The sequence below is a fragment of the Candidatus Blochmanniella camponoti genome, assembly GCF_023585825.1.
GTDB classification, from domain to species: domain Bacteria; phylum Pseudomonadota; class Gammaproteobacteria; order Enterobacterales; family Enterobacteriaceae; genus Blochmanniella; species Blochmanniella camponoti.
In genome coordinates, this window is the sequence record NZ_CP097751.1 from 692,057 (window position 1) to 749,727 (window position 57,671).

Below are 57,671 nucleotides of genomic sequence, written 5' to 3' on the forward strand. Positions count from 1 at the left end.
ACTCGGTAGATTAGGAAATTTTATTAACGGAGAATTATGGGGTCGAATAGCCATTGATATTCCATGGGCTATGTTATTTCCTAATTCCGTGTATCAAGATTTATTAATACTACCAAATCATCCTGAATGGGAACCACTATTTGATAGTTACGGTGTGCTGCCTCGTCATCCGTCTCAATTATATGAAATGTTTTTAGAGGGAGTAATATTATTTATTATCATAAGTAAATTTATTCGTCAACCACATCCCGTGGGTAGTGTGTCTGGTTTGTTTCTGGTTTGTTATGGGGTGTTTCGTATTATAGCGGAAATTTTTCGTCAACCTGATAGTCAGTTAGGATTAATTAACAACATAGCCACCATGGGACAAATTTTGTCATTCCCTATGATTATATTAGGAACGATTATCATTTATCTTGCTTATAGATAATTGATTTATCAAAGTTATCAATATAATTAAAAAATCCATGTCAATTAATTTTTGATACGTCATTATTTGTTAATAATGATTCTCATGCTTTAAATCAAATTTAATTTTCATTAATTACTTACATATTTTTTTAAAGATTAAAATTTATGTATATTTATCAGCTGCCATATTTATATAATAAATAAATATAACAAATCAGTAATAATTGAAAAAATTTATTTTTTTTAAATAGTTTCATTTCATGAAAAACAATTTATTTATTTTTTCTATTTTTTGAAATATGTGAACTAATAAAATTGTTTTTGTTTGAAATAATCAAACATCAAAGCATATATAATATATTTTTCGTTATAATTATAAACAAACACGACCATCCTATATATAGACTATATATAGAGGATATACAGGTATCAGATTAATAAAACACACCCCATTTAAATTAAATAATTTTATTACACAATGTTTACTATTTATCATTCTAATCAATCAAATTCATTCAGAAATCTATTAATTAATACTATGTCAGATAAATCACTACCTGATCCTATGCAATCTGAAATAATATTAACAGAACACGGTATTATGGCTCAATGGATACAGATAGAAATAGCCAATCATTTTGGTATCGCATGTAATATCAAATTTATGACTTTAATGTCTTTCATACAATATATTTCTAATAAAATAGAGTCTAATAATTTTATAGCGGATAACTTTTCCCAGTCTATCATGTATTGGAAATTTATGAAAATATTATCTCAAATGCAAATATCAAAAAAGTGCTCTATTATACACAAATACTTATATGGCGATGTCAATCAGCAAAAAATAGGTCAACTTTCCGAACAACTTTCCAATTTATTTATTCAATATTTAATATATCGCCCAGATTGGTTGAACAATTGGGAATCTAATGAAATAATAAATTATTTAGATGACACACATCAAACCTGGCAATCAAAAATATGGCGTATGTTCTTAGAGAACATACGATGTAATCAGCAAGAATTGAAGGGTAATATATATCCTTTACAACGTTGTATTGATTTCCTAAAAAATACTCAGAAGATAATTTTTAACTATCTTCCAAGTAGAATATTTATTTTTGGAATAACATCTATACCGCCTATATATTGGAATATCTTAAAATTATTAAGTTACCATATTGATATTTACTTATGGTTTATAAATCCCTGTTATCATAACTTGATTTATATATCTGATCGAGATTCGTATGATGTAACACAACAAGAAAGCCAATTGCGCAATAAGAATGTATTGCGCTCATCTTCATCTGTTGCTGTTCATTTTTCCAATCAGAATCATTATTCTAATATTAATCATCCTTTATTAGATGCATGGGGCGATGTTGCTTATGATACTTTATCTTTGTTTACTCAATTAAAAGATAAAATTGAACTAAAATCTTTTATTATTCCTAAACAAGATTCTTTGCTTCACATTGTACAAAAAAACATTTTAGAATTTCAGAATCATATAAAAAATATAAAAAAACAACCCGATACTACAACATCTACAAATAATCAACGACATATATTATTATCAGAAGATCAATCAATTACTTGCCATGTTTGTCATAGTATTCAACGAGAAGTAGAAGTGTTACATGATAATTTGTTATCAATGATGGCAGATGATCCATCACTGTCTCCGGGAGACATCATAGTTATGGCCTATGATATACACTGTTATAAATCAGCTATTCAAACTATATTTGATAATATACAAGATCGACATTTACCGTTTAATATCGCAATAGATAACTATAAAAAAAATACACATCCAATTATATCAACTTTTATTAATATACTAAACATACCATACAGTCGATTTACTTCTGAAGAAATTTTGTCGTTTTTAACAGTACCATCTATCGCATCTCGGTTTAAAATGAATAAAGAAGAAGTAAAATTATTACACCAATGGACCATTAAATCTGGTATTAGGTGGGGACTTGATGATTACACCATGTATAATTTTAGTTTACCTATTATTAATCAAAATACCTGGAATTTTGGATTAAATAGAATGTTATTAGGTTACGCTATAAAAAATCAACATGATACCTGGGAAAAAATTTTACCGTATGATGATATAATGATCAGAGACCATATCAATATTATTGGTCAATTAGGAGAATTTTTAAAAACATTAAAAAAATGGAGGGACCGATTCGGTCATTCTTATACGTTGGTAGAATGGATATCCTATTTCAAAGAAATAATTGATGATTTTTTTTATTATGATCATATGGATTCAGAAAACAAAACAGTTTTAATTTTCTTAAAAAACTGCTACAGAGATATATTAGAATCAGGCATACAAGCGGAATATACTCAAACTATAAGTGTAACAGCATTACGCGATAAATTATGTCGCAAATTAACACAAGATACTGTAATCCCCCGATTTATACCAAATGTAATTAATTTTTGCAATATTACTCCAACTGTCTGTATTCCTTATAAAGTAGTGTGTTTTTTAGGTATGAATGATAATAAGTTTCCTCGCAATAAAATATCTCCAGACTTTAATTTAATGGTTAAAAATCCGCGTAGAAATGACGATAACATACATGAAAAAGATTGTTATTCATTTTTGATAGCATTTTTATTAGCTCAAGAAAAGATATATATTAGTTTTATCGGACACTCAATTTATGATAATAGCATGAGCTACCCTTCTGTATTAATCAATGAACTTTTAGAATATATTGCTTTAAATTTTTATTCAAAAGAACATGAAAATATAGACATAGATATTAATATCAAACATATACGTCAGCGTTTATGTCAATGGTATCCTCCGTTTCCTTTTTCTCCTGAAAATTTCAATCCTAACAATAATAAACAAAGTTTTGCTACAGAATGGCTACCTACAACAAATATTAATACAAATCATTCTCTATTAATCTATCCGAATTTTAATACTCCGCTTTCACATGACCTCACAAAAACAATAATTTTTCAAGATTTATACAATTTTTATCGCCATCCAGTACGCATATGGTTTCAAAAACGCTTAAATGTGTATTTTGATCAAAATATATTGAAATTATCAAATGACGAACCTTTTTCCGTAGATGGACTCAATCGTTATGAATTGAATATACAATTGATTGATTATCTAATTCATAGTAAAAATACTGATGAACTATATCATAGTATGCGTGCTTCTGGAATTCTACCTTATGGTGTATTTGGAAAATTATATTGGACTAAACAACAAAAAAAAATGACAATATTAGCGAATCAAATAAAAACGTATCATTGTATTGAAAAACATAACCTAGATATTTCTTTAACATTTGATACGACTAGATTAGTAGGGCAATTAACTGCAGTTCAAGAAAATGGATTGACGCGTTGGAAACCTCGATATCTTTCTATGAAAGATGTATTATTGTTGTGGCTAGAACATATAACCTATTGTGCTATAGGTGGAAAAGGTGATAGTCGATTATTTGGTATTAATGATGCATGGCATTTTCCTAATTTGTCAAAATTGCATGCAAAAAAGTTATTATTCACTCTAATGTCAGATTACCGCACAGGTATAAACACCCCCATATTGTTACTATATCAGTCTGGAGGAGCTTGGATGAATCATGTATTTGACTGGAATACTCGAACAATATCTTCCAATCCATATTGTCAAAAAGAAGCACATCGCAAACTAATACAAGTTTGGCAAGGTACCAAATATTCTCTTTTCAGAGAAAGTTACGATCCATATTTACGTAAACTTATTTCATTTGATTTAAATGACGAAAACATCTCAAAAATTATTAAAACGGCAGAATATTACTTTTTTAACCCAATGAAATACAGAATAATATAACGATTTACAACTTTTACATCAAAAAATAATAAATACTTTACGATTAAAAATCGTATGTATACCATGTAATACATAACACTATATTTTCAAACAATGTACGTAATAAAACACAAATTTTTCATTTATTAAACTATGGGCATTATATGATTTTTTATTTTTTCATATAATCCACTATAACGTTGTGTGATCGAATTAATACTGCGTATTATTACGTGATCTGTCGCGTATAAATAAAGGCATTGACGAGCTCTAGTGACAGCAGTATAGAGTAATTCTCGTGTTAATAATGGTGTATATTGATTGGGCAATACTATTGCGATATGTTGAAATTCAGATCCTTGCGCTTTATGTATAGTCATAGCAAAACAAGTTTCATACTCCGGTAATTGATATATTTGTATAACTTTTATACCCCCTCGTGGTAAAATAAAATATGCAGACAGTTTATTTTGATCGTTTAGCAACAATATTCCAACATCTCCATTATATAATTCTAATGATGGTTTATTACGTAATATAATAATAGGTCTACCTATATAATTTCTAGAATTATTTAATTGAATTAATCCTTTTTCGTTTAATATTTGTTCAACATAATAATTAAGTCTTATTACTCCGAACGGACCATCACGTAATGCACACAATATTCGATAATGATTGAAAATATTTAAAATATTTTTTGTCAGGATTTTAGTATGTTTCAATTCTTGTAAATAGTTAGAATATGCCATTGCACAATTAAGAATCATAGTTATATAGCTTTTTTTGTCTACAAAATAAATATAATATAAATCCTTGTATATGCTTGAATTCAACAATGACAACGCATAATTATAATCTCCTGAATTTATAGCACCAGATAATTTATTAATTCCTGAACTTTCACTAAATCGATAATTTTTCTTTAGTATACATGTACCATCAATAATACTATTATAATTATAATGTATAGATAATTCAGCAGGAGATATAATAGGTAATATGTAACCTGTAAGATCTATAAGTTCTTGATAACGTTTATGAGAATAATAAAAATTAGAAAATTGACACACATCTTTAAATACAGATCCAGGTTCTACTGAACATAATTGATATTGATCACCAAAAAAAATAACTTTCGTTTGGGGAGAAAGTGTCAAAATTAGCTGAGCTAACATAGATAGACTAACCATAGAAGCTTCATCAATGATTAAGAGATCTAAATGTGTGAGATTAAAGCAATTATATTGAATATTTTCTTTATATAATCGTGTTCTAAGTAAACTATGTAGAGTAATAGCTTTTTCTGGTAAGTTACATAAGAAAAGATTTTCTAATTGTGGAATATTGTGCATTGTTGTTCTGAAAGATTCAGTCAAAAGAGCTGCTGCTTTTCCTGTTGGAGCGGTTATCTGAATATTTAGATCATTATTCTTGCTGCATAACAATAATGCCGCTACTATCTTCGCTATAATAGATGTTTTTCCAGTTCCAGGTCCTCCAGAAATTAATACTCTGTGATGTGTTACTCCAATAGCAGTAGCTATTTTATGCCAATCAACTTCTGTATAAGTTATAGGAAATAATTGATTTAATACATAAATTATTTTTTCTTTTTGAAAGATATTTGATGGATAGTTATGACTAAAAAATTGCGCGACTATGCATTCATCTTGCCACATGTGATGTAAGTACAAGCGCTTATTTTCCAATATTAATGGGGTGACCCGCGATCCATCACTAACCGAGGGACAAGAAAGCAATAATTCCTGCCAGTCGGATATCGATAATTTCCCTAATTTTTTATATATCGCATACGTTAATTCAGGATAATTTCCTTGAAATAATTTGTCAGGCGTAAGAAACCACAAAGGTAAACAAACATGACCAGCCCTCACGTTAGAGCTTAGAGTTGCGCTAGCTAAAATTAATGCTTCCTTTATATTATTATTTCGATCCCCATCATAAATGGGAAGAGCTAATACATCGGCAAATTGTACATCTAGTGAATGCCACAACCCTAATTTTAAAATATTGTTAATAACATCTTTCATGGGATTATTTTTACGGCTACAATATTAGATTGTATATTTTAAACGACAGAAAAACTGTATTTTTTTAGTTAAAAACAGATAATTACAATTTTAAATTTCACTCAAATAATTTATACTTTTTCTTTTTAGATATAAATCATCTATTTGAATTAATAATTATATGTAAGTTCGTATGTGGCTTATTCAGATAGATAGGTATACTTAATCGTTAATACATTAAATCGCATCTGTATTATTTTATTGAAAATAATAATGTTCCTATTATAAAGTAAAATCTAAAAATTATTCATCTAATGATGTTTAGATTATTTTTAGAGAATAAATTATCTAATTTATTAATAAATGCCGATAATGGACGAAAAAAATAAATTCCATTACTCAACGGTGTTCCATCCATACCGCGTATAAATAGATAATATACTCCTCCAAAATCTTTTTCATAGTTATAAGAAACGAGTCTATTACGTAAAAACCGATGCAGTGCTAAAGTATAAAGTTGATATTGCAATGCATAATGATGTTTAATCATTTCTTGTGTTATTTTAGAACCAACATAATCCTCATTGTTGTCTCCTAACCAATTGGTTTTATAATCTAACAAATAATATCGATGATTCCAACGAAAAATTAAATCAATAAATCCTTTTAACATTCCTGTTATATCCAAAAAAGTAAGCGATGAAGATTGACGTGATAAAGGATCATACTTTTTGCATAAATGGTCTAATTCTTTTGATGTTAAATACGCATTAATAGATAAATAAAATTTAAGTTCAGTTTTTTTATCCCTAGGAGTTATTTGCGCGAGAGTTAAATTATTATTAAGGGGGGTATTGAGTACTATATATATCCATTCTCGAACAACAAATCCCCAAATTGGGTCAATATTATATCTTGCCATATGTGCGTATAACCATTTCATATCTACAAGTTTTCTAAAATCCAGAACTTGAAAGATACTATGAAAAAAGTTACCACATACTTTTCCTTTAGGAAAAGTATGTGGTGTTAATGGAATATCATTTTCTTGATACTGAATGTTTTCACTGATATCTAATTGTTTTTCTAAATTTAAACATGTTGTAACATCAACATCAGTATGTTGTAAAGCGCTAAAACTTGTTATACCCCACGGAATAACATTTGATGATGTCTTCCACTTTTTTCCGTATAGTAATTGATTAGATGCAACAGACGATACATGAGAAAATAGTTCTTGTGATCTTGAAATAATACGGAAGGAAATATCACCATTCGAATAAACATTGAGCCTTTTTAAATGTTTCCTTAATGTTGCTGCGTTTCCAGCAGTTTTTTTTTGGATTAAATATCCTAAGGCGCTGTGATGTAAGTCATTGGTATTAGATTTTTTTTTGTATCGTCGTACTATTGGTCCAATACCTATAGAACAATGATAAATACTACGAGTCACCGCTACATATAATAGCCTTAAATCTTCTGATAAACGCTCTTCATCTGCCAATATTAAACTTGATTCTGATATATTGAAATTTAAATGGGTTTCATATGACTTTCTATCATGAAAAAAAGGATTTTTTACATAATTAAAGTCTGCTACAAATGGCAAAAATACTAATGGAAATTCTAATCCTTTAGATTTATGTATTGTACTAATTTTTATCAATTGATGATCACTGCCTAATCGTAAATTTTGATCAGATATTTTTTTATTTTTTGGTTGTGTTATTTTTGATATTAACCATTCCATAAGCGCGTGTTCATCTTGTAACTGTCTTGCAGCATCTTGCAATAATTCACCTAAATGCAAAATATTTATTAAACTACTTTCACCTACTCGTGTAGACAATAATTTTTCTGGTACTTTATGGTCAAAAATTATTTTCTGTATCATCAAATACACACCCTTTTTTTTCCAAACGGAATAATACTCAAAAAATTTCTCAAATATTCGTTCCTGTTTAGATTCATTATTATTAATACTGTCAATATCAGCGGCATTTAACCCAAAAAAAACAGTTGTTAAAGCAGTACAAATTGTATGGCTCTCTGGAAATAAGATTGCTTGTAATAATAATGATAATTCATAAGATTCCATTGTTTCAAAAATATTTTTATGATTAGATAGAAATACTGTTGATATATTTAGTTTTGATAAAGCAGAACAAATAAGTGATGCTTCTTCATGATTGCGTACTAATATAGTTATATCTGATATTTCTAATTTTCTTTTATACTTATCATTTTCTAACCAAGCTGTCCCATTACGTATGTCATGTAATAAATTGTATAAAATAGCGGCACACTCCTGTGCCATTGATCGTTTATAGTCACCTATTGTAACTATCTCGTCAGGATGCAACCAAAAACACATAGCTGTTTGCGATTGATTGTTTATCAAAAACCGATACATACTATTTCGGCTAGCAGCTACCGAAGGAATAAAAGGAATATCTTCAAAAATAAACGGATTAGAAACCAATTGAAATAATTGGTTAATAGCATTAACTATATTTAACGACGAACGCCAATTAATATCAAGATTGTATTTGTTACATACTGTTCGACGTATTTTCATGTATGAAAATACGTCAGCCCCACGAAAGGCGTAAATTGACTGTTTGGGATCTCCTATTAGAATAAGACCATTTTCTGAATCAGAATTATATAATGTGCTAAAAATTTTGAATTGCTGACAATCTGTATCTTGGAACTCATCAATAAGCGTTACCGGATAACGTGTACGCAGTATATGTGCTAATTTATTGTCTTTATCTTCAACTAAATGATGAGCCAACACATCAACGAGATCGTTTAAAGTAATTTCTGACCTACAATGTTGAGTATTATTTAAATCATTATGTATCTCATTTATTGCAATTTTAAATATTGATGTTTTAAATGACGATAATTGTCTATATAATTTTTCTACTGAATCAAATAAAGTACATATATAATCAGATCTATTACTATTATTATGTATCTTTAATTCGGTTGTTCTAAAACGTTGTAGATCATTAGGTGTCGTATGATCAATTGTTGGTCGTTCGGCCCATTGATTAATTCTGTCTATCCAACGTATTAAATTATTTTTATTGTATATTCTTCGATTAATGTCATAAGAATTGATGATAGTAATTATATTATATTTATTTTTAAGCCATTCCTTTTTAACATGATTGACATGATCCAGTATTTGTTCATAATAAGTTATGACACTTTTTTTATCTTCATGTATGCTATGATCGTAACAGTCAAGACTAGACCTAGATCTATATATATAAGGAACAATATCGTTTAAAAGAGAATTTGGATCTTTCCAACATTCTTGAATCAATCTAGCTATATTCAATGGCAGTGAATAAAAATTTCGTCTCCAAAAATCAGTGCATGCTTGTTGGTACAATATTGTTTCATTATCAACAATATTTGTATTAAACAGCATGTTTAATTCGATTGTATTGTGATTTAAGATATTTTGACAAAAACTATGGATGGTAAAAATAGATGCTTGATTTATTTTTTTTTCTGCTTCAGACAATTGATTTATGGCTAATTCTATATTATGTATTTGTAATAATAATTTAGAAAATAAAAAATTATTACTATATCCACGTATACAATCTAATCTAAATTGATGAATATTTTCTCTGATGCGATGACGCAGTTCTTGTGCTGCAGATTTAGTAAAGGTTACTACAAGTATTTCGTTTACTGTTAAAGGACGGGAAAAATCTGATCTATTCCCTAAACATAACAATAATCTAATATAGATTATTATGAGAGTATATGTCTTACCAGTGCCTGCCGAAGCTTCAATTAAATTGATGCCATACAGAGGTAATTCTAAAACATTTAAATTACGCATGGTTATTGTTTATATTTGCTTAAAATAATGAAAGTTATCCTTAATTTTATTAAAACTATATTAGTTATAAAATTAACTAACATTGGTCAAATTTAAACAGATAAATCAAACAAATAAAAATGCATTACTTCACACCAATAAATATAAACAACATTTATGCTAGCTAATATTTAAACAATAGAATCAAAATACCACAGAATAAAGTACTTTAAGTAAGAAAATATATTTTATATGTCGCGTAATAAATCATTTATCTTAACTTTATTTTTAGTTCTAGAATCGACTGTTTTCACGATTACAGCGCAGTAAGTATTAACACGACCATCTTTAGAAGGCAGACTGCCGGGAATTACAACTGAACCAGCTGGTACACGTCCATAGTATATATTTCCGCTAGCACGATCATATATTTTAGTGCTTTGACCTATAAATACTCCCATAGAGATCACTGCGCCTTTTTCAACAATTACTCCTTCTACAATTTCAGAACGAGACCCAATGAAACAATTATCTTCAATGATGGTTGGATTAGTTTGAATGGGCTCTAAAACTCCTCCAATTCCCACGCCTCCAGATAAATGCACATATTTTCCAATCTGAGCACAAGATCCAACTGTAGCCCAAGTATCAATCATTGTTCCTACATCAATATAAGCACCAAGATTGATGTAGGAAGGCATAATTACTGTGTTAGCAGCAATATAAGCTCCGTAGCGTACGGTAGCTGGTGGAATTATACGCAATTTTTTATTTTCAAAACGTGTGCGATCCCATCCGGAAAATTTCATAGGAAATTTATCAAAAAAAACACCATCCCCCCACGTTATCAATTGATTGTCCATAGTATGAAATGCAAGCATAATTGCTTTTTTTAGCCATTGATGCGTAATCCATGTACCATTGATTTTTTCTGATATACGCAACGTCCCATTATCTAATCTATCCATGATTTCTAGAACAGCATTATTGAGGGTAGAATCAATGTTATTTTTTGAAATATATTCTTTTTTTTCAAAAGCACTTTCTATTATTGTTCGTAACTGATTCATATGTTTCATATTCCATAATATCAAATTCATTTGAGGGTATTATTTCTAATTGCCCATGGAAAATAATATCTTTTTTTAAGTAAATATTAGAAATTTATATCAACACGTTACGATGTATTACTATGTTTTTGAGTTATAAAGCAATATCTGTTTAAAAATACTATGTTGATATCCTTAAATAAAATTTGTTCATATTTAACAAATCTACTCTAATAAAGAATGACTAGCATTTAACATATTATCGCTCAGATTATACCCATTGAATAACGTATACATTAAATAATACTGCTTGTTCAATAACAAGAATTGATTTTTTTCATAAAAACAATATATATATTACCACATAATTATATTTTTGCCCTTATTCAAAGTCATTTATTCATATCATTGCAAATATATCTAAAAATACTTTGACAATAAAATATATGCTTTTTTTTATTAATTATGATAATTTAAATAATTGACGATAAAGACTCATCGGAACGTAATGTTAACACGTCGCATCCATTTTCCGTAACAACAATAGTGTGCTCATACTGTGCTGATAAATTATGATCTTTTGTTTTTACTGTCCATCCGTCATTTTCAGTATAAATATGGCGAGTACCTGCATTCACCATAGGTTCTATTGTTAATGTCATTCCTGATTCTAATATCACACCTTCATCATCCGCATCATAATGCAATACATGGGGAGCTTCATGAAAAAATTTTCCGATTCCATGTCCACAATATTCTCTTACTATTGAAAAATTCTGACTTTCAACAAATCTTTGGATAGATTGACCTACTTTTTTTAAACGTATGCCTGGTCTAATCATACGAATTGCTAAATAAAGACTTTCTTGAGTGATCTTACATAATCGATACCCCAACTTTGTTGGTCGACCGACAATAAACATTCTAGAAGTGTCAGCATATAACCCGTCTTTAATTACTGTAATATCAATATTTACAATATCACCTTCTTTTAATTTATGCGAATTATTTGGAATACCATGACACACTACCTCATTAATTGAGGTGCAAATAGACCTAGGAAATCCGTGATAACCAAGAGGAGCAGAAACAGCATGTTGTATTTGTGTAATATAATTATGGCAAATAGTATCTAATTCTCCAGTACTAATACCAGGTTGTATGTAAGCTTCAATCATTTCTAACACTTCTGCAGCTAACTTCCCAGAGATACGCATTTTTGCTATATCTGTAAGCGTTTTAATAATAATTTTCATAATACATATATTATTGATTTTATTAAAAAATACATAATATTTTTTGCCTTTACATCATATGATTTACATATAAATCTTGCATTAATTGAGACAAATTACATCAAGATATACTTTATAACTCCATACTTATTGTTATCAAATAATCATGCTTTATTTGAAATTAAATGTTAATTATTTCTTGTTTTAGATCATTGTAACACACTATTCTTCGTATTTAACTTATTAAAAATTAATATAACATGTATTATATAATCTATCTATATTTTAAATACCGATAACTACCAACATTATAAATAATCTGCTCAACAACCAATAGAGGTATATAATGGAAAACATTTCTATACGCGACATGCTTCAAGCCGGTGTTCATTTTGGCCATCAAACCCGTTATTGGAATCCTAAAATGAAACCTTTTATTTTTGGGGTTCGCAATAAAATACATATTATTGACTTGGAAATAACTAGTGTAATGTTTAGACAAGCTTTAATTGAACTGAATAAAATCGCTGCGCTCAAGGGTAAAATTTTATTTGTAGGTACCAAACGCGCAGCTAGTGAATCAGTAAAAAAAACAGCATTGGCTTGTAATCAATTTTTTGTTAATCATCGTTGGCTAGGTGGCATGCTAACCAATTGGAAAACAGTACGCCAATCTATAAAACGTTTAAAAGATTTAGAAATTCAATCTCAGGACGGTACTTTTAAGAAATTAACTAAAAAAGAAGCATTGATCTTGAATCGAGAACTTATTAATCTAGAAAATAGTTTAGGAGGTATTAAAAATATGGGTGGGCTGCCAGACGCAATTTTTGCTGTTGGAGCAACACATGAACATATTGCTATAAAAGAAGCAAATAGATTAGGGATTCCAGTTTTTGCAATAGTTGATACCAATTCTAACCCAGATGGAATAGATTTCGTTATTCCAGGGAACGATGATGCTGTACGCGCGATTAACCTATATTTAAATATAATATCTAATGTGATACATATGAATGTGTTCAATACTTAATATAATTAATGCTACACATAAATTTGTTAATAATTAAATGTGTAATAATATTTTCTATATATATTCTTAATGCGATGATATTACTATGAAAGAAAAAATGATTAATATTAATAGCGATTTAATTAAAGAATTACGTAAACGTACTGGCATTGGTGTTGTAGAATGTAAGCAAGCTTTAATTAAAGCCAATGGAGATCTTGAATTAGCTATAGATAACATGAGAAAATCCGGTTTAAAAACTGCTTACAAAAAATCTGGACACACCACATCATCAGGTCTTATTGCAGTAGAAATAACATCCAGTAGGCAATATGGTATTATGATAGAAATAAATTGTGAAACTGATTTCGTAGCTAAAGATAGTACTTTTCAAGAGTTCGCTAAAACTGTTATTATTACAGCATTAAATGAAAAAATTCATGATATTAATGTACTACAAACTAGATTTGAAGAACAACGGACTAATTTAATTTCAAAAGTTGGAGAAAATATAAATATTCGTAGGTTTGTTGTGTTGACAGGTGATTTTTTAGGGTGTTATGTGCACGGATTCAAAATAGGAGTAATAGTTGCTGCTAGCGGAAATACAACTTCAGATTTAATGAAACATATTTCCATGCACATCGCGGCTAGAAGCCCTAAATATATTAACGTGCATGATGTTCCTACAGATGTAATGATTCGTGAAAATAATATTCACATGGATATTGCCATGAGATCTGGAAAATCATATAAAATTTCAAAAAAAATAACCGAAGGACGTATGAATAAATTTCTCAATGACATTGTATTAACAAAACAAAACTTCATAATGGATATTAACAAAACAGTGGAAGAACTATTGATTGAGTATCATGTAAAAATTAATAATTTTGCTCGCTTTGAATTAGGTGAAGATATGTAAATTAATATTTTATATTTTCGCTAAAATTTTAATTAATTAACACAGATCATCATTAGTTTTTAAAGTAATATATTCAATCCTTTTAACAATAAAAAACTACTAATTAAATTGGTTAAATCGGAATAATTATTGACATGCATATTATACTTTAAATAAGTTAGTGTTTGCTTCTGTTTATGCCATTTTTTGTGAGGAATATAATTAATGGTAACTCACACGAAACCAATTTACCGGCGTATCGTACTTAAAATGAGTGGAGAAGCTCTACAAGGCACCGAAGGTTTTGGAATCGATACTACTGTATTAAACCGAATGGTTACAGAAGTTAAAGAATTAGTTAAAATAGGTATTCAAATAGGTATAGTTATGGGAGGTGGCAACTTGTTTCGTGGCGCTGAATTAGTTAAATCCGGTATGAATCGTATAGTAGGAGACCATATAGGGATGTTAGCTACTATAATGAATGGATTAGCCATGAGAAGCGCATTAAATCATGCTTATGTTCAGTCCCATTTAATGTCAGCTATTCCATTAAATGGGGTATGCGATCATTATAATTGGATGAAAGCTATTAACTTACTTTCTAATAATTGGGTAGTAATTTTTGCAGCTGGCACCGGGAATCCTTTATTTACTACTGATTCTGCTGCTTGTTTACGTGGTATTGAAATTAAAGCGGATGTAGTACTTAAAGCAACTAAAGTAGATGGTGTATTTTCTACTGATCCAATTCAACATCCTGATGCTACATTATATGAACAATTGAGTTATCAGGACGTACTAGAGCGTGAATTAAAAGTTATGGATTTGACAGCATTTACATTAGCACGAGAACACAATTTGCCAATACGCATATTTAATATAAATAAACTTGGGGCGTTAAAAAGAATAATAATGGGATGTAAAGAAGGAACTTTAATAACCAAATAATTTAAAAATTTGCAACATTCAAATAAATACTTAAATTTACATAAATTGATTTTTTAATTCAGAAATATAAATCAGAGGTATATGATGTGATTAATAAAATTGATAATATTCAGACAGATTCAGAAATACATATGAAAAAATGTATTAAAAACTTTAAAACAACTATCAACAATATTCATATAGGACGTATTTCTCCAAATATATTAAATAACATCCGAGTAGACTACTATGGAGTATCCACTCCGTTATCTCAAGTAGCAAATGCTATAGTAGAAGATTCACGTACTTTAGCTATCACAGTGTTTGATCATCAGTTGATCAAATCAACTGAAAAAGCTATTTTTATGTCTGATTTGGAATTAATTCCTATTTCTTATGGAAATACTATTCGAGTAACATTGCCTGCATTAACTGAAGAACGTCGTCATGCTTTAATAAAAATGGTACGAACTGAAGCAGAAAAAAGTAAAATAGCTGTAAGAAGTGTGCGTCGTATTGCTAATGATAAAACCAAAATTTTACTCAAAAACAAAGAAATTAATGAAGACGAAGAGCATGTTTTTCAAAATGAAATTCAAAAGTTAACTAATATTTGGATTAAAGAAATTGATATTATTCTCACGGAAAAAGAATCAGAATTAATGAAATTTTAAATATTAAATTGTGCGTTGATAGATATTTATATATGTACTAACAACAAATAATAGATTTTTATCTCTACACCAAATGAGTAACTTAATTTATACATATGCAATCTTTAACAATTCTAGGTAGTACTGGATCTATTGGAAAAGCTACCCTATCTGTAATACAACAACACACCGACAAGTTCTTTGTGCATGCATTAGTCGCGAAAAATAACGTTGCTGTCATGACAGAACAGTGTATAGCGATGTGCCCCAAATATGCATGTATGATATCTGAAGATGCAGCACGAATATTGAAAAAAAATTTAATCACCGCTGGAAAATATGATATTGAAGTATTATCTGGAGTAATGAATGCCTGTGAATTGGCATCAACTAATGATGTGGATATGGTGATGTCTGCCATAGTTGGAATTGCTGGATTAAAGCCTACTTTTTCCGCGTTGCGTGCTGGTAAAAAAATATTGTTGGCAAATAAAGAAACTTTAGTTACTTGCGGAAAATTGTTTATGAAAGAAGCCAATCGATACCGTGCCTTTATACTGCCTATAGATAGCGAGCATAACGCAATTTTTCAAAATTTACCAGAGATATGTCAGAAGAATTTAGGAAATACATCTTTATCTGAGTGCGGCATATCTCGTATTGTGCTAACTGCATCTGGAGGAATTTTCTTCAAAATGCCACAAGAACAATTAACCGAAATAACACCAGAGCAAGCTTGCGCGCATCCTAATTGGTCCATGGGGCGTAAGATATCAGTAGATTCTGCTACTATGATGAATAAGGGACTAGAATATATTGAAGCACGTCATTTATTTAATGCTAAACCGAGTGAAATAGAAATTTTATTACATCCTCAGTCTATTGTCCATGCTATGGTATACTATTCTGACGGAAATGTATTGGCGCATTTAGCACCTCCAGATATGAGAATTCCTATTGCGTACGCATTGGCTTATCCCAACAGAATAGGACTAGAAATCTCATCAAATATAGACATATATTATCTTAATAAATTACATTTTGATCAATTAGATAATCGCAGTTATCCTTGTTTCCAATTAGCAATAGATGCTGATAATTGTAGTCAATCGGCTACTATTGTCCTAAACGCAGCAAACGAAATCGCCGTAGAAGCATTTTTACATAAAATGATTTCTTTCACTGACATTCCTGATGTCATTCGTCGTGTACTTGATGCAATAAATTTAAATGATCCTAATGATATAGAAGATATTTTATATATTGATCAAAAAGCTCGTGAGAAAGCAATATCTATGTGTGTCATATAATAAATGATATTGTCTTTAATAAATTTATTACAATTACTACATATGTATTATAAAAATGATAAGTAATGTCATGAATCTGTAATTATAGTGTTAATTATTATAAAACAAATATTTTTACTTAACACACAGGTATTTAATTTGGAAAATAAATAAATGTGATATTATCTCAACATAATCAAGATCTTAGCACTTTTTCATCTAATTTACTACCACGCCATGTTGCTATTATCATGGATGGTAATGGACGTTGGGCAAGAACACGAGGAAAATTACGTATTGTTGGGCATCAAGCTGGATTTAATGCGGTCCGGCGTGCTGTTCATTTCGCCGTTAATTATAGATTCGATGCATTAACTTTATATGCGTTTAGCAGTGAAAACTGGAAACGTCCTGATAAAGAGATTGATTCTCTAATGCAATTATTTTCTCATGCTTTAAATAATGAAATAGATGTTCTACATAAGAATAATATTAAACTAAGAATCATTGGAGATATTAATCGATTTTCCGGTGAATTACAAAAAAATATACACCGCTCTGAAAAATTAACTTCCAACAATAGTGGACTTACGCTTAATATTGCTGCAAATTATGGAGGACGATGGGATATTATCCAAGGAGTGAAACAACTTGCTACGCAAGTACAGCAAGGAATATTAACCCCTAATCAAATTGACGAAGATGCTCTATGTAAATGTATCTGTATGAATGAATTAGCTCCAGTAGATTTGGTGATTCGAACAGGAGGTGAACATCGTATTAGTAATTTTTTGCTTTGGCAAATAGCATATGCTGAATTATTTTTTACAGATGTATTATGGCCTGATTTTAATGATGTCATATTTAAAAGAGCACTAAATACTTTTATGAAACGAGAGCGCCGATTTGGAAACAGTGCATCTATTTAATTTTCAATACACATGTAATCAAGGAGAAAAATGTGTTAAAAACCCGTTTAATTAGCATGTTGATCCTGATTCCTATCACCATTTTGATGGTATTTTTTTTGCCTATTATACCATTTTCGATTGTTGTATTTATCATTTGCTTGATTAGTGCATGGGAATGGGGGAAAATGCATCATTTTTCTGATTATGTACACCGAATGTGGATATGCGCTATACTTGTATTATTGTGTATTACAATGATAATTGTAACAACAAGCTATTTATATTTCAATAATTGGCATATTTTTTGGTATATTTTCGGTAGCATTAGTATAGTATGGTGGTTATTAGCGTTTTCATTAATATTATCTTATCCTGATTCTGCTATTTTCTGGAAAAAATCTAATGTATTATGTTTTTTTTTCGGAATATTAACAATATTACCATTTTTTTGGGGGATATTAACGTTGCGCCAATTTCATCATATCAACGATAACACCATCGGGGCATGGTGTTTACTGTATATTGTAATATTAATTTGGATTAATGATTCAAGTGCATATATCATCGGTAAAACATTAGGGCGACATAAATTATTAAAAAACGTATCTCCTAAAAAAACTTGGGAAGGATTTATTGGAGGCATATTAATTTCAACAGGAATTTCATGGTTATTCAGTAAATATATGCCAATCAAGGTGATAAATCCATCTCTTATATTTGTTTATTCTATCATCGCAATTATAGCCTCTATAATAGGAGATTTAACTGAAAGTATGTTTAAAAGAGAAGCTGGTATTAAAGATAGCGGAAGTTTAATTCCTGGACATGGGGGAATATTAGATCGTATAGACAGCTTATTTGCTGCAGTGCCTATTTTCGTTTACCTAATATTATTAAGTCTATATTAATATCATCATCAAAAAATAGAGAATTCATTAACATCATGTTATTACATTTGTTTTGGAACTTAATCGCATTTATCCTTGCATTAAGTATACTCATCACGGTCCATGAATATGGACATTTTGTAGCAGCACGTTTGTTAAAGGTAAAAGTAGAGCGATTTTCTATAGGATTCGGTCCTGTTTTATGGAGTTGGCGAGATTCAAATGATACCGAATACGTAATTTCTGCTGTTCTTTTTGGTGGATACGTTAAATTATTTAATACTCAAAAAAAAATAGCATCTTGCAATGAAGAACGTAATCAATCATTTGATTGTAAACGTATTTGGAAAAAAAGTGTTATTGTGGTTTCAGGACCTATGTTTAACTTTCTTTTTTCTATTGTGTTATACGCGTTAGTTTTTATGATAGGTGTGCCTATTTATAAACCAATAATCCATTCTGTTATACCTAACTCTATTGTTGCTCAATCGCATGTACCATCTGGCGTAGAAATTAAATCAATTAACAATATTCTGACTCGTGATTGGGATGCAGTACGTTTGGAAATTCTTAATAGCATAGGTAAGGAAAAAATTATTATTTCTGCAACACCAATAAATAGTACGCATATTCAAACTTATACCATTAATTTATCTCGTAACTGGTTCAATAAATCTACTAATAATAACGATCCTATAATAACATTGGGTATTCTTCCTTTTAATACACATGTATCACCAATCTTGTCAGGAATACAACCTGATTCCGCCGCACAACGAGCTGGTTTAAAAATTGGAGATAAAATAATCTCAATTGACGATCAATTAATACATAATTGGGAATCGTTTATTACAATTATCAAAAATAATCCAGAAAAAACTTTTAAAATTATAGTAGAACGGAAAAATAAAATATTAAACTTCAGTTTAACACCAGATAAAAAATATCTGATTCCTTCCGATAAAGCAGAAGGAGTTATAGGTGTTTTTCCGAAAATTACTTGTATCCCAAAAAAACATCATACAATCCATCAATATAGATTGTATCCAGCTATATTAGAAGCTTGCAAAAAAACATGGAAATTGATATGCCTAACAACTAACACATTATTTAAATTGGTTACTGGAGATATTAGGATAACCCACCTCAGCGGCCCAATCGCAATAGCGCAAGGAGCAGGTGCATCAGCTCAATCTGGGGTAATTTACTATCTTATGTTTTTATCTTTAATCAGCATCAATTTAGGTATTATTAATTTATTACCGTTTCCGACACTAGATGGAGGGCATTTATTTTTTTTTATAATAGAAAAAATAAAAGGGAAATCAATATCGAAAGAAACACAGAGTTTTGGTTATATCATTGGATCTATTATACTTACGTTTATGATGTGCTTAGCAATTTTCAACGATATATCTAGATTGTGGTAATTAATAAAAATTAAAACTAAAAAGTTTAAAATACATAACAATAGATGAAAAGAATATTTATAGCATTCTTATTGATAATTAGCAATGTAACACACAGCGCTGATACAATCATAAACAAAATTCTTTTTAACGGATTAAAAAGAATTTCTTTAGATACAGTAGTATTTAATTTACCTTTAAAAATTGGAGCTATTATTAATGATGAAGATATTGCTAATAGTATTAAAGTGTTATTTTCTACAGGATATTTTGAAGAAATCACAATATCTAATAATGAAGAAGGAATTATTATAATCCAAGTGAAAGAACGCCCAATTATTGATAATGTTAATTTTCATGGGAATAAAATAATTACAGAAGATATAATAAAAAAAACATTAAATGTAAAAAAAATACAATCAGGTGAACCATTTAATGAATGTTCTATTTTTGAATTAAAACGAGAATTAGATAATTTGTATCATAACTTTGGTAAATTTACAGCTACAACTAAGATAGTAGTTATTCCTCTATCAAGAAATCGTGTTAATTTGAAAATAATGTTTACTGAAGGTAAAACCGCCAAAGTACAACAAATCAATATTTTTGGTAATCATGCATTCCATACAAAAAAATTATTATCACAATTTAAATTATATAGAAAAATTAAATGGAGACCCATATTATCCAATCAACAATATCAACAACAAAAATTATTCCATGACTTAGATAAATTACGTAATTTTTACTTAAATCATGGTTACGCTAAATTTCATATTGATGAAACACAAATCGATTTAACACCAAATAAAAAATACATTTACCTTTCTTTATATATTAATGAAGGTATGCAATATACATTTGATTCTGTAAAATTACATGGAAATATATTAGATTATTTTCCTAACATTAAGGAATACATGAGAATTTCTCCTGGAGAATTGTATAGTAACAATAAAATTCAAGAAATAGAACGTAACATACGATATGTGTTAAGCAAACATGGCTACATGCAACCTATCGTATTAATAGAACCAGACATAAATGACAACAATAAAACAATAAAATTATATGTATATGTTGATATAGGGCGTCATTTTTATGTGCGTGAGGTACGCTTTGAAGGTAATAATATTACTAAAGATGAAGTAATTCGTAGAGAAATACATCAAACAGAACAAATGCAATTAGATTATACTCGTATTGTTCAAGATCAAGATCGACTTAAACGTCTTGGTTATTTTAAAACTGTGAACACTCACATTGAATATGTATCGAATACATTAAACCAAATCGACGTTATTTACAAAGTTGAAGAACGTAATACTGGTAATTTAAATTTGAGCGTCGGATTTGGAACGGAAAGTGGTATAAATTTACAATTCGGAATGTATCAAGAAAATGTATTAGGTTCAGGAAATTCTATAGCTGTTGCTAGTAGTAAAAATCATTATCAAACTTATGCTGAAATATCATCTCTAAAACCTTACTGTGGCGTTAATAATATTAGCGTAGGCGGGAAAATATTTTTTAATGATTTAAATACTAACAAAACGGGTTTGTCAGATTATAATTTGAAAAATTGTGGTATTAATATTAATTGCTCATACCCGATTGTTGAATACTATACATTTAATATAGGATTAAATTATGTATCTAATTATTTAAGTAAAATAGCTCCTCAAGTAGCAATATGGCGTTATCTAAAATCTACAAATATTCATCCAAAAATATCGACTAACAATAAATTTTTGGATGATACTATTAATTTTCATACAAATGATTTTTTATTGGTTTCGGGATGGACTTTTGATAACTCGAATCATGCTTATTTTCCTACATATGGTGTACGCGCTAATGTATCGAGTACATTAACACTACCTGGGTCTAATAATCAATATTATAAAATACTAATTAATTGCAATAGCTATATACCTTTAGACCAATCTTATAATTGGATAATGATGAATTCTATATATGCTGGTTATTCTGGAAGTATACATAAAAAAGAAAATCCTTTTTATGACAACTTCTACGCCGGAGGTATTGGAACAATACGTGGATTTAGATTAAATAGTATAGGACCAAAAGCTGCCTATTATCATTGCAACGATTCCAGCCAAAACTATACTACATGTGCAATAAAAAACTCTCAAGATACTGTTGGTGGAAATGCAATAACTCTTTTTAAAACTGAGTTAATTATTCCTATCACATATTTTAATACACAACATTCTGATATTGCACGTATTTCTCTGTTCTTAGATACCGGTACTGTATGGGATACTTTTTGGAAAAATACTGAAGCAACACAAAAAGCTGGTATTATAGATTATAGTATTCCAAGTAATATTCGTATATCCAGTGGTATAGCTTTGAAGTGGATATCTCCAGTTGGACCAGTGATTTTTTCTTATTCAAAATTGATAAAAAAATATCTTGGAGATATAGAAGAACCATTTCAATTTAGTATCGGAAAAACATGGTAAAATTTAGGTGTAGTATAGAAATAACAAATATCTTATCAAAGTAAGAACTTTTATATTTTATTAAACTAAGAGGTTTACAGTGAAAAAGTGGACATATATATTAAGTATGGTGATTTGGATAACACAAATTAGCCCTGTTAATGCTGCAGACAAAATTGCGATAGTTAATATTTCTAATATTTTCCAACAATCTTCACAACGTGCGAAAATCATTAAACAACTTGAATATGAATTTAAAGATCGTGCTACCGAATTAGAAAAGATGGAGCACGATTTACAAATGAAAATACAAACATTACAACGAGATGGTGCTGCCATGAAAGCAATCGAGCGTAGTGAATTAGAAAAATCGTTAATAAATCAACGTGAAATTTTCTCTAACAAAGCTAAAGAATTTCAACAAGAAAATCATTCACGTCAGACAGAAGAAAGAGATAAAATTTTAAACATGATTCACAATGTAGTAACGAATGTTGCTAAAAAAGAAAATTACGATATAGTAATCGACACTAGTGCTGTAGTGTATCACAGCATTCATATTGCAGATATTACCAATTCTGTAATGAAACAAGTTGGATAAATTATGATCGGAATGCGATTATCTGACCTAGCACAACAGTTAAATGCTAAATTACATGGAGATGAAAATATTATTATTACTGGTGTTGCTTCTATAAATAACGCACGAGTAGGACATATTACTTTTTTAAAAGATCAGCGATTTCTAAGTCAACTAAGCTCCTGTCGCGCCTCAGCAGTGATATTGTCTAAAAATAACTTAATTTTTTGTAAGGTTGCTGCATTAGTAGTAGAAGATCCTTATATTGCGTATGTTAAAATAGCACGATTGATGGATACTACTCCTAAACCATCGAAAAACATTGCATCTGGAGCTATAATTGCTTCAGATGCAATTTTAGGTCAAAGAGTAGGGATTGGCGCTAATGCAGTTATAGAATCTGAAGTAATTTTAGGGGATGATGTAATCATTGGCCCTGGTAGTTTTATAGGAAAAAAAGCAAGAATAGGAACAGGTACACGTTTATGGGCCAATGTTACTATATATCATGAAGTAGAAATTGGTGAATTCTGCTTAATACAATCTGGAGCTATAATTGGTTCTGATGGATTTGGGTATATTAATGACCACGGTGTGTGGATCAAAATTCCTCATTTAGGAACAGTAAAAATTGGAAATAATGTAGAAATAGGTGCTTGTACTACTATTGATCGTGGAACGTTAGATGATACTAAAATTGAAAACGGAGTAATTATTGATAATCAGTGCCAAATTGCACATAATGTCATAATAGGCGCGCACACTGCAATAGCAGGGGGTGTCATCATGGCCGGGAGCTTAACAATCGGACGATATTGCATGATAGGTGGAGCTAGTGTAATTAATGGACACATAAATATTTGTGATAAAGTCACGATAACCGGAATGGGTATGGTAATTAAAGCAATAACACAACCTGGTATTTACTCATCAGGTATTCCTGTACAACCAAATACAGTATGGTGGAAAACTGCCGCGTTAATTATGCGGATTAGTAATATGAATAAACGTATAAAAACTATAGAAGAAAAATTAAAAAAAATACTGTTCCTATAAATTTTAAAATAATTAGGACAGTTTATTCTTTATCCTGTTAGGCTAAACGGGATAATTTTGTTAATACGATTTATTATCTTAGACAGGAATAGAAAACCTTGATTACTGATACTTGCGTTTTGCACATTGAGGAAGTTTTAGAACTTTTGCCGCATCGGTTTCCATTTTTGCTAGTTGATCGTGTACTAAATTTTGAAAAAGGAAAATTTTTAAGAGCGGTAAAAAATGTTTCCTTTAATGAACCATTTTTTCAAGGTCATTTTCCGGGAAAACCCATTTTTCCTGGAGTATTAATTTTAGAGGCTATGGCTCAAGCTACAGGCATCTTAGCCTTCAAAAGTACAGGTAAATTAGCTCCAGGAGAATTATATTATTTTGCTGCAATTGATGCAGCACGATTTAAGCGTCCAGTACAACCTGGTGATCAAATGATACTTGATGTGGAATTTATTAAAGAAAGACGTGGTATTGCACGCTTTAAAGGAATCGCTACAGTAAACGAAGAAATGGCTTGTGAAGCATCAATGATGTGCGCTCGTAGAAAGGAAATTTAAACTGATGATTCATCAATCTGCCATCATACATCCTAGTTCTATAATAGAAGAAGGAGCTATAATACACGACAACGTACATATCGGGCCATTTTGTTTTATTGGAGCGCAGGTTGAAATAGGGGCGCGAACTTTACTGAAATCTCATATTGTAATTAATGGCATTACTCAAATTGGGGAAGATAATCAAATTTATCAATTTGCTTCTCTTGGGGAAGTGAACCAAGATTTAAAATACGCAAAAGAATCTACGCGCATAGAGATTGGTCATTATAATCAGATTAGAGAAAGTGTCACTATTCATCGCGGTACTATACAAGGTAAAAAAGTTACCAAAATAGGAAATAGCAATTTATTTATGATTAACGTACATATTGCTCATGATTGTATAATAGGAGATCATTGTGTCATGGCTAACAACGTTACCTTAGGCGGGCACGTAAGAGTAGATAATCACACTATTATTGGAGGGATGACTGCGATCCATCAATTTTGTATTATTGGAGCGCATGTTATGATTGGAGGATGTTCTGGTGTAGTTCAAGATATTCCACCATTTATAATAGCCCAAGGAAATCACGCAACACCTTTTGGATTAAACATTGAAGGTTTAAAACGACGAGGTTTTAGTCGTTCCTCCGTACACGCTATTCGAGATGCTTATAAAATTTTATATCGTAGCAATAAAACTGTTGAATCAGCTAAAGCGGCTTTAAAAGCATTAGCAGCAGAACATCCAATTATCAATGAATTTGTAGATTTTTTAATACGCTCTCAACGAGGAATTATTCGTTAACAATGTCATCTATCGTCTATGCGTAATCGTACTATTATTATAGGTATAGTAGCAGGAGAAGCTTCTGGGGATATTTTAGGAGCAGGATTAATTCGTGCATTAAAAAAATACTTAAAAAAAGTATGTTTTTTTGGGATTGGTGGTCCCTGTATGCAATCTGAAGATATGAAATCTTGGTATAATATAGAAGAATTATCAGTTATGGGTTTTGCTGAAATCATTATGAAACTACCCCGACTATTATATATTCGTAGAAATTTAGTTCGTAAATTTATTAACTTAAAACCTGATGTTTTCATTGGTATCGATTCTCCAGATTTTAATATTTCATTAGAAAATTGTTTGAAAAAACGTGGAATTCGTACAATTCATTATGTTAGCCCATCAGTATGGGCATGGAGGAAAAAACGTATTTTTACACTTAAAAAAGCTACCGATAATATTTTGGTTATTTTGCCTTTTGAAAAAAAAATATACGATCACTTCAATATACCATGTCAATTTATTGGCCATTCATTAGCAGATCAAATACCACTTAATCCAAACAAAGTCTCTGCTCGTCAAAAATTAGGTATTCCTCATGACGTATATTGTTTAGCAGTATTACCAGGCAGCAGAATTAGGGAAATTAAAATGTTAGCTCATGATTTTTTAGTATGCGCTAAATTATTAAAAAATAATTTTCCTGATCTTGAAATTTTAGTGCCATTAACTAATCAAACATCTATAAAAAAATTTATTAGTGTTGCATCAACATCGGTTAAATATCGTATTCTAAGCAACCAATCAGCATGGGAAATAATGATGGCGGCAGATGTTTCTTTAGTAGCCGCTGGAACAGCAACTTTAGAATGTATGTTAGTCAAATGCCCCATGGTTGTAGCTTATCGCATGCATCCCTTAACATTCATGTTAGCCAAGCATTTTATAAATATTCCCTGGATATCACTACCTAATTTATTAGCAGGTCATGAATTGGTAAAAGAATTTATTCAAAACAACTGTCGTCCTGAAAATTTAGCACAAACATTAATTAATTTATTAAATGATGATAATAATCAACATATAGTATTGAAAAAAAAATTTAGACAATTACATTACAGCATTAGATGTAAAGCAGATGAAAAAGCAGCCCATGCGGTTTTGAGACTAATTAAATGACAACAATGTTATCTATTGTGCAAGTACAAAATAATGAAATATCAAAAACACCATCTATCAAAAAATTTAAATTAATTGCAGGAGTAGATGAATCAGGATGCGGATCATTAGTTGGGTCAGTAATAGCTGCTGCAGTGATATTGCACCCAATACAACCAATTTCTGGATTAGCTGATTCCAAGACATTAAATAAAAATAAAAGACTTAATTTATATAAAAATATTATTAAAAATGCATTAGCATGGAGTATCGGATATGCTGATGTTACAGAAATTGATCGGTTTAATATTTTAGAAGCTCGTTTATTAGCAATGAAACGAGCAGTGCACAATTTATCTGTTAAACCAGATTTAATTTTAATAGATGGAAATCGTTCTCCAGGATTTACAGAAATACCTTATCAATGTTTTAACAAAGGAGATGCTCGAATAGCGGTTATAAGCGCAGCTTCCATTATAGCTAAAGTTACTCGTGACCAAGATATGATCATATTAGATGGGCAATATCCAAAATATGGATTTGCTCAAAACAAAGGATATCCTACTTTTTTTCACTTAAAACAACTAGCGCTATACGGTCCTATATCGCATCATCGAAAAAGTTTTGCTCCTGTAAAACATGTAATTTCTGATATTAATAGGCAATTCTATGTTTAATATAATGAGATATACATTATTACTTATGAGCTTTTAAATTATGATAAAACCACGTTTTATTCACTTGCACGTACATAGCGATTACTCCATGATTGATGGATTAGCTACGGTAAATAAATTAATAACAAAAGCGGCATATCTTAAAATGCCCGCGTTAGCTCTTACTGATTTTAACAATTTATTTGGGTTTATTAAATTCTATGATGTTGCTTATAAGTCAGGAATCAAACCAATTATTGGAGCAGATTTTTTAGTACATGATCTCATCCTTGGCAACAAACCCAGCGAATTAACATGCTTGGTTACTGATAAACAGGGTTATTATCATTTAATTATGCTAATTTCAAAAGCATATAAAAACAAATGTAATAACATTGCTCTTATGATTCAACGTCATTGGCTCACAGAATATAATAAAGGTTTAATTCTACTTTCTGGAGGACGCAACGGAGATATCGGCAGATATTTATTAAGAAATGAAAAATCAAAGATAGAACAATGTTTATGTTTTTATTCCAAGTATTTTCCAAATAGATATTATTTGGAATTAATACGTACTGGTCGTCAACATGAAGAATCTTATGTACAATTAGCGATAGAATTATCAATAGCCAAAGGATTACCAGTAGTAGCTACCAACGATGTACGTTTCATTAATGAAAAAGATTTTTTAGCGCATGAGGTTCGCGTAGCGATATATGCTGGTACTACATTAAATAATGTTCAACAATTATGCAAATATAGTTCACAACAATTTATGAAAAGTGAACAAGAAATGTGTGAATTATTTTCTGATATACCAGAATCTTTAGTAAATAGTGTAGAAATTGCTTACAGATGTAATCTCACCATCGATTTAGGCGGATATTTTTTACCACAATTTCCTACTGGGTGTAGGTCTGCTAAAGATTTTCTTACTAAACACGCAAAAAAAGGATTGGAAGAACGCTTAATTTTGTTATTTCCAAAGACTAAAGAACGTCTTGTTAAGCGAAAACCGTATGATTTACGATTGAAACATGAATTACAAGTAATTAATAATATGAATTTTCCTAGTTATTTTTTAATCGTTATGGAATTTATCAAATGGGCTAAAAATAACGATATTCCAGTTGGCCCTGGAAGAGGTTCTGGCGCTAGTTCACTAGTAGCTTATGTTTTAAAAATTACAGAACTTGACCCATTACAATTCGATTTGCTGTTTGAACGTTTTCTTAATCCAGAGCGTATATCTATGCCTGATCTAGATATTGATTTTTGCATGGATCATCGTGATTTAGTAATTGAACATGTCTCTAAAACTTACGGATCAGATGCTGTATCTCAAATTATTACGTTTGGGACTATGGCAGCTAAAGCAGTGATTCGAGATGTAGGCCGTGTACTAGGGCATCCTTATGCGTTGATTAATCGTATCGCTAAATTAATTCCATTAGAATCCGGAATAACATTGCAAAAAGCGTTCTCTATCGAACCTCAACTTAAATTACTTTATGAAAACGACGAAGATATTACAGAACTCATCGATATGGCCCTGCAATTAGAAGGTATCGTAAGAAATGTAAGCAAACATGCAGGAGGAGTAGTAATTGCGCCTGTAAAAATTACCGATTTTTCTCCCTTGTATTATGATAACGACAGTATTCATCCAATGACTCAATTTGATAAAAATGATATTGAACGTATTGGTTTAATAAAATTTGATTTTCTTGGTTTGCGTACATTGACTATTATTAATCATGCATTAAAAATGATTAATAATACGCGCTTGAAACATGGTCTCACTATTGTTGATATACACTCCATATCGTTACATGACCAAAAAAGCTTCCATATACTTCAATCTTCAGAAACTACTGCGATATTTCAATTAGAATCACGCGGTATAAAAGAATTAATTAAACGTTTAAAACCAGATTGTTTTGAAGATTTGATAGCATTGATTGCGTTATTTCGTCCAGGCCCGTTACAGTCAGGTATGGTAGATAATTTCATCAATAGAAAACACGGTTATGAAACTATTTCTTATCCTGATGCTCAATGGCAGCATGAATCTTTACGTCCAGTATTGGAATCAACTTATGGAATTATTTTGTATCAAGAACAAGTTATGCAAATAGCACAAGTACTTGCAGGTTATACACTTGGACAAGCCGATATATTAAGACGTGCTATCGGTAAAAAAAAACCAGAAGATATGGCTAAACAACGCTCTTTTTTTAATTTAGGTGCTGCAAAAAATGGTATCGATAATACACTATCAATGAAGATTTTTGATCTTGTAGAAAAATTCGCCGGTTATGGTTTCAATAAATCTCATTCTGCAGCATATGCATTAATATCTTATCAAACATTATGGTTAAAAACACATTATCCTTCTGAATTTATGGCAGCAGCATTAAGTTCTGATATGGATAATTTAAATAAAGTAGTATACTTAATAGGTGAATGTCAAAAAATGAAACTTATAATTTCACCTCCAAATATTAACACTAGTCAATATCATTTTTATGTTAATGCAAATAAAGAAATTGTTTATGGATTTGGAGCTATAAAAGGAATAGGAAAAACCTCTATAGAATCTATAATAAGATCTCGTAATAAAAGTGGTAATTTTAAAGAATTATTTGACTTCTGTATTCGCATCGATGCTACAAAAATAAATCATCGTATAATTGAAAAATTAATTCTTTCCGGAGCTTGTGATTCGTTTGGAATACATCGTTCAAAATTAATGGCATCACTTAATGATGTGCTAAAACGTGCTAATCAGCATATTAAAAACAAATATAGCAAACAAACAGATATATTCGAAATGCGTTTAAATGAATCTAATACTATTGCGATATCTGATCGCAATGACAACGCACCACAATGGTCTAATCAGTTATTATTAGAAAAAGAAAAAGAAGCTCTTGGATTATATTTAACTAGTCATCCTACTATTCAATATATAAAAACAATAAAACGTTGTGTGCCTAATATCGTTAAGATAAAAGATATTATACTAGAAACAGATAATAAAATATTGCATATTTTTGGTTTAATTGTATCAATTCGAACAAAATTAAGTAAAAAAGGAAAACGTGTTGTATTTTTTATTTTAGAAGATTATTCTGGTCGATTAGAAATAATGATATTTGAAACACTGATTCATAAATATCAACATTGTTTAAAAGAAAATAATTTATTGCTTGTTACAGGCGTGATCAATATTGACAAGATACATGGTCATTACAAAATGATTGCACGGAAATTAGAAGATATCAACGACATTCATAAAAAACATACACGTAGTTTATCTATCACATTAAAGAATAAACAAGTTAACAATCAATTGCTAACCAATATTCATTTTTTTTTAGAAAAAAATAAACTTGGAACTTTACCAGTATATTTTTTTTATCAAAAAAATGGCATTCAAATCAAATTACATTGTGGGAAAAAATGGTATATTACCCTAACTGATCAGTTACTGACTAATCTACGTGGTCTTGTTGGGGATGAACAAATCAAATTAGAATTACATTAATTTAATAACAGGAATTTTATGGGTTTAAATGTTCTTGATTTTGAAAAACCTATCTTAGATTTAGAAGAAAAAATTAATTCTTTAACATCGATAGTACACGCAGATAAAAAATCAAAAAAAAATGTTAATGCAGAAATTAATCGTCTTCGTTCTAAAAGTGTTGAGCTTACCCAAAAAATATTTTCTAATTTAAATGCCTGGCAAATTGCTCAATTAGCACGACATCCTAAACGTCCATACACTTTAGATTATATAGAGCGTATATTTAATGATTTCGATGAATTATCTGGTGATCGAGTATACGCTGATGACAAAGCTATTGTAGGCGGCATAGCAAGACTCAATTCCCGACCAGTCATGATCATTGGGCATCAGAAAGGTCGTGACACTAAAGAAAAAATTAAACGAAATTTTGGTATGTCCGCGCCAGAAGGGTACCGAAAAGCATTACGTCTGATGAAAATGGCAGAACGATTCAAAATACCACTGATTACTTTTATAGATACTCCAGGTGCTTATCCTGGAGTGGGCGCAGAAAAACGTGGACAATCTGCAGCAATCGCTAAAAATTTACGTACAATGTCAATATTAAAAATACCGATTATATGTACCGTAATTGGAGAAGGGGGTTCCGGAGGGGCTTTAGCTATCAGCGTTGGCGATAAAGTTAATATGTTAGAATATAGTACATATTCTGTAATTTCTCCAGAAGGATGTGCATCCATTTTATGGAAAAATGTTAAAAAAGCTCCTATAGCTGCCGAAGCAATGGGTATTACTGCTTATCGATTGAAAGAACTAAATCTAATTGATAGTGTGATTTCTGAACCATTAGGCGGAGCACATAGAGATATATTAACTACATCTATTTCATTAAAAACTCAATTATTATTAGATTTGACCGAATTAGATTCTTTTGATGAAAAAGAATTGTTAAATCGACGATATCACAGATTAATGCATTATGGATATTGTTAATCTTGAATTAATATATATATATTACTTTTTTAAAATAATTAATTTAGTATATAAATACTGTAAATTCATTAATAATATATTAAATATTAATATAATCATTTTTATTTAATATTTAGATCGTCATGACTTTATATTTACTACATTAGTAAAAATATGATCACAATCAATACATCTTCAGAAAATTGGGATTTATATTACAAAGTAACGCATTGTCTTGCTGGACATACAAGATTACTATTATCTTATAGTGGAGGACTGGATTCTACAGTACTTCTAGATATCTTAACAAGATTAAAAAATAGTTCTGATCATTTCACATCATCTCCATTCATTTTGCGTGCAATCTATGTACATCATGGTATCAGTAATTATGCAGATAAATGGGCTAGTCATTGCTCTAATCAATGTAAAATACGGGGTATACCTTTTTCAGTCATTCATATCAATTGCTACAACGCAGAAAATAAACAACGCAATATAGAAGCATTAGCACGAAATCTTCGTTATAAAAAATTGTACAATCATTTAAATTCAAAAGAAATACTTTTGACCGCGCATCACATGAATGATCAAGTAGAAAGTTTGTTCCTTGCACTAAAGAGAGGGAGTGGCCCATCTGGACTATCTGGAATGAGTAAAAATACATTATATGCTAATAAATACAGGTTATTAAGACCTTTATTGGATTGCTCTCGTGAACAATTAGAAATGTATGCTTATAAAAAAAAACTTGCCTGGATAGAAGACGATACGAATACGGATACACGTTTTGATCGTAATTTTTTGCGTATAAAAATTTTGCCATCAATATATCGACGTTGGCCTTGTTTTAATCAAGTAGTTGCGCGTACCGCGCAACTATGCAGAGATCAAGAGAATTTATTAAATGAATTGTTGTCAGAATCTTTTCAAAAATTAATTGATGAATCAGATGGTTCTTTGCTATTTATCCCGTTATTCCAATATAGCATACCAAAAAGACAAGCTTTACTACGTCGTTGGCTATCGCATTTTTCTATGAAGATGCCTTCTTATCAACTTATAAATCGTATTTGGAAAGAAGTAGTATTAAGCCGGAGAGATGCAACCCCAATACTACAATTAGATAAATATCTATGTCGTCGTTTCCGTGAAAAGTTGTATATTTTACCTGTAAATATGAGATGTTCTTTAAATAGAATTGAATTATCATGGAACATCATACATAATATATTTATACTACCATATAATTTAGGTAAATTAATATATCAACCATTAAGTATCAATGAACATATACCTAAAAATGCATTTAATCCGCATTTAAACATAAATTTTTCATTAAATATGTCTCATGATGTTTTTGAAAAATCTAAAAAAATTTTAACGCATTGTTTTGTGCGAGCCCCAAAATCTGATGAAAAAATATCAATCATTTTTGGAAATATAGATGGGTTATTATATATCTTAGGAAGAAATCATGGTCGACATTTAAAAAAAATTTGGCAGGAATTAGGTGTACCTCCATGGCTAAGAAGCCGTATTCCTTTGCTTTTTTATAATAAAACATTAATTACTGCTATAGGAGTATTCATTACTCACAATGGCAAGATTACAAGTAAAGAGAATACATCATGGCAAATATCTTGGTTACAAGATATTTTATCTTATAAAATTTTTAAAAATAGCGTTCGTTATCATTTAAAATGATTTTTCATATCTATTAACTAATTACATAAAATAATTAGTCCTAAAACTATAAGATTAGAAATTGGTTTATTTTTAATAATAAAAGTTATTTGATATAACTTCAATCAAAATAATTATTGCATATATATTCTTTGAATATCACTAAAATTTTTTAATCTTAATATCAACACTATTTTATCAATCAAAATTGATTAAAAATCTCATGAAGAAACAATTTTTTCAATCAAATAACGTATTAACATTTCGAGTTTAATTTTTTTTATTTCATTTTTTTTACGATATTTATATTCTACTTCTTGATTAGCTAAACTACGATCACTAATAATCAGAATATGTGGTATTCCGATCAAATCTATATCAGAAAACATTGTACCTGGGTATTCTTTACGATCATCAATTAATATATCTATTCCTATAGCAGATAATAGTTGTGTATAAATTTTTTCTGCAATACTTCTTACATTAACAGAACGATACATATCAATCGGTATGATCGCTAATTTGAATGGCGCGATTACATCCGGCCATAAAATACCATTTTTATCATAATTTTGTTCAATAATCACAGCAATAATACGAGTAATTCCGATACCATAACAACCCATTTCCATTGAAAAATTATGTTTACGCTCATTATTTTTTTGTGAATAATTAGTATTCAAGTTTAAGTATTTTTGTCCTAATTGAAATATGTGTCCTATTTCAATACAGTTATGAATGGATAAGATATTTTTTTTATTAGTATATGAATTATGATGCAATACTTCATGTAAATCCGCTACTTTTGAAAATAGCATATCGCGATTCCAATTAACTCCAAAAAAATATTTGCCGCTCATGTTAGATCCGGCGACAAAATCATTCATTTTTGCTACAGTATAATCTACAATCAGTGGTATAGACAAATTAATAGGTCCCAACAGATTGGGCTGTGCTCCAGTAATAATTTGGATTTCTTCTGGTTCGATACAAGATAAAGGGGTATGTATTTGTGGAATCATCGCAATTTTTTTTAAACTAATTTGATGATCAGCTCGAATGACTAATCCTAACAAAGAATAATCATTATTGATATGTTTATTTTTAGCGCGTACAATTATTGTTTTTACAACTTGATGTATAGATAAATTAAACTGATTAATTAGTTCTTCTACAGAACTAATATGAGGAGCTGCTATTAATTGCATTGTTTCTACGGCCGTTTTTGGTTGTATTTTGATAGGAATCACATCATTCAATAACTGGCAGTCAATTAAATTATTCTCAGGTATCATAGGAACCGCGATACTATCTTCACCATTTTCAGAATATGCTTGAAACTCATGAGACAATATTCCCCCGATTCTACCAGGTTCAGCTTGAACAACACAAAAATTTAGGCCAATACGATTAAAAATAGTGTGATATGTTTGATACATATCATTATATGTGTTCTGAAGAGATTTCTGATTGATATGAAAAGAATATCCATCTTTCATAATGAATTCTCTAGCACGTATTACTCCAGATCGAGGACGGGCTTCATCACGGTATTTAGTATGAATTTGATACACAATTAATGGAAACTGTTTATAAAGCATTGTTTCTTTACAAATAATTTCTGACACCATTTCTTCATGAGTTGGGCCTAATACAAATTCCTGATTATTACGATTTTTAAAACGCAATAATTCTGTGCCGTATCCTGTCCAACGACCACTTTTTTTCCATAATCTCGCAGGTTGAACTATCGGCATAGCTATTTCAATAGCACCAATTTTACTCATTTCTTCTCGAATAATATTTTCTATTTTCCGTAACACACGTAATCCAGTGGGTAACCAAGTATAAAGACCAGATGACACTTGACGAATTAAGCCAGCTCGTAACATTAGTTGATGGCTAATTGCTTTGCAATTTTTAGGCACCTCTTTAAGAGTAGCTAATAAATATTGACTGGTACGCATTATTTTTGCCTGATATGAAAAAGTTTATTAGTAATAATAAAAGTAATAATAATCGTTGTTTAAGTATATTTATAATTAAAGAATTAAATTTTTTGATTTAATACCACACTATTATAAGTACACATTTAGTATTTTTTATAAAACAATACAGTTATATATTCTAATGTGGTCTTTGTATAAATATAATATTGTTCAATAAATTTTTTATTTTATAGAAGATATCGATATTCTGATAACAATAATATATGTTACAATAATATTGTTTTGCATTTGGCACAAAACCAATGATTGTATGCTATTATATATAATATTAATTTTTATTGTTAATATTATTTAAAAAATAAACACTTACAATTATAACAATAAATATAAGGCTAATCGTGAATAATGCTATATTTATAGACCGAGATGGCACTATTAATATTGATAAAAACTATGTGCATAATATTGATAATTTTTTTTTCATTGATAATGTCATAGATGCAATGGCAACTTTGAAAGAAATGAATTTCTTTTTAATCATAGTTACCAATCAATCTGGAATAGCACGAGGTTTATTTACTCAAAATGACTTCTTATTGCTGACAAAATGGATGATTTCTTATTTAGGGATATATTACCATGTGTATATAGATGCTATTTATTTTTGTCCGCATCATACACAAGGAATAGTGAAAAAATTTCAACGAACTTGTTTGTGTCGCAAACCTAACCCGGGAATGTTATTGGCTGCAAAAAAACGTTTTAACATTAACATGACTACTTCTTACATGGTAGGAGATAGTGAAAATGATATGTTAGCAGGCCAATTAGCAGGCATTGGAACTAAAGTGCTAGTATGTAGCGGTAAAAAAATAACAAAAAAAACTAAAAAAACAGCAAACTGGATTATAGAAAGTTTAGCATTTTTACCAAATATAATTAGAATACATGATTACACAAAATATACAAATGCTTTGTAATTTATACTATTAATTTAATAAAATAAATAGTATAAATTACATGTTATAATTTCTCTGTTTGAGAATATATGCTGCACTCTTAATTAAAGATCAACAATCACCTTTATATGAAAATACATATGTTTTATTTTCTAATTATTTAGGTGTTAAGTTTATTTTCTAAATAATGAATATTAATTTCATTACCTTTTTGAAAGGTCTCATCGGTTACAATTTTTAATTGTAACTCAATATTGGTATTTATTCCATCAATAATTAACTCTGATAACGCATTTTTCATACGAGCAATAGCTATATCACGTGTTTCCCCAAAGCAAATTAATTTTCCTATCATTGCATCATAATAAGGCGGCACCGAGTAGCCAGAATAAATATGAGACTCCCAACGCACACCTAATCCTCCAGGAGCGTGGAACCTAGTAATACACCCTGAACTAGGTATAAAGTTATGAGGATCTTCAGCATTAATGCGGCATTCTATAGCATGTCCTTCAGATTTAACTGAATCTTGTGTAATGTCTAACGTATATCCAGAAGCAATTCTTAACTGCTCTCTAATGAGATCTATCCCGGTAATCATTTCTGTAATCGGATGTTCCACTTGGATACGAGTATTCATTTCAATGAAAAAGAATTCATTATTCTCATATAAAAATTCAAATGTACCTACCCCACGATATCCAATTTTGTAACAAACCTTTACACAACTCTCTCCTATATATTTCCGCATTGCAGAGCTAATACCTAACGCAGGACTCTCTTCTACTATCTTTTGATGTTTTCTTTGTACAGAACAATCACGTTCTGTCAAATAAATTATATTGCCTTTTCCATCAGATAATACTTGTATTTCTATATGCCTAGGATGTGCCAAGTATTGTTCTGCATAAATAGTATCATTATTAAACGTGTTTTTTGCTTCTGCTCGTATCATGCGTATAGCATCTTGTAAATCTGATTCTTTTTTAACTACACACATGCCACGTCCTCCTCCTCCATGAGCAGATTTTATGATAATTGGATAATTAATGTGTAAATTTTGATATGAAAAATTACAAATTTTGTTATTTATGTTTTTATTCAGTTCATAATCCCAACCGGGAACAGTCATTATTCCTGATTCTTTCATAATAGCTATAGCAGATATTTTATTTCCCATTAAACGAATAGTTTCTGAACGTGGCCCAATAAAAACAAAACCGGAACGTTCAACTTGTTCTGCAAAGTCAGCGTTTTCTGATAAAAATCCATAACCAGGATGAATTCCTGATGATCCAGTAATTTCTGCAGCTGAAATAATAGCTGGAATATTTAAATAACTATGTATTGCAGGAGGAGGTCCTATACAAACAGTTTCATCGGCCAACAACACGTGTTTCAAATCACGATCTATAGTTGAATGCACAGCCACTGTTTTTATCCCTAATTCTTTACATGCACGCAAAATGCGCAACGCTATTTCTCCTCTATTTGCAATGACAATTTTTTCTAACATGTTGTTCTCGTTATTCGATGATAAGTAATGGCTCATTAAATTCGACTGGTTGACCGTTATCAATCAAAATTGCTTTAACTACACCTGATTTATCTGATTGAATTTGATTCATCACTTTCATAGCTTCAACAATACATAAAGTATCCCCAACCTCAACCGTTTGACCTATTGATACAAATGGATTAGAATCTGAACTAGAAGCAATGTAAAAGATGCCTACCATTGGAGAACGTATAACATGTCCATTATCTATTAATTTAACATTTTCATAATGTGTTTCTGTATTTGAAATAGAGACTGGTGTTTCCGATTCTTTTGTCGTAGGCAACCGCGTTGAGTTAGACGATGTTTTAGATGTAGAACGAGTAATACGTACTATTTTATTTCCTTCAGAAATTTCTAACTTAGATATATTTGATTCTTCAATCAATGTAATTAATTTTTTTATTTTACGAATATCCATAACAAAACCTTGTATATCTATTACTCATTAATCTTTTTGGATAAATATTTATATGCCATATGTAAAGCACAATGATATCCGTATACTCCAAATCCACAAATAACACCAAGCGCGATATCAGACAAATACGAACGATATCGAAATTTTTCTCGGATATATATATTAGAAAGATGAATTTCGATAAAAGCAATATTCACGGATAAAAATGCATCTCGCAACGCTATGCTAGTATGAGTAAAAGCTGCGGGGTTAATTATGATGAAATTCGCATTTTTGTAACTTTTATGTATACATGCAATCAATTCATGTTCTGCATTGGATTGAAAGTGATCCATATGCATACCTAAAGATTCAGAGGTTTTATACAAATTTGCCACAACATCAGATAAAGCCTCACATCCATATATATGTGGTTCACGTGTGCCTAATAAATTTAAATTAGGTCCATTTATCAATAAAATACGAAATGTATTTTCCATGATATTTAAATATCCTCATCAATATAACATATAGTATAGAATTGTAACTCATGCATATCATTATTATTTAATATTTAACGAGTGTTTGCCTATATATTATGAACAAGAAAAAATTTCTTGTTCATAATATATTTTATAGAAAAATCATCATAATTACATAATGTATGTATTTAACTATTTTATAGTTAAAGACTAACGACACTAATATTACATGACTGTATGTACATTTTAACTTTTTATTAATCAAAATAACTATTATGCGCAATATTAACGTAATAAACAATTTCTTTTTTAATGCCATTATTATAATATTGAACTACAATTTTTTCAATAAAACAGGTAGTCGTAATCTTTCTATACTAATAGAAAGTATCTAAAATAATATTATTATTATGGTATACTATGTATACTATACATAGTATACATAGTATATATTTGTAATATATATAATTATATTCGTCATGTAATACGTTTATATTATGTATAATAATATAAACATTTTTATGTAGTTAATATCTTAATTTTTATATTAAATAAATACAAAATATTAAATAATATGTAATGTTTTAAACACAATAATTTAAAATACGTTCAGTGATATTGCGTAATCATTTTATTTTATTGTTTTTCGAGAGGATTTAATGAAGAATGAATAATTTAAAGAAAAATTATAATACTATTCTAGATTATTATGTTTAAAAAATTCCGTGGTATATTTTCTAGCGATCTGTCTATTGATCTTGGAACTGCCAATACTTTAATTTATTTAAAAGGACAAGGTATCGTTTTAAACGAACCTTCTGTTGTAGCCATTAGACAGGATCGAGGAGGAATGCCCAAAAGCGTAGCTGCTGTAGGATATGCAGCGAAACAGATGCTAGGACGTACCCCCGGAAACATTGCGGCTATTCGTCCCATGAAAGACGGAGTAATCGCTGACTTTTTTATTACTGAAAAAATGTTGCAACATTTTATCAAACAAGTTCACAGTAATAGTTTCATGAAACCAAGTCCTAGAGTATTAGTGTGTGTTCCGGTAGGTGCTACGCAAGTTGAACGTAGAGCTATACGTGAATCTGCGCAAGGAGCAGGCGCACGTGAAGTTTTTTTAATAGAAGAACCTATGGCAGCAGCTATTGGAGCGGGTTTACCAGTATCAGAAGCTACTGGTTCAATGGTAGTAGATATTGGAGGCGGCACCACCGAAGTCGCAGTAATTTCACTTAATGGAGTAGTGTATTCATCATCCGTTAGGATTGGAGGAGACCGTTTTGATGAAGCTATTATTAGTTATGTAAGACGCCATTATGGTTCTTTGATTGGAGAGGTAACTTCAGAAAGAATAAAACATACCATAGGTTCTGCATATTTAGATGATGAACTTCGTGAAATAAAAGTGCGTGGACGAAATTTAGCAGAAGGAATACCACGGAGTTTCGTATTAAACAATAATGAAATTTTAGAAGCATTACAGGAACCGTTAACTGGTATCGTCAGCGCAGTTATGGCGGCACTAGAGCAATGTCCACCAGAATTAGCATCTGATATCTCTGAATATGGAATGGTGTTAACTGGGGGAGGAGCATTATTAAAAAATATCGATCGTTTATTAATAAAAGAAACTAGCATTCCTGTAGTAATCGCAGAGGATCCGCTGACTTGTGTTGCACGAGGTGGTGGTAAGGCGCTTGATATGATTGATGTACACGGTCGAGATTTATTTAGTGAAGAATAATTTAAGTGCTATAAAATAATTTTTATAATTTTAAGTTGATAAAATCATATAAATTAAAATGAGTTCCTTTTGTAATATATATTAATTAATATTTTTAAACTCAAGGTATCTTTCCATGTATAGCGCTATAAGTAATAAATTTCCTTATTTAGAATTACGTTTGTTTTTGGCAATAATAATGTCTGTTATTATTATGATTGCTGATGGAAAATTAAATATGTTTTTAAAATTAAGAAGTTACATAGATAATTCTGTTTATTTGTTTTATTATTTATGCGATAAGTCGCGTAATATATACGATTATACTACAAAAGTGTTCGAAGGGTATAATGAATTAATATTGGAAAATAATACATTGCGTCAAGAGTTATTTTTAAAAAACAGTGAATTATTATTAATAGATCAGTATAAACGTGAAAATTGCAAGTTACATGAATTACTTAATTCTCCTTTGTGTTACGACAAACGAAAAATAATTGCTAGAATTCTTTTTGTTAACGCAGATTCATACGGTAACAAAGTTACAATAAATCAAGGAAAGAATAATAATATCTACATTGGTCAACCAGTTATTACTGATGCAGGAATAATTGGACAAGTCATTTCTACCAGTACACTTAGTAGCCGTGTCATGTTAATTTGCGATCCTGAACATGCTTTACCGGTACAAATAAAGCGTAATAATATGCGTTTTATTTTAATGGGCTGTGGGTATGGTGCAGATTTGCGTGCAGAATATCCAGGATATCTGGATGTGTGTGTTGGTGATATGTTAATAACATCTGGATTAGATGGTCGTTTCCCGGAAGGATATCCAGTAGCAATAGTGTCTAATATAATAGTAGATTCAGAACAAGATTCAACTATCATTCAAGCACATCCAACGGTTAAATTACAATCTTTATGTTATGCAATATTAATTTGGGAATAGTTCTGAAAATTAATATTCATGTTTATTTATTAAATCTATTATTAACAATAATAATATATATATAAATATGTTATTAAATATAATTATATTTACAATATAAATAACTTGAAAAAATGCGCAATAAATTCAACAATTATAAATTGTGGGTAGTATACAGTTCCTTTATAATTGCAATTTTTTTACAAATTATTCCATTTTATCCTCGAATATGGAATGTGCATCCGTCCTGGACAATGATATTGTTAATTCGTTGGATTACGATACTTCCAAATCAGGTAAACATTGGTACTGGATTTACTTTAGGATTAATAATCGATACTATACTAGGCTCTACTTTAGGAATGCACTCTTTGTCTTTAAGTATACTTGCCTATTTAGTAAGCCGAAACATTTATTTTTTTAGATACATGCCTATTTGGCAACAATCTTTTATTATTATATTTTTTTCGTTCATTAATCAAAGTATTGTATTTTTAATAAAATCTTTGATAACCAAAGTTTTATGTACACCAGAAATGTTTTGGAACTGCCTATTAGATGGCGGAACATGGCCATTTTTAGTTCTTTTAATACGTAAAATTCATCGAAACTAATCAATAATTGATGATTTTTAAAATACTAATAGTAATAATTAACATCGAATAATTATTTCAGTTGAATAAATATAAATGTGTATAAACTTATAAAAAATTAAAATTACTATCAACAATACTATTTAAGTAATGTCATAAAAATGTTAAATAGAAACTAAACATCGTATTTTTGCTATAAAAAGAGAATCACTACAGTAAAATAAATATAAATCTTTAATTGATTTAACGAATTATAAGCGCTATCTTACTAAGATCATGTAATTAAAAATATATATATGTGTATGCACGTGCGTAAAAAATAATAAAACTGATAAAGTATTTAATTTAGTATAAGTATACTGAAAAATCAGTATGTTTTTAATGATTTGAAAGTATTTCAAACTAAAATAAAACGAGAATATTATAACATATATCAATATTAAATAAAACTTAAATGAAAACATATAAAATTATTAAAAGTACATATTTTAAAAATTCTTGCCAAATTGGCGGGGTACATACTAATATCATATTTTAAATAGAGGTTATATGAACTTAGATTTTGTGATTGAAAGACTGCTCACACCTAATAATTTACAACATAATGATCTTTTATCTTTATTAGATATGACAGAAAAATTTCAAATAGATTACTCAGATCTATATTTTCAATCATGCTGTCATGAAACATGGGCTCTTGAAGATAGCATCATTAAATCTGGCTCCTACACCATAGATCAGGGTGCTGGTGCGCGAGTAATCATAGGCGAACAAACTGGATTTGCTTACACTGACCAATTAACTCTAGATTCATTGATGCGTAGCATGAGAGCTGCTACTAGCATTACAAACGAACGTCATTGCAATAACAATATTACTGTTAATTTAAAGAAGCATAAAGATATTTATCCTACTGCATATTCCTACATGAATCCACTGTCTAATATATCTAAAGAAGAAAAAATTGGACTATTAATGAGAATAGACAAAATAGCACGTGCCACTGATTCTAGAGTACAAAAAGTTCATGCTAATTTATCAGGTGTTTACGAGCAAATTTTAGTAGCAGCTACAGATGGTACTTTATCCGCAGATGTTCGACCGTTAGTACGTTTATCTATATTAGTGCAATCGGAACAAAATGGAAAAAGAGAACAAGGAATAAGTGGTGGTGGTGGGCGATTTGGGTACGATTTTTTTTTAGATACTATTGCAGAAGGAGAAATTCGAGCCGATTGTTGGGCTAAAGATGCTGTTCAAATGAGTTTAATTAATCTTGAAGCTGTAGCAGCTCCAGCAGGAACTATGACAGTAGTTTTGGGATCAGGTTGGCCTGGTATTTTATTACATGAAGCGGTAGGCCATGGTCTAGAAGGAGATTTTAATAGAAGAGGTAGTTCGGTATTTTCTAACAAAATCGGAAAAATAGTAGCTTCCGAATTATGTACAATAGTAGATGATGCTACACTGAAGGGATCACGTGGATCATTAACTATTGATGATGAAGGAATGCCTGGTCAATGTAATATTTTAATTAAAAATGGTATCTTACAAGGATACATGCAGGATAAATTAAATGCTAAACTAATGGGATGTACCTCGACAGGAAACGGTAGACGAGAATCATATGCTTCTTTACCTATGCCGCGTATGACTAATACTTATATGTTGCCAGGTCAATCGACCCCAGAAGAAATTATCAACAGTGTAGATTATGGAGTATATGCTTCGAATTTTAGCGGAGGACAAGTAGATATTACATCGGGCAAGTTTGTTTTTTCTGCATCTGAAGCTTTCCTAATAGAAAAAGGTCGTATCACCAAATCTATAAAAGGAGCTACTTTAATAGGATCAGGCATCGAAATCATGAAAAGTGTTTCCATGGTTGGAAACGATCTATCCTTAGATAAAGGAGTAGGCACGTGCATAAAAAACGGACAAAACATACCAGTTAGCGTCGGTCAACCAACAATAAAATTAAATAATATCACTATTGGAGGTACTAATTAATTCAATTGTATGCATAATATATGCCCATAGAATTAAATAATGAAAATCAAATAATAATGTAATTACATTAAATATTATTTTTATAATATATGTGAGTTTTGACTGTAAAAAAATATATATACTACATATAGTATATATTACTAATAGTAATTTACATGTTTGAAATCAAGCATAGACATATGATTATATAATCATGTTTTCATCTCATTTCTCATATTTCAGGAAATATTAAGTTCCATGGTATTGCTTACATTTGTATTGTTAATTATTATTAAATACTACATTTAGGATAATTTTTTTAATTAGTGAATTTTTTGTTAATTAAAAAACAAATTTTTATTTTTTATTTCATGATGTATATTTATTAACATCAGTAACTGATGTTAATAAATATAATCCATATTAGGAGACGTTTATATTAATTAGAAATTCTTATTACAGGAGGATAAGATGAATGACATAGATGACGTGATACAACAACGGAATTTTTTAGAAAATATAGTAAATCAAACATTAAATTTAGCACATGCATATTCAAATGAAGTGGAAGTTTCAGTAGTTAAAACCACAGGAATTACAGTCAGTACTCGTTACGGAAAACTTGAGAATGTAGAATTTAATAATCGCGGTATCTTAGATATAACTATATTTCGTCAACAACGAAAAGGTAATGCTCTTTCGAATGATTTAAATAAGAAAACAATAAATCGTACTGTGGAAGCTGCAGCAGATATAGCATCTTATACCTCTCCAGACCCATATTCTGGAATTGCCGATAAAGAACTATTAGCATTTAATTCTATGAATCTTGATCTATTTCATCCAATTAGTTTAGATACTAAATTAGGAGTGACCCTAGCATCTATAGCAGAAGAAACAGCATTAAAATATGATAAACGTATAATTTATACTGAAGGAGGTAGATTTAGCAGTTATTTTACCACTAAAGTTTTTGGGAATAGTCATGGTATGTTACAAAGTTACACTAGTAGTCAACATTCTTTATGTTGCGGTGTGATTGCTGCAAGCAATGATATTATGGAACAAAATTATGCATATACGTTAAGTCGTGCATTTGATGATTTACGTTCACCAGAATGGGTTGGACAAGAATGTGCTCAACGCGCTCTAAGTCATTTAAATCCTAAAAAATTAAAAACAATGGAATCTCCGGTATTATTCTCTGCAGAAGTAGCTACAAGTTTATTCCACCATTTAGCAAGTGCTATTCATGGGGATAATGTATTTCGTAAATCTACTTTTTTATTAAATGATCTGAAGAAAAAAATTTTTCCTTCTTGGATATCAATTAAAGAACGCCCGCACGTATTAAAAGGATTGGGCTCAGCTCCATTTGATAGAGAAGGGGTACAAACTTTAAATCGTACTATTGTAGAAGATGGCATATTAAATAGTTGGATTTTAAACAGTTATTCTGCACGTAAAATGGGACTCAAAAACACTGGACATGCTGATGGCATCTATAATTGGTATATTAGTTATCAAAATTTAAGTTTTATGGAATTAATTAAAAATATGCGACGCGGTCTTGTTGTTACTAATATAATGGGGCAAGGAATTAATATTACTACCGGAGATTATTCACGTGGAGTAGCTGGTTTTTGGGTAGAAAACGGCGATATTCAATATCCAGTAAATGAAATTGCTATTGCTGGTAATCTAAAAGATATGTTTTATAATATTGATGCTATTGGACACGATATTGAAACACGTAATCATATTCATTGTGGATCCGTTTTAATATCTTCTATGAAAATAGCAGGTATTTAAAATAAAAATTACATATATTTTTTACTGAAAAGATCTTTTTAAAACCGTAAAATATCTGTTATATACAGATATATATAATGAATAAAATTATTGCATCGATTTAACAATTTTTATGGTTTTACAACGTTAAAGAATAACTCTTTAAAATTTTATTATATTTTTAATATCATTTTAAATGAAATGAATATTTATATTTATAAAATACATAATTGATCATTATATAAATATCATCGAGTTAATCAATTATAACTTCTCTAATTTATGTCAATCTAGCATATGTCTAATTTTAATTAAAGTTTTAATAAATAATAAATAAAAAGCATGAAAATCGAAAATTCTCAAATAAGTGAATTTATATCTAAGTAACAATAATATCTAAACATTATCTGAAAATAAATTATGTTATTAATAACATAATTTCCATTTAAATAGTCATAAATAAAAAATAATATCCAAAAACTTTAATTTTTAAAAATAATTATTATCTAATTATTTAGATTATATAATTAAAGTTTTAATAAAACAGTAGTTTCTCTTGAGCAATTATAAACATAATAAAAATACATTAAAACATTATAGAAGATAAAAATACTCTCGATCTATACAAACGTTAATTGATTGAAATAATGTATAATTATATATATTACGTAATCAACAATTTGCACATCTAAAACTATTAATAACAAGAATTATTTATCAATATAGTCTGTTACCATCATGAAAAATAGTTTTACAAAAATAAATTTTTTACTAAATTTTGATATATCATCATATTTACACACAAACTTAAACATTGTTGCATTTCTATTATGAAATTAAATTCAAAACCTTGTAATTATAATTACTGATGACAGATAAAAATTATCTGTTAATAATAATGATATCTAATTATATCATTATTGTGCATTCACTTATTAGACACAAACTTATTATTCAAAAAATAGTTAATTACTTGGCATCTAAAAAATATGATTTAATGTCTTATCAAGTTAACATGATTAACGTTACATATATGTAAAACTACGTATATAAGAAATACTGATTACACTAATATATTGTCAATAAAATTGACAATATATCTGAAAAATTGAAATAGTTAATAGCTTTATTGCAACATACTTATATATATTTTAATGAAAATTAAATATTAAAAATATTAAGCGTGTTTTAATGAATAAAAATAATTTTTTACGTAATTAAAATCTAATAAATATTAAATGATAAAATAAATTCGGTATAAATAATTTTTTATTTTTTATTTTCATAATGCTCGATGTTGAATATGATTAATTTGTCCCCATATTTTTAGGTATTTGATTATTAAAGTGGTGCAGCCGAATATTAAAGATGTTATAATATCAACAAGTTATAACCAAGAGAGATCGCTCTATGAATACTGATCAAACTGAGCGCATAGAAATACCTGTGTTACCTTTGCGTGATGTAGTGGTGTATCCACATATGGTGATTCCGTTATTCGTTGGTCGGGACAAATCAATTAGATGTCTCGAATCTGCCATGAATAGCGACAAAAAGGTTATGTTAGTAGCTCAAAAAGAAGCATCAACCGATGAACCCAGTATTAATGACCTTTTTTCAGTTGGAACAGTATCTATAATATTACAGATGCTCAAATTACCAGATGGTACGGTCAAAGTATTAGTAGAAGGACTAGAGCGTGCCCGTATTATCGAGTTAACTGATACTGGAAATCACTTTAAAGCTCAAGCAAGTGCTTTCCATCCTAACGAACTAAACGAACGTGAACAAGAAGTTCTAATGCGCACTGTTATTAATCAATTTGAAGGATTTCTTAAACTTAATAAAAAAATACCCTCTGAAGTTTTAACATCCTTGAATAATATTGACAATGCAGATCGTCTTGCTGATACCATCGCCGCTCATATGCCACTCAAATTAGATGATAAACAATCCATTTTAGAAATGTCAGATGTTACGGAAAGACTAGAATATTTAATAGCGATGATGGAATCAGAAATTGAATTATTACAAGTTGAAAAACGTATTCGCAATCGTGTAAAAAAACAAATGGAAAAGAGCCAACGTGAATATTACTTAAATGAACAAATGAAAGCTATACAAAAAGAACTGGGAGAACTGGATGCTGTTGTTGACGAAAATGAATCTCTTAGACGCAAAATAGAAGCAGCTAAAATGCCTAAAGAGGCACGAAACAAAGTAGAATCAGAGTGGCAAAAATTGAAAATGATGTCCCCTATGTCTGCTGAAGCTGCTGTAGTTCGTGGATATATTGATTGGATATTATCAGTACCTTGGCATGCAAGAAGTAAAATGAAAAAAGATCTGCTTAAAGCTCAAGAAAGCCTGGACAAAGATCACTACGGATTAGAGCGTGTTAAAGATCGAATTTTAGAATATTTAGCAGTACAAAACAGAATAAATAAAATTAAAGGACCTATTTTATGTTTAGTAGGACCACCGGGAGTAGGTAAAACATCACTTGGGCGATCTATTGCTAAGGCTACTGGACGTAAGTATATACGTATGGCTTTAGGTGGTATGCGTGATGAAGCCGAAATTAGAGGCCACCGTCGTACCTACATTGGATCTATGCCTGGGAAACTTATACAAAAGATGTCTAAAGTTGGAGTAAGGAATCCGTTATTCCTGTTAGATGAAATAGATAAGATGTCCTTAGATATGCGTGGAGATCCAGCTGCTGCTTTGCTAGAAGTATTGGATCCAGAGCAAAATACTGCTTTTAATGATCATTATTTAGAAATAGATTATGATTTATCTGATGTTATGTTTGTTGCTACTTCTAACTCAATGGATATTCCCAGTCCTTTGTTAGATCGAATGGAAGTAATACGTTTATCTGGTTATACCGAAGATGAAAAGTTAAATATAGCACGACAGCATTTATTCAATAAGCAAATAGAGCGTAATGCTTTAAAGCTAGAAGAATTAACAATTCAAGACGATGCTTTAGTAGATATTATTAGACATTATACACGCGAAGCTGGAGTACGTAATTTAGAACGCGAAATTTCTAAATTATGTCGTAAAACAGTAAAAATGCTTTTAATGAATAAAAAAATAAGACACATAACCATTGATAAAAATAATTTAAAAGATTTTCTTGGTGTGCAACGCTATAATTGTACTCATGCAGATCAAGAAAATCGTGTAGGGCAAGTTACTGGATTAGCTTGGACTGAAGTAGGAGGAGATCTTTTAACTATTGAAACTGCTTGTGTTCCTGGAAAAGGGAAATTGACATATACTGGATCTTTAGGTGAAGTTATGCAAGAATCTATTCAAGCTGCATTAACTGTGGTAAGAGCGCGTGCAGATAAATTAGGTATTAATACGGATTTTTATGAAAAAAAAGACATTCATGTACATGTACCAGAAGGAGCTACTCCAAAAGATGGACCCAGCGCTGGAATTGCTATGTGTACTGCTTTAGTTTCTTGTTTAACAGGAAATTCTGTTAAAGCTAGTGTAGCAATGACAGGAGAAATAACTTTAAGGGGGCAAATATTACCTATTGGTGGATTGAAAGAAAAATTGTTAGCTGCGCATCGAGGAGGCATCAAAACAGTATTAATACCGTATGAAAACAAACGCGATCTAGAAGATATGCCGGCTATTGTAGTGAATAATTTGGACATTCATCCAGTCAAACAAATAGACGAAGTGTTAATATTAGCACTACAAAATATCCCTTTTAATTCTGAAATAACACCTAAAGCATCATTAGTATGACATATCGTGTAATTTGTAGAAACATAGAGATACAATAAAACTAAGATATATCATTTATTGTATTAAAATAATCACATATGAAATATATATATAAGAACTATAGTTATGATGTTCTAATTAAATAGAGTAATTTTTTTATACCATGGTTAGTGTGTTTTAATTATTTAAAAAATTTTCTATATACTATAGACCTAATGACTATGATATTTCCATTAAATTATACACTAAACACTACTAAGCACGCTGCATTTATCTTTATTCGGTGATAAGAACAATGGTAATCAAACTATTTGAGATAATTTTTTGAACATCAATATTAACTATTAGCATTAAATGGTAATTAATAAAAAATTTATGAAAATCATTAAAAATTAAAATACAAAAATCCTGGCATCTATAGTCGCACAACTTCTAAAATCACATTATAAATGTTTTAATCAACTAATTTCAAAATTAAAAAATATTTTTTAAACCACATGATTACAAACACAAAATGTATTTTTGTGTAAATCTTTTTTATACTCAAATATTTAATTATTACTTGAAAAATTTAAGATAATCACAGATAATCCCTAAAGGGATGTTATCAAATTATCCATAATAATTTTTAAAAAATCGGTCAGGTCTGGAAAGAAGCAGCCGTAATAAAGAACTACGATGGGTATTTTGTTTAGCATCCTCAATAAAGTAGAGGTGGCATTTTAATTTTTACGAGGCTTTCATATTGATAAAAAAATAAAATGTAACTGTATATTTTCTCTGTCCCTCTGACAGAGAAAATGCGTTTATTTTTTAAAAAATAATATAGGAATATTTATCAGCGTCTTTATTTGATCTACCGAATAGATATTTGGTCATATAAAATATCACGAAATGAAATAGAAATGTTCAAGATATCGTTATTACAAGTATCGTGTTTATTTTTTAAAAACATATTTATCATTATACTTTTATATCTTCTCAAACATATTAAGTTTCAATTTTTTATGCTTTTACTAAAAACCATAATTTTTAATCTTTAGAACGTACGATACTGCGAATACAAATAAACAATCAACCAAAAAGTATCTAAATTAATTCGATACTAATATCACTAAAAAACATATCTTTTACAAATAATTAAATATATTTAAACAAAAAATTTACAAATTGCTAATAATATTTAAAAATTTATTTAGATTTAATAATTTTTTATCCTAAAATACATTATATATTGACTATATAACCATTTTACATATTATTATTTAAAAAATAAGATGTACTCATTTATCATTAATAACCAAATAATTGAATACATATTTCAATTATATATATTTATACTATATACTGTATTTAAAATATTCTTGTAAAAAATGTTCATTTATTTAAAATAAATACTTGAAATTTTTATTAAAAATATATATAAGGCACATGTATCATATTTAAATTATTTTTATTGAAAAACGATATTATAAATTATACAAATATATAATATTGTTTTACGAATAAAGTAATTTACTAAAATTTAGTGGCAAAAGAAAATTTATATATAAATGTATACAAATACAGATAAATATTGTTTCTATTTTGGAAAAAATATGACAAATGTTACGGATCAACAATTAGAATTGATCAAAAAAAGTATCCAATTTGTACCTAATTATCCAAAAAAAGGCATTTTATTTCGAGACATCACTGAATTATTAAAAAATCCTCAAGCATATTCGGCAAGCATTACTCTTTTGGCCTATCATTATAGAAATCATAAACTAACTAAAGTAGTAGGTATAGAAGCTAGAGGATTCTTATTCAGTGCTCCATTAGCATTAATACTGAAATTAGGTTTTATTCCAGCCCGTAAATCAGGAAGATTACCCCGTGATACTATTAGAGAGCCATATATTTTAGAATATGATAACGGATTCTTAGAAATACACACCGATGCTATTACTCCAGGTGACCAAGTTTTAATTATAGATGATTTATTAGCAACGGGCGGAACAATCGCAGCAGCAGTAAAATTAATCAGACGGTTAGGAGGAGAAGTAAATCATGCTGGATTTATAATAGATTTAGAAAGCTTAGGTGGAAAATCATTATTAAAGAAAATAGGAATAAATTCCACTAGTTTAGTGACGTTCTCTAATCATTAAAATATCCCATCACTAAACCAATAAGTTTTAGTTCTTATATTTATAATAATTACTATACGAGCTGTATCCTTATGAGTTATCAAGTACTCGCCCGTAAGTGGCGTCCAAAAAAATTTTCTGATATTGTAGGGCAAGAACACATCATTCAAGCAATAACACATACTTTTTCATTAAATAAAATTCACCACGCTTATATATTGTCCGGTACAAGAGGAGTAGGAAAAACTACTATTGCTCGATTATTCGCAAAAGGATTAAACTGTGAACAAGGTACAACATATACCATGTGTGGTCAATGTAATAATTGCAAAGATATTGAATTAGGTTGTTTTATTGATCTAATTGAAATAGACGCAGCATCACGCACTAAAGTAGAAGATACTAGGGAATTTCTAGATAATGTACAATACATGCCATCTCGAGGTCGCTTTAAAGTATATCTCATAGATGAAGTACATATGTTATCACGTCATAGTTTCAATGCCTTATTAAAGACATTAGAAGAACCACCTACACATGTTAAATTTATTTTGATTACTACTGAATACCAAAAATTACCGGAGACTATCTTATCCCGATGTTTACAGTTTCACTTGAAACCTCTAAATATTTCTCAAATTATAACTCAACTAACGTATATTTTTCATAAAGAAAGCATAAACATAGAAACTTCTGCTTTAGAATCATTAGCATATGCATCAAAAGGAAGTATGCGTGATGCGCTTAGTTTGGCAGAACAAGCTATTGTCTTGGGAAATAATGAGATAACTAATAGTGTTATTAATAATATGTTTGGTATATCGAATATCGAACATCCATTATGTTTAATTGAGAGCTTAATTGATGAAGATATACATAATATTATGCACCAAATTGAAAATTTGACTGTTTTGGGAATCCATTGGGATTATGTTTTTAATGAAATTCTTACTATCTTACAGAAAATAGCTATAGGTCAATTTCTATCAAATTCTGTACAAAAAGAGGATAAGAATATAACACAACATATCAATCAACGTATACGTAAATTAAGTAATCGTATTACGCCAGAAAATGTACAATTATATTATCAAATATTTCTATTAGGTCGTCGCGAATTACCGTATGCTCCTAGTCATCGCATGGGAATAGAAATGACCATGTTACGAGCATTAGCTTTTCGTCCTGATGTAGACATAGCAAACAAAAAACATGATAATGATAATGATAATGATAATATACTTGCAAAATCTGTATGCTCAGATAATAATTCTGAAATGAATACTAATGATACACAATATATTGCTACTGATCTTTTTCAAAAAAAAAACCATAATCAAGGTAGTAAGAATGTACTAAATATAGAAAAATCAAAAAAAACAAATAATATATTACTCTTAAATTTCAAAAAATCCGAATTACATTTGGATAATACTAAACCAAACATTTCAAGATCTGTCTCTAATAGAAATATCGCAAATATTACTTCTACAATATTAGAAGCTCGATCAAAGCTATTACAATATAAAGAACGTAACAAGTTAAATGTAATAGAAAAAAGATCAAATTTAACTTCAGAATCTCAAAAAAAAATAAAAGATATATTAGAACGATTTACCAGTATTAATACAATAATTTTAAAAAATAGTTCTGATCGTTTCGATAAAATTAATAAAGATTTATCAGGATATTTAGAATTTAGTAATAACAGTAATGATAAGGAAAATCCGCATAAAAACCATCAAAATATGCCCGATTTCATAAAAGAAATACTTCAACAAGCAATAAATAATGATTTATGGATATCACAAATATATCGTTTGTCATTACCAAAATTAGAAAAAAAATTAGTTATGAATTCGTGGAAAGAAAAAATTTCTTCAGATGAAATATGCTTACATGTTCGCTCTGATTATCAACATTTAAATTCTATAGAATCCCATAATATCATACAAAAATCACTCAGCAATAATATGGGTATACCAATAAAATTACATATAAAAAAAGATGACAATTATGCAATAAAAACACCAATGGAATATTTACATACTTTATATAAAGAAAAAATATCATTAGTAAAGCAAGAATTTTCAAGTGATCCGTACGTTAAAATGATTAAATCTTTTTTTGATGCCGAAATAGATGAAAATGATATTCAAGTACTTTACGATCAGAATAAAAACCTATAAAATTAATTAAATACAATATACTATCTCTCAATTACATCTAAATTATGATGTAATATAACAAGTTAATATCAATTGTATATTTTAAAAATGTAATTTTTCATTAATTAATAGAACTATTACTGTTATTTTTTTATAATAATTAATTATTATTTTATATATTTAATGATCAAAAATTAAATTAAAAAATTATTCATTAAACAACCACATGCAAAGAAATTAATTTAAAAATATGCATAAATACTTGCAATCCTATTAAATATCTTAATTTGTTTTTTGATTTAATTATTGATTGATTATTCATACAGTATAAATATAAACAATCACTTTTATAATCTAAAGTAATCAGTTAATAAAATATAATTTTATATTTTAGTTATGATACAATAATAATTATTGAAATTAAATTAATATAAATTAAATCTATGTTTAGATAAAACACTACTACTTATATCTGAGTAGATAATGTTTTGACATATTATAAATATTGTTTACTAAATTTTTATAATTTTATTGAGAATTAAATTTGATACGTATTATATTTTTAGGGCCTCCTGGATCTGGAAAAGGAACACAAGCTCATCTTATTGCAAATAAGTATAATATTCCAAATATTTCTACAGGAATGATGTTACGTCAAGAACTAACTAGAAGTGCATATAAATCCTGTGCATTTCATAAAAATATAATAAATATCATGCATACTGGTGATTTAGTAAATGATGAATTTATGGTGCAATTAATTAACACACGTATTAATCAACATGATTGTCGTAATGGATTTTTATTAGATGGTTTTCCTAGAACAATTTTGCAAGCAAAATCTATGAAACAATGTAAAATTTTTGTAAATTACATCATAGAATTTTTTGCATCAGATTCTGTGATTATTGATCGTATTGTAGGCCGAAGAATACATGTAAGCTCTGGTAGAACTTATCATATTAAATTCAATCCGCCTAGAAATTATGGATTAGATGATATTACCGGAGAAATTTTAACTACTCGAAAAGATGACCATGAAGAAGCTATACGTAAACGATTAAGTAATTACCACCAACACACTGAACCAGTGTTAGATTATTATCGAGAAGAATCGAAATATAAAAAAATGAAATATTTTTCTATTGATGGAAATCGTGACATTTCTGAAATCTACAAAGAATTAATTAATATCATTAGTTCATGATGCTTATTATCATTTCTCATTCCAGTTTTATTATTGATATCAATATCATTATAGATAATAACAGCGTATAAAATCGTTATCCTATTAATTATACGTTGTGGTTTGATTCCTAAAAAATGTAACCATGCATTAATAATTAATTTACATATATAAACAGACACTAAATACTAATTAATCAAAAAACATGACAATGAATAATATATTACTTTTATAATCAAATACTTAGACCTGACCATCAAATAGTGAACATTCAACACAACATTACGGATACATAAATTATTTTAAAATTCATATAAAAATATGATAGGAAATTTTATTCTAAGTACTGCATGTAGTATAAGAAAATATATTCGACAATTATAAAACACTGATTATATTGACTTCTTTCATATAATTTCTATGTTAATATTGTAACACGGCATGCTTAATTCCATGGTATCTTAAAAAGAGCGTACGTATTATGTTTGTTATTTTATTCTTTAAATAAGATAAGTTTAAGTTCTGTTAATTAATAAACTATCTTTTAACAAAAAAATGAGTAATCATTAAATAGTACTCACATTTATTTGATTAAATGCTTGTTAATAATTTTTTGTATTATAAAACAACAAACACAAGCGCTGTAAGAAATCTTCAAATACAACTATAGTGAAAACATGCATTCTAACAAAAACGAAACCACACATATAATTTTTTAAATAATCTTAATGAATATATGCAATAAAAACTCCTATGTATATCTCATACGTATACCATAAAGACAGAGTGTATGCGTCTTAACATCATTTTTAATATTACTTTAAATAATAATATTGTTATTTCCAATAAAAAATATCTATAATATATAGATATTTTTTACGATTAATATAAAAGTGTCAAATTTAATATTTTATTGTTTCATCTAATGGAAATTCTGTAAATAGTATATCATTATTTTTTTCATTTACTTCTATCATTGAACCGTATTTATCCCAACATCCTAGCACTATTATTCTAAAAACATCTTTTTTGGATCTGTAAATCTTATGAATCGCAGGTTGATGAGTATGCCCGTGAATCATAATATCCGCATGGTTCTGAATTAAAATATCTGTAGCCGTTTTTAAATTAATATTTAATTTTTTTTTTGATTTGTATTTTGTATGTTGTACGCAACATGCACGTATAGCACTAAATATTCGTGAGCGTATGGATAATGGTAACGATAAAAATAACCGCTGTACTATAATATGACGTAAACATTTTCTAAATAATTGATATGAACTATCTTTAGCACAAAGAATATCTCCATGTAAAATGATTATTTTTTTTCCTGACGCTAATTTTAAAACTTGATTAGAAGATAATAACGTCATTCCGCATTCTCTAGCATATTTCTGTCCTAATAAAAAATCATGATTTCCATGAATAAAATAACACGAAATTCTTTTTTGATTTAACGCTTTCAAAGCTTTGGCGATGTTAATATGCAATAGATTACAATCATCATCTCCTAACCAAGTTTCAAACAAGTCTCCTAAAATATAAAGAGATTTAGCGCGCATTGCGCGATAATTTAAAAAACGCAAAAACCCATCAGTAATATATGGAGATTTAGTGCATAAATGAACATCTGAAATAAATAAAATAGACATGCGCACACATATTGAATAATAATGGTTATGATTATTATCACATTTTTAACATTCCAGATCAAAACTATTCGTTAAAAATTGAATAATTAAATAAAAACACTTATATAAATAAACACCACGCTATATACGAATTATAGTGTACACGATTAAATCGTGTAACGTGATCATCAATTATAATTATACTGACTATGCAATAAACATTGTCATATACTTATGACTAAGATAACATATGTTATGTTTTATATATGAAAGCGATGATCCCAATACTCAACTAATTAGATTATACATAATATTGTTTGAAGATCTTATTAAGCCTATGAGGCTTATATACTAAAGATCAATATATTGCCGCGTATATTGTAGAATAAATTAAAATGCTTAAAATTTTTAATACCTTAACAAAAAAAAAAGAAAAGTTTATACCTATTGATGCTGGTAAAATCAAAATATATGTTTGTGGTGTTACAGTTTATGATTTATGCCATCTCGGGCATGCTAGAACATTTATAGTATTTGATAGT

At 29.2% G+C, this 57,671-nt stretch carries 40 protein-coding genes and 1 other RNA gene (2 of these 41 running past the window's edge); 32 read left to right on the forward strand and 9 right to left on the reverse strand.

The annotated features are described in order from the left end of the window. A protein-coding gene (gene lgt, locus M9394_RS02945; RefSeq protein WP_250246874.1) for a prolipoprotein diacylglyceryl transferase crosses the window boundary here: on the forward strand, window positions 1-430 show its 3' portion. The gene continues 416 nt to the left of window position 1, outside the view; the window shows 430 of its 846 coding nt (coding positions 417-846); its start codon lies beyond the left edge, outside the window; it ends in the stop codon at window positions 428-430. A 519-nt stretch (window positions 431-949) separates the two neighbouring features. After that, window positions 950-4,291, forward strand: coding sequence for an exodeoxyribonuclease V subunit gamma (recC, locus tag M9394_RS02950; RefSeq protein WP_250249945.1), 3,342 nt, complete (start codon window positions 950-952; stop codon window positions 4,289-4,291). A gap of 125 nt (window positions 4,292-4,416) precedes the next feature. Here recC and recD read toward each other — a convergent pair whose 3' ends face one another. From recD to map, 4 genes are all read right to left on the reverse strand, one after another. Then, window positions 4,417-6,324 carry an exodeoxyribonuclease V subunit alpha gene (gene recD / locus M9394_RS02955; RefSeq protein ID WP_250249947.1) on the reverse strand — a complete coding sequence of 636 codons (1,908 nt, stop codon included), beginning with the start codon at window positions 6,322-6,324 and terminating at the stop codon, window positions 4,417-4,419. Between the two features lie 286 nt (window positions 6,325-6,610). Further along, entirely contained in the window at window positions 6,611-10,171 is a 3,561-nt protein-coding gene (recB, locus tag M9394_RS02960; protein WP_250249949.1) for an exodeoxyribonuclease V subunit beta, read from the reverse strand. A gap of 227 nt (window positions 10,172-10,398) precedes the next feature. Next, window positions 10,399-11,220, reverse strand: a complete 822-nt coding sequence (gene dapD / locus M9394_RS02965) for a 2,3,4,5-tetrahydropyridine-2,6-dicarboxylate N-succinyltransferase (protein WP_250248158.1) — start codon at window positions 11,218-11,220, stop codon at window positions 10,399-10,401. Between the two features lie 452 nt (window positions 11,221-11,672). Continuing rightward, complete coding sequence (gene map, locus M9394_RS02970) at window positions 11,673-12,455, reverse strand: type I methionyl aminopeptidase (protein WP_250246869.1); 783 nt, start codon at window positions 12,453-12,455, stop codon at window positions 11,673-11,675. A gap of 325 nt (window positions 12,456-12,780) precedes the next feature. On the opposite strand from map, the gene rpsB reads away from it, so the two are divergent. The 18 genes from rpsB (at window position 12,781) to tilS (ending at window position 33,893) form a co-directional block, all read left to right on the forward strand. Further along, window positions 12,781-13,467 carry a 30S ribosomal protein S2 gene (rpsB, locus tag M9394_RS02975; protein WP_250249951.1) on the forward strand — a complete coding sequence of 229 codons (687 nt, stop codon included), beginning with the start codon at window positions 12,781-12,783 and terminating at the stop codon, window positions 13,465-13,467. Window positions 13,468-13,552: 85 nt separating this feature from the next. Next, a complete protein-coding gene (gene tsf / locus M9394_RS02980) occupies window positions 13,553-14,371 on the forward strand; it encodes a translation elongation factor Ts (protein WP_420022160.1) in 819 nt (272 codons plus the stop codon). A gap of 204 nt (window positions 14,372-14,575) precedes the next feature. Further along, a complete protein-coding gene (pyrH, locus tag M9394_RS02985; protein ID WP_250246867.1) occupies window positions 14,576-15,301 on the forward strand; it encodes a UMP kinase in 726 nt (241 codons plus the stop codon). Window positions 15,302-15,387: 86 nt separating this feature from the next. Next, window positions 15,388-15,954 (forward strand): ribosome recycling factor, encoded by a 567-nt coding sequence (gene frr / locus M9394_RS02990; protein ID WP_250246866.1) that lies wholly within the window; start codon window positions 15,388-15,390, stop codon window positions 15,952-15,954. A gap of 95 nt (window positions 15,955-16,049) precedes the next feature. Next, window positions 16,050-17,243, forward strand: a complete 1,194-nt coding sequence (ispC, locus tag M9394_RS02995; protein ID WP_250246865.1) for a 1-deoxy-D-xylulose-5-phosphate reductoisomerase — start codon at window positions 16,050-16,052, stop codon at window positions 17,241-17,243. 155 nt (window positions 17,244-17,398) lie between these two features. Then, on the forward strand, window positions 17,399-18,151 hold the full coding sequence (gene uppS / locus M9394_RS03000) for a polyprenyl diphosphate synthase (RefSeq protein ID WP_250246864.1): 753 nt from the start codon (window positions 17,399-17,401) through the stop codon (window positions 18,149-18,151). 32 nt (window positions 18,152-18,183) lie between these two features. Continuing rightward, on the forward strand, window positions 18,184-19,041 hold the full coding sequence (locus M9394_RS03005; protein WP_250246863.1) for a phosphatidate cytidylyltransferase: 858 nt from the start codon (window positions 18,184-18,186) through the stop codon (window positions 19,039-19,041). A gap of 35 nt (window positions 19,042-19,076) precedes the next feature. Then, complete coding sequence (rseP, locus tag M9394_RS03010; protein ID WP_250249953.1) at window positions 19,077-20,450, forward strand: sigma E protease regulator RseP; 1,374 nt, start codon at window positions 19,077-19,079, stop codon at window positions 20,448-20,450. Window positions 20,451-20,521: 71 nt separating this feature from the next. Continuing rightward, window positions 20,522-22,918 carry an outer membrane protein assembly factor BamA gene (gene bamA, locus M9394_RS03015; RefSeq protein WP_250249955.1) on the forward strand — a complete coding sequence of 799 codons (2,397 nt, stop codon included), beginning with the start codon at window positions 20,522-20,524 and terminating at the stop codon, window positions 22,916-22,918. A gap of 79 nt (window positions 22,919-22,997) precedes the next feature. Next, window positions 22,998-23,498, forward strand: a complete 501-nt coding sequence (locus M9394_RS03020) for an OmpH family outer membrane protein (protein ID WP_250249957.1) — start codon at window positions 22,998-23,000, stop codon at window positions 23,496-23,498. A gap of 3 nt (window positions 23,499-23,501) precedes the next feature. After that, entirely contained in the window at window positions 23,502-24,533 is a 1,032-nt protein-coding gene (lpxD, locus tag M9394_RS03025) for a UDP-3-O-(3-hydroxymyristoyl)glucosamine N-acyltransferase (RefSeq protein ID WP_250246859.1), read from the forward strand. Window positions 24,534-24,631: 98 nt separating this feature from the next. Next, window positions 24,632-25,087, forward strand: coding sequence for a 3-hydroxyacyl-ACP dehydratase FabZ (gene fabZ, locus M9394_RS03030; protein WP_011282828.1), 456 nt, complete (start codon window positions 24,632-24,634; stop codon window positions 25,085-25,087). A gap of 4 nt (window positions 25,088-25,091) precedes the next feature. After that, window positions 25,092-25,880, forward strand: a complete 789-nt coding sequence (gene lpxA / locus M9394_RS03035) for an acyl-ACP--UDP-N-acetylglucosamine O-acyltransferase (protein WP_250249959.1) — start codon at window positions 25,092-25,094, stop codon at window positions 25,878-25,880. An 18-nt stretch (window positions 25,881-25,898) separates the two neighbouring features. Continuing rightward, on the forward strand, window positions 25,899-27,041 hold the full coding sequence (lpxB, locus tag M9394_RS03040; protein ID WP_250248160.1) for a lipid-A-disaccharide synthase: 1,143 nt from the start codon (window positions 25,899-25,901) through the stop codon (window positions 27,039-27,041). Continuing rightward, window positions 27,038-27,697 carry a ribonuclease HII gene (gene rnhB, locus M9394_RS03045; RefSeq protein ID WP_250249960.1) on the forward strand — a complete coding sequence of 220 codons (660 nt, stop codon included), beginning with the start codon at window positions 27,038-27,040 and terminating at the stop codon, window positions 27,695-27,697. The genes lpxB and rnhB overlap by 4 nt, the downstream gene beginning before the upstream one ends. A 40-nt stretch (window positions 27,698-27,737) precedes the next feature. Continuing rightward, window positions 27,738-31,229 (forward strand): DNA polymerase III subunit alpha, encoded by a 3,492-nt coding sequence (gene dnaE / locus M9394_RS03050; RefSeq protein ID WP_250249962.1) that lies wholly within the window; start codon window positions 27,738-27,740, stop codon window positions 31,227-31,229. A gap of 18 nt (window positions 31,230-31,247) precedes the next feature. Continuing rightward, window positions 31,248-32,207: an acetyl-CoA carboxylase carboxyl transferase subunit alpha gene (gene accA, locus M9394_RS03055; protein WP_250246854.1), complete on the forward strand. Its 960-nt coding sequence runs from the start codon at window positions 31,248-31,250 to the stop codon at window positions 32,205-32,207. Window positions 32,208-32,360: 153 nt separating this feature from the next. Continuing rightward, window positions 32,361-33,893 carry a tRNA lysidine(34) synthetase TilS gene (gene tilS / locus M9394_RS03060; RefSeq protein WP_250249964.1) on the forward strand — a complete coding sequence of 511 codons (1,533 nt, stop codon included), beginning with the start codon at window positions 32,361-32,363 and terminating at the stop codon, window positions 33,891-33,893. Window positions 33,894-34,093: 200 nt separating this feature from the next. On the opposite strand, the gene M9394_RS03065 is transcribed toward tilS, so the two are convergent. Continuing rightward, a complete protein-coding gene (locus M9394_RS03065; RefSeq protein WP_250249966.1) occupies window positions 34,094-35,839 on the reverse strand; it encodes a proline--tRNA ligase in 1,746 nt (581 codons plus the stop codon). A 380-nt stretch (window positions 35,840-36,219) separates the two neighbouring features. Between M9394_RS03065 and gmhB the strand changes: the two genes are divergently transcribed. Then, on the forward strand, window positions 36,220-36,801 hold the full coding sequence (gene gmhB, locus M9394_RS03070; protein ID WP_250246851.1) for a D-glycero-beta-D-manno-heptose 1,7-bisphosphate 7-phosphatase: 582 nt from the start codon (window positions 36,220-36,222) through the stop codon (window positions 36,799-36,801). Window positions 36,802-36,940: 139 nt separating this feature from the next. Here the strand turns inward: gmhB and accC are convergent, their stop codons facing one another. The 3 genes from accC to aroQ are packed head-to-tail and all read right to left on the reverse strand — an operon-like array spanning window position 36,941 to window position 39,238. Beyond that, window positions 36,941-38,296: an acetyl-CoA carboxylase biotin carboxylase subunit gene (gene accC / locus M9394_RS03075; RefSeq protein WP_250247553.1), complete on the reverse strand. Its 1,356-nt coding sequence runs from the start codon at window positions 38,294-38,296 to the stop codon at window positions 36,941-36,943. A 10-nt stretch (window positions 38,297-38,306) separates the two neighbouring features. Continuing rightward, complete coding sequence (accB, locus tag M9394_RS03080) at window positions 38,307-38,759, reverse strand: acetyl-CoA carboxylase biotin carboxyl carrier protein (RefSeq protein WP_250249967.1); 453 nt, start codon at window positions 38,757-38,759, stop codon at window positions 38,307-38,309. A 20-nt stretch (window positions 38,760-38,779) separates the two neighbouring features. After that, a complete protein-coding gene (aroQ, locus tag M9394_RS03085) occupies window positions 38,780-39,238 on the reverse strand; it encodes a type II 3-dehydroquinate dehydratase (protein ID WP_250246849.1) in 459 nt (152 codons plus the stop codon). A gap of 691 nt (window positions 39,239-39,929) precedes the next feature. Between aroQ and M9394_RS03090 the strand changes: the two genes are divergently transcribed. From M9394_RS03090 to adk, 10 genes are all read left to right on the forward strand, one after another. Then, window positions 39,930-40,973 (forward strand): rod shape-determining protein, encoded by a 1,044-nt coding sequence (locus M9394_RS03090; RefSeq protein ID WP_250231173.1) that lies wholly within the window; start codon window positions 39,930-39,932, stop codon window positions 40,971-40,973. 115 nt (window positions 40,974-41,088) lie between these two features. Then, window positions 41,089-41,904, forward strand: coding sequence for a rod shape-determining protein MreC (mreC, locus tag M9394_RS03095; RefSeq protein ID WP_250249969.1), 816 nt, complete (start codon window positions 41,089-41,091; stop codon window positions 41,902-41,904). Between the two features lie 113 nt (window positions 41,905-42,017). After that, a complete protein-coding gene (gene mreD, locus M9394_RS03100; RefSeq protein ID WP_250249970.1) occupies window positions 42,018-42,497 on the forward strand; it encodes a rod shape-determining protein MreD in 480 nt (159 codons plus the stop codon). A 528-nt stretch (window positions 42,498-43,025) separates the two neighbouring features. Beyond that, entirely contained in the window at window positions 43,026-44,486 is a 1,461-nt protein-coding gene (tldD, locus tag M9394_RS03105) for a metalloprotease TldD (RefSeq protein WP_250249972.1), read from the forward strand. 450 nt (window positions 44,487-44,936) lie between these two features. Beyond that, window positions 44,937-46,277, forward strand: coding sequence for a metalloprotease PmbA (pmbA, locus tag M9394_RS03110; RefSeq protein ID WP_250246845.1), 1,341 nt, complete (start codon window positions 44,937-44,939; stop codon window positions 46,275-46,277). A 1,389-nt stretch (window positions 46,278-47,666) separates the two neighbouring features. Next, on the forward strand, window positions 47,667-50,030 hold the full coding sequence (gene lon, locus M9394_RS03115) for an endopeptidase La (protein WP_250246844.1): 2,364 nt from the start codon (window positions 47,667-47,669) through the stop codon (window positions 50,028-50,030). 584 nt (window positions 50,031-50,614) lie between these two features. Next, an RNA gene (gene ffs, locus M9394_RS03120) (signal recognition particle sRNA small type) lies at window positions 50,615-50,705 on the forward strand. A gap of 902 nt (window positions 50,706-51,607) precedes the next feature. Beyond that, on the forward strand, window positions 51,608-52,162 hold the full coding sequence (apt, locus tag M9394_RS03125) for an adenine phosphoribosyltransferase (RefSeq protein ID WP_250246843.1): 555 nt from the start codon (window positions 51,608-51,610) through the stop codon (window positions 52,160-52,162). Between the two features lie 71 nt (window positions 52,163-52,233). After that, the gene (dnaX, locus tag M9394_RS03130; RefSeq protein ID WP_250249974.1) at window positions 52,234-54,330 is read left to right on the forward strand and encodes a DNA polymerase III subunit gamma/tau; all 2,097 of its coding nucleotides are present in this window, start codon (window positions 52,234-52,236) and stop codon (window positions 54,328-54,330) included. A 526-nt stretch (window positions 54,331-54,856) separates the two neighbouring features. Continuing rightward, on the forward strand, window positions 54,857-55,516 hold the full coding sequence (adk, locus tag M9394_RS03135; protein WP_250250258.1) for an adenylate kinase: 660 nt from the start codon (window positions 54,857-54,859) through the stop codon (window positions 55,514-55,516). A gap of 881 nt (window positions 55,517-56,397) precedes the next feature. Here the strand turns inward: adk and M9394_RS03140 are convergent. Next, a complete protein-coding gene (locus tag M9394_RS03140; RefSeq protein WP_250249976.1) occupies window positions 56,398-57,150 on the reverse strand; it encodes a UDP-2,3-diacylglucosamine diphosphatase in 753 nt (250 codons plus the stop codon). Between the two features lie 374 nt (window positions 57,151-57,524). On the opposite strand from M9394_RS03140, the gene cysS reads away from it, so the two are divergent. Further along, window positions 57,525-57,671 carry the beginning of a cysteine--tRNA ligase gene (gene cysS / locus M9394_RS03145; RefSeq protein WP_250249978.1) on the forward strand. 1,263 nt of this gene lie beyond the right edge of the window, so 147 of the gene's 1,410 nt are visible here — the first part of the coding sequence; its start codon is at window positions 57,525-57,527; its stop codon lies off the right edge, out of view.

Coding starts and splice junctions, on each gene's coding strand:
- recC (WP_250249945.1), top strand. CDS start 950: ATGTCAGATAAATCACTACCTGATCCTATGCAATCTGAAATAATATTA.
- recD (WP_250249947.1), bottom strand. CDS start 6,324: ATGAAAGATGTTATTAACAATATTTTAAAATTAGGGTTGTGGCATTCA.
- recB (WP_250249949.1), bottom strand. CDS start 10,171: ATGCGTAATTTAAATGTTTTAGAATTACCTCTGTATGGCATCAATTTA.
- dapD (WP_250248158.1), bottom strand. CDS start 11,220: ATGAATCAGTTACGAACAATAATAGAAAGTGCTTTTGAAAAAAAAGAA.
- map (WP_250246869.1), bottom strand. CDS start 12,455: ATGAAAATTATTATTAAAACGCTTACAGATATAGCAAAAATGCGTATC.
- rpsB (WP_250249951.1), top strand. CDS start 12,781: ATGGAAAACATTTCTATACGCGACATGCTTCAAGCCGGTGTTCATTTT.
- tsf (WP_420022160.1), top strand. CDS start 13,553: ATGAAAGAAAAAATGATTAATATTAATAGCGATTTAATTAAAGAATTA.
- pyrH (WP_250246867.1), top strand. CDS start 14,576: ATGGTAACTCACACGAAACCAATTTACCGGCGTATCGTACTTAAAATG.
- ispC (WP_250246865.1), top strand. CDS start 16,050: ATGCAATCTTTAACAATTCTAGGTAGTACTGGATCTATTGGAAAAGCT.
- rseP (WP_250249953.1), top strand. CDS start 19,077: ATGTTATTACATTTGTTTTGGAACTTAATCGCATTTATCCTTGCATTA.
- lpxD (WP_250246859.1), top strand. CDS start 23,502: ATGATCGGAATGCGATTATCTGACCTAGCACAACAGTTAAATGCTAAA.
- lpxA (WP_250249959.1), top strand. CDS start 25,092: ATGATTCATCAATCTGCCATCATACATCCTAGTTCTATAATAGAAGAA.
- lpxB (WP_250248160.1), top strand. CDS start 25,899: ATGCGTAATCGTACTATTATTATAGGTATAGTAGCAGGAGAAGCTTCT.
- rnhB (WP_250249960.1), top strand. CDS start 27,038: ATGACAACAATGTTATCTATTGTGCAAGTACAAAATAATGAAATATCA.
- dnaE (WP_250249962.1), top strand. CDS start 27,738: ATGATAAAACCACGTTTTATTCACTTGCACGTACATAGCGATTACTCC.
- accA (WP_250246854.1), top strand. CDS start 31,248: ATGGGTTTAAATGTTCTTGATTTTGAAAAACCTATCTTAGATTTAGAA.
- tilS (WP_250249964.1), top strand. CDS start 32,361: ATGATCACAATCAATACATCTTCAGAAAATTGGGATTTATATTACAAA.
- M9394_RS03065 (WP_250249966.1), bottom strand. CDS start 35,839: ATGCGTACCAGTCAATATTTATTAGCTACTCTTAAAGAGGTGCCTAAA.
- accC (WP_250247553.1), bottom strand. CDS start 38,296: ATGTTAGAAAAAATTGTCATTGCAAATAGAGGAGAAATAGCGTTGCGC.
- accB (WP_250249967.1), bottom strand. CDS start 38,759: ATGGATATTCGTAAAATAAAAAAATTAATTACATTGATTGAAGAATCA.
- aroQ (WP_250246849.1), bottom strand. CDS start 39,238: ATGGAAAATACATTTCGTATTTTATTGATAAATGGACCTAATTTAAAT.
- M9394_RS03090 (WP_250231173.1), top strand. CDS start 39,930: ATGTTTAAAAAATTCCGTGGTATATTTTCTAGCGATCTGTCTATTGAT.
- mreC (WP_250249969.1), top strand. CDS start 41,089: ATGTATAGCGCTATAAGTAATAAATTTCCTTATTTAGAATTACGTTTG.
- mreD (WP_250249970.1), top strand. CDS start 42,018: ATGCGCAATAAATTCAACAATTATAAATTGTGGGTAGTATACAGTTCC.
- tldD (WP_250249972.1), top strand. CDS start 43,026: ATGAACTTAGATTTTGTGATTGAAAGACTGCTCACACCTAATAATTTA.
- pmbA (WP_250246845.1), top strand. CDS start 44,937: ATGAATGACATAGATGACGTGATACAACAACGGAATTTTTTAGAAAAT.
- lon (WP_250246844.1), top strand. CDS start 47,667: ATGAATACTGATCAAACTGAGCGCATAGAAATACCTGTGTTACCTTTG.
- apt (WP_250246843.1), top strand. CDS start 51,608: ATGACAAATGTTACGGATCAACAATTAGAATTGATCAAAAAAAGTATC.
- dnaX (WP_250249974.1), top strand. CDS start 52,234: ATGAGTTATCAAGTACTCGCCCGTAAGTGGCGTCCAAAAAAATTTTCT.
- M9394_RS03140 (WP_250249976.1), bottom strand. CDS start 57,150: ATGTCTATTTTATTTATTTCAGATGTTCATTTATGCACTAAATCTCCA.